This window comes from Janthinobacterium sp. JC611 (genome assembly GCF_018682595.1).
Taxonomy (GTDB): Bacteria; Pseudomonadota; Gammaproteobacteria; order Burkholderiales; family Burkholderiaceae_D; genus Janthinobacterium.
In genome coordinates, this window is sequence record NZ_JAFLJN010000003.1 from 227186 (window position 1) to 283809 (window position 56624).

Annotated in this window: 52 protein-coding genes (2 of these 52 running past the window's edge); 19 read left to right on the top strand and 33 right to left on the bottom strand. The window is 64.6% G+C overall.

The genetic code is table 11. From position 1 onward, the window contains the following. The 6 genes from J0O65_RS03960 to ppc form a co-directional block, all read right to left on the bottom strand. Window positions 1-679 carry the 5' portion of a PAS domain S-box protein gene (locus J0O65_RS03960; RefSeq protein WP_215404332.1) on the bottom strand. 3029 nt of this gene lie to the left of the window's left edge, so the window shows 679 of its 3708 coding nt (coding positions 1-679); the start codon lies at window positions 677-679; its stop codon lies off the left edge, out of view. A 457-nt stretch (window positions 680-1136) separates the two neighbouring features. After that, entirely contained in the window at window positions 1137-1505 is a 369-nt protein-coding gene (locus J0O65_RS03965; protein ID WP_215404334.1) for a hypothetical protein, read from the bottom strand. A 59-nt stretch (window positions 1506-1564) separates the two neighbouring features. Further along, window positions 1565-1744: a hypothetical protein gene (locus tag J0O65_RS03970; RefSeq protein WP_215404336.1), complete on the bottom strand. Its 180-nt coding sequence runs from the start codon at window positions 1742-1744 to the stop codon at window positions 1565-1567. Between the two features lie 170 nt (window positions 1745-1914). Then, complete coding sequence (pyk, locus tag J0O65_RS03975; protein WP_215404338.1) at window positions 1915-3375, bottom strand: pyruvate kinase; 1461 nt, start codon at window positions 3373-3375, stop codon at window positions 1915-1917. Window positions 3376-3462: 87 nt separating this feature from the next. Then, entirely contained in the window at window positions 3463-4473 is a 1011-nt protein-coding gene (gene gap / locus J0O65_RS03980) for a type I glyceraldehyde-3-phosphate dehydrogenase (RefSeq protein ID WP_215404340.1), read from the bottom strand. Window positions 4474-4505: 32 nt separating this feature from the next. Then, a complete protein-coding gene (ppc, locus tag J0O65_RS03985) occupies window positions 4506-7259 on the bottom strand; it encodes a phosphoenolpyruvate carboxylase (protein ID WP_215404342.1) in 2754 nt (917 codons plus the stop codon). A 342-nt stretch (window positions 7260-7601) separates the two neighbouring features. On the opposite strand from ppc, the gene J0O65_RS03990 reads away from it, so the two are divergent. Then, a complete protein-coding gene (locus J0O65_RS03990) occupies window positions 7602-8063 on the top strand; it encodes an RrF2 family transcriptional regulator (RefSeq protein WP_215404344.1) in 462 nt (153 codons plus the stop codon). Between the two features lie 72 nt (window positions 8064-8135). On the opposite strand, the gene J0O65_RS03995 is transcribed toward J0O65_RS03990, so the two are convergent. From J0O65_RS03995 to hmpA, 4 genes are all read right to left on the bottom strand, one after another. Beyond that, a complete protein-coding gene (locus tag J0O65_RS03995) occupies window positions 8136-9887 on the bottom strand; it encodes a hypothetical protein (RefSeq protein ID WP_215404346.1) in 1752 nt (583 codons plus the stop codon). A gap of 147 nt (window positions 9888-10034) precedes the next feature. After that, entirely contained in the window at window positions 10035-11717 is a 1683-nt protein-coding gene (locus J0O65_RS04000; RefSeq protein WP_215404348.1) for a cation acetate symporter, read from the bottom strand. Then, entirely contained in the window at window positions 11714-12022 is a 309-nt protein-coding gene (locus J0O65_RS04005) for a DUF485 domain-containing protein (RefSeq protein ID WP_215404350.1), read from the bottom strand. Before J0O65_RS04005 ends, J0O65_RS04000 begins: the two co-directional genes overlap by 4 nt. 127 nt (window positions 12023-12149) lie before the next feature. Further along, a complete protein-coding gene (gene hmpA, locus J0O65_RS04010; protein WP_215404352.1) occupies window positions 12150-13346 on the bottom strand; it encodes an NO-inducible flavohemoprotein in 1197 nt (398 codons plus the stop codon). A 399-nt stretch (window positions 13347-13745) separates the two neighbouring features. Here hmpA and J0O65_RS04015 point away from each other — a divergent pair, with 399 nt between their 5' ends. From J0O65_RS04015 to J0O65_RS04045, 7 genes are all read left to right on the top strand, one after another. Beyond that, the gene (locus J0O65_RS04015) at window positions 13746-14633 is read left to right on the top strand and encodes an STAS domain-containing protein (RefSeq protein ID WP_215404354.1); all 888 of its coding nucleotides are present in this window, start codon (window positions 13746-13748) and stop codon (window positions 14631-14633) included. Between the two features lie 7 nt (window positions 14634-14640). Then, window positions 14641-15003 (top strand): STAS domain-containing protein, encoded by a 363-nt coding sequence (locus tag J0O65_RS04020; protein WP_215404356.1) that lies wholly within the window; start codon window positions 14641-14643, stop codon window positions 15001-15003. Window positions 15004-15013: 10 nt separating this feature from the next. Then, complete coding sequence (locus J0O65_RS04025) at window positions 15014-15451, top strand: ATP-binding protein (protein WP_353056151.1); 438 nt, start codon at window positions 15014-15016, stop codon at window positions 15449-15451. Then, a complete protein-coding gene (locus J0O65_RS04030; protein ID WP_251373401.1) occupies window positions 15448-16533 on the top strand; it encodes an ATP-binding SpoIIE family protein phosphatase in 1086 nt (361 codons plus the stop codon). The genes J0O65_RS04025 and J0O65_RS04030 overlap by 4 nt, the downstream gene beginning before the upstream one ends. Beyond that, window positions 16530-18353 carry an ATP-binding protein gene (locus J0O65_RS04035; RefSeq protein ID WP_215404360.1) on the top strand — a complete coding sequence of 608 codons (1824 nt, stop codon included), beginning with the start codon at window positions 16530-16532 and terminating at the stop codon, window positions 18351-18353. The genes J0O65_RS04030 and J0O65_RS04035 overlap by 4 nt, the downstream gene beginning before the upstream one ends. Beyond that, window positions 18340-19854, top strand: a complete 1515-nt coding sequence (locus tag J0O65_RS04040) for an ATP-binding response regulator (RefSeq protein WP_215404362.1) — start codon at window positions 18340-18342, stop codon at window positions 19852-19854. Before J0O65_RS04035 ends, J0O65_RS04040 begins: the two co-directional genes overlap by 14 nt. 72 nt (window positions 19855-19926) lie before the next feature. Further along, complete coding sequence (locus J0O65_RS04045; RefSeq protein ID WP_215404364.1) at window positions 19927-21048, top strand: metallophosphoesterase; 1122 nt, start codon at window positions 19927-19929, stop codon at window positions 21046-21048. Between the two features lie 91 nt (window positions 21049-21139). Here J0O65_RS04045 and J0O65_RS04050 read toward each other — a convergent pair whose 3' ends face one another. Next, window positions 21140-22063 (bottom strand): LysR family transcriptional regulator, encoded by a 924-nt coding sequence (locus J0O65_RS04050; RefSeq protein ID WP_215404366.1) that lies wholly within the window; start codon window positions 22061-22063, stop codon window positions 21140-21142. 123 nt (window positions 22064-22186) lie between these two features. Here J0O65_RS04050 and J0O65_RS04055 point away from each other — a divergent pair, with 123 nt between their 5' ends. Next, window positions 22187-22954, top strand: a complete 768-nt coding sequence (locus J0O65_RS04055) for an SDR family oxidoreductase (RefSeq protein WP_215404368.1) — start codon at window positions 22187-22189, stop codon at window positions 22952-22954. Between the two features lie 27 nt (window positions 22955-22981). On the opposite strand, the gene J0O65_RS04060 is transcribed toward J0O65_RS04055, so the two are convergent. From J0O65_RS04060 to J0O65_RS04105, 10 genes are all read right to left on the bottom strand, one after another. Beyond that, window positions 22982-23938 (bottom strand): NAD(P)/FAD-dependent oxidoreductase, encoded by a 957-nt coding sequence (locus tag J0O65_RS04060; RefSeq protein WP_215404370.1) that lies wholly within the window; start codon window positions 23936-23938, stop codon window positions 22982-22984. Further along, entirely contained in the window at window positions 23925-24377 is a 453-nt protein-coding gene (locus tag J0O65_RS04065) for an RrF2 family transcriptional regulator (RefSeq protein ID WP_215404372.1), read from the bottom strand. The genes J0O65_RS04060 and J0O65_RS04065 overlap by 14 nt, the downstream gene beginning before the upstream one ends. Window positions 24378-24500: 123 nt before the next feature. Next, a complete protein-coding gene (locus J0O65_RS04070; protein WP_215404374.1) occupies window positions 24501-25904 on the bottom strand; it encodes a cytochrome c in 1404 nt (467 codons plus the stop codon). Beyond that, window positions 25901-27508 (bottom strand): GMC family oxidoreductase, encoded by a 1608-nt coding sequence (locus tag J0O65_RS04075; protein WP_215404376.1) that lies wholly within the window; start codon window positions 27506-27508, stop codon window positions 25901-25903. The genes J0O65_RS04070 and J0O65_RS04075 overlap by 4 nt, the downstream gene beginning before the upstream one ends. A 9-nt stretch (window positions 27509-27517) precedes the next feature. Further along, a complete protein-coding gene (locus J0O65_RS04080; protein ID WP_251373403.1) occupies window positions 27518-28042 on the bottom strand; it encodes a sugar dehydrogenase complex small subunit in 525 nt (174 codons plus the stop codon). 28 nt (window positions 28043-28070) lie between these two features. Then, on the bottom strand, window positions 28071-29237 hold the full coding sequence (locus tag J0O65_RS04085) for a porin (protein ID WP_502793535.1): 1167 nt from the start codon (window positions 29235-29237) through the stop codon (window positions 28071-28073). Between the two features lie 364 nt (window positions 29238-29601). Continuing rightward, a complete protein-coding gene (hpaR, locus tag J0O65_RS04090; protein ID WP_226939756.1) occupies window positions 29602-30057 on the bottom strand; it encodes a homoprotocatechuate degradation operon regulator HpaR in 456 nt (151 codons plus the stop codon). An 86-nt stretch (window positions 30058-30143) separates the two neighbouring features. Further along, window positions 30144-30404, bottom strand: coding sequence for a hypothetical protein (locus tag J0O65_RS27805; protein ID WP_251373406.1), 261 nt, complete (start codon window positions 30402-30404; stop codon window positions 30144-30146). A gap of 60 nt (window positions 30405-30464) precedes the next feature. Further along, window positions 30465-32273, bottom strand: coding sequence for a DUF885 domain-containing protein (locus tag J0O65_RS04100; RefSeq protein ID WP_215404378.1), 1809 nt, complete (start codon window positions 32271-32273; stop codon window positions 30465-30467). A gap of 67 nt (window positions 32274-32340) precedes the next feature. After that, entirely contained in the window at window positions 32341-32604 is a 264-nt protein-coding gene (locus J0O65_RS04105) for a type 1 periplasmic-binding domain-containing protein (RefSeq protein ID WP_215404380.1), read from the bottom strand. Here J0O65_RS04105 and J0O65_RS04110 point away from each other — a divergent pair. Then, on the top strand, window positions 32593-33003 hold the full coding sequence (locus tag J0O65_RS04110; protein ID WP_215404382.1) for a hypothetical protein: 411 nt from the start codon (window positions 32593-32595) through the stop codon (window positions 33001-33003). The genes J0O65_RS04105 and J0O65_RS04110 overlap by 12 nt on opposite strands. On the opposite strand, the gene J0O65_RS04115 is transcribed toward J0O65_RS04110, so the two are convergent. Further along, a complete protein-coding gene (locus J0O65_RS04115; RefSeq protein WP_215404384.1) occupies window positions 33000-35009 on the bottom strand; it encodes a glycoside hydrolase family 3 protein in 2010 nt (669 codons plus the stop codon). The two genes, J0O65_RS04110 and J0O65_RS04115, sit on opposite strands and share 4 nt — an antisense overlap. A gap of 208 nt (window positions 35010-35217) precedes the next feature. Between J0O65_RS04115 and J0O65_RS04120 the strand changes: the two genes are divergently transcribed. The 3 genes from J0O65_RS04120 to J0O65_RS04130 all read left to right on the top strand — a co-directional run bounded on the left by J0O65_RS04120 (window position 35218) and on the right by J0O65_RS04130 (window position 37288). Further along, window positions 35218-36258, top strand: coding sequence for a helix-turn-helix transcriptional regulator (locus J0O65_RS04120; RefSeq protein WP_215404386.1), 1041 nt, complete (start codon window positions 35218-35220; stop codon window positions 36256-36258). Between the two features lie 109 nt (window positions 36259-36367). Further along, window positions 36368-36655, top strand: coding sequence for a putative quinol monooxygenase (locus J0O65_RS04125; protein ID WP_215404388.1), 288 nt, complete (start codon window positions 36368-36370; stop codon window positions 36653-36655). 66 nt (window positions 36656-36721) lie between these two features. Next, window positions 36722-37288: a hypothetical protein gene (locus J0O65_RS04130; protein ID WP_215404390.1), complete on the top strand. Its 567-nt coding sequence runs from the start codon at window positions 36722-36724 to the stop codon at window positions 37286-37288. Window positions 37289-37318: 30 nt separating this feature from the next. On the opposite strand, the gene J0O65_RS04135 is transcribed toward J0O65_RS04130, so the two are convergent. The 7 genes from J0O65_RS04135 to alkB all read right to left on the bottom strand — a co-directional run bounded on the left by J0O65_RS04135 (window position 37319) and on the right by alkB (window position 44594). Further along, on the bottom strand, window positions 37319-38860 hold the full coding sequence (locus J0O65_RS04135) for a cryptochrome/photolyase family protein (protein ID WP_215404392.1): 1542 nt from the start codon (window positions 38858-38860) through the stop codon (window positions 37319-37321). Between the two features lie 23 nt (window positions 38861-38883). Then, entirely contained in the window at window positions 38884-41343 is a 2460-nt protein-coding gene (locus J0O65_RS04140; protein WP_215404395.1) for a penicillin-binding protein 1A, read from the bottom strand. A gap of 74 nt (window positions 41344-41417) precedes the next feature. Continuing rightward, entirely contained in the window at window positions 41418-41813 is a 396-nt protein-coding gene (locus J0O65_RS04145) for a hypothetical protein (protein ID WP_215404396.1), read from the bottom strand. Next, complete coding sequence (blaOXA, locus tag J0O65_RS04150; protein WP_215404399.1) at window positions 41810-42628, bottom strand: class D beta-lactamase; 819 nt, start codon at window positions 42626-42628, stop codon at window positions 41810-41812. The genes J0O65_RS04145 and blaOXA overlap by 4 nt, the downstream gene beginning before the upstream one ends. An 87-nt stretch (window positions 42629-42715) precedes the next feature. Continuing rightward, the gene (locus J0O65_RS04155) at window positions 42716-42883 is read right to left on the bottom strand and encodes a hypothetical protein (RefSeq protein WP_215404401.1); all 168 of its coding nucleotides are present in this window, start codon (window positions 42881-42883) and stop codon (window positions 42716-42718) included. Window positions 42884-42907: 24 nt separating this feature from the next. Continuing rightward, window positions 42908-43837: a GTP cyclohydrolase FolE2 gene (gene folE2, locus J0O65_RS04160; protein ID WP_251373409.1), complete on the bottom strand. Its 930-nt coding sequence runs from the start codon at window positions 43835-43837 to the stop codon at window positions 42908-42910. 94 nt (window positions 43838-43931) lie between these two features. Next, window positions 43932-44594, bottom strand: coding sequence for a DNA oxidative demethylase AlkB (gene alkB, locus J0O65_RS04165; protein ID WP_215404403.1), 663 nt, complete (start codon window positions 44592-44594; stop codon window positions 43932-43934). A 94-nt stretch (window positions 44595-44688) separates the two neighbouring features. On the opposite strand from alkB, the gene J0O65_RS04170 reads away from it, so the two are divergent. Beyond that, the gene (locus tag J0O65_RS04170) at window positions 44689-45168 is read left to right on the top strand and encodes a heme-degrading domain-containing protein (protein WP_215404405.1); all 480 of its coding nucleotides are present in this window, start codon (window positions 44689-44691) and stop codon (window positions 45166-45168) included. 6 nt (window positions 45169-45174) lie between these two features. Here the strand turns inward: J0O65_RS04170 and J0O65_RS04175 are convergent, their stop codons facing one another. Together J0O65_RS04175 and J0O65_RS04180 are read right to left on the bottom strand one after the other, a co-directional pair. Further along, window positions 45175-45942 carry an SDR family NAD(P)-dependent oxidoreductase gene (locus J0O65_RS04175; protein ID WP_215404407.1) on the bottom strand — a complete coding sequence of 256 codons (768 nt, stop codon included), beginning with the start codon at window positions 45940-45942 and terminating at the stop codon, window positions 45175-45177. Next, a complete protein-coding gene (locus tag J0O65_RS04180; protein ID WP_215404409.1) occupies window positions 45917-46645 on the bottom strand; it encodes a GntR family transcriptional regulator in 729 nt (242 codons plus the stop codon). Before J0O65_RS04180 ends, J0O65_RS04175 begins: the two co-directional genes overlap by 26 nt. A gap of 256 nt (window positions 46646-46901) precedes the next feature. Between J0O65_RS04180 and J0O65_RS04185 the strand changes: the two genes are divergently transcribed. Beyond that, window positions 46902-48266, top strand: a complete 1365-nt coding sequence (locus J0O65_RS04185; protein ID WP_215404411.1) for an amino acid permease — start codon at window positions 46902-46904, stop codon at window positions 48264-48266. Window positions 48267-48344: 78 nt separating this feature from the next. Here J0O65_RS04185 and J0O65_RS04190 read toward each other — a convergent pair whose 3' ends face one another. Next, window positions 48345-49961, bottom strand: a complete 1617-nt coding sequence (locus J0O65_RS04190) for a hypothetical protein (protein WP_215404413.1) — start codon at window positions 49959-49961, stop codon at window positions 48345-48347. Between the two features lie 257 nt (window positions 49962-50218). Between J0O65_RS04190 and J0O65_RS04195 the strand changes: the two genes are divergently transcribed. From J0O65_RS04195 to J0O65_RS04205, 3 genes are all read left to right on the top strand, one after another. After that, window positions 50219-51562 (top strand): sensor domain-containing protein, encoded by a 1344-nt coding sequence (locus tag J0O65_RS04195; protein ID WP_215404424.1) that lies wholly within the window; start codon window positions 50219-50221, stop codon window positions 51560-51562. A gap of 49 nt (window positions 51563-51611) precedes the next feature. Next, on the top strand, window positions 51612-51962 hold the full coding sequence (locus J0O65_RS04200; RefSeq protein ID WP_215404426.1) for a hypothetical protein: 351 nt from the start codon (window positions 51612-51614) through the stop codon (window positions 51960-51962). Window positions 51963-52031: 69 nt separating this feature from the next. After that, window positions 52032-52475, top strand: a complete 444-nt coding sequence (locus J0O65_RS04205; RefSeq protein WP_215404428.1) for a DUF411 domain-containing protein — start codon at window positions 52032-52034, stop codon at window positions 52473-52475. 94 nt (window positions 52476-52569) lie between these two features. Here J0O65_RS04205 and J0O65_RS04210 read toward each other — a convergent pair whose 3' ends face one another. Beyond that, window positions 52570-54801 carry an NADP-dependent isocitrate dehydrogenase gene (locus tag J0O65_RS04210; RefSeq protein ID WP_215404430.1) on the bottom strand — a complete coding sequence of 744 codons (2232 nt, stop codon included), beginning with the start codon at window positions 54799-54801 and terminating at the stop codon, window positions 52570-52572. Between the two features lie 699 nt (window positions 54802-55500). Here J0O65_RS04210 and vioA point away from each other — a divergent pair. After that, window positions 55501-56624: the 5' portion of a flavin-dependent violacein biosynthesis tryptophan-2 monooxygenase VioA gene (gene vioA / locus J0O65_RS04215; RefSeq protein WP_251373412.1), read on the top strand. The gene runs 187 nt beyond the window's last position; only the first 1124 of its 1311 coding nucleotides appear in the window; it begins with the start codon at window positions 55501-55503; the stop codon falls past the right edge of the window.

The following is a 56624-nucleotide window of genomic DNA, read 5'->3' on the forward strand; positions in this document are numbered from 1 at the left end:
TGATCGTGTTCTCGCCCGCCGTGGGGGTGCCGGAAAAGCGCGCCGCCAGCATGCCCGTGTAATGCATGCCGGAAATGGCCAAGCCCATGACGGCACTGCTGACCAGCAAGGACGCCAGCGGACCGAGGCGCAAACGCATGGCGCTCAGGCCAAAGCGTATCCACAGCGCCAGCATGGCCATGACGACGGCCACCAGCAGCGACAGCGCGAACAGCCATGGCTGGTAATGCAGGGTCAGCGAGGTTTGCATGGCGGCCATGCCGCTGTAGTGCATGGAACCGATGCCCACGCCGACCAGCACGCCGCCCACCACCAGCTGGCGCCAGTTGATGCTGGGACGCGCCAGCAGGTGCAGCGCCACCCATGAGGCGGCCACGCCGGGCAGCATGGACAGCAGGGTCAGGCTGGGATCGAAGGACACGCGCGTGCAGATATCGAAGGCCAGCATGCCGATGAAGTGCATCGACCAGATGCCGCCACCGAGCGCGATGGCGCCCGTGACGATGGCCGTCTGGCGCTGAAAGCCGCGCTCGCTGCTGCGCGCCATGCCGGCGATCTGCAGGGCCATGAACGAGGCAAAGATGGCGATACCGATGGAAAACAGCACCAGCCAGGCATCGTGCGTGCCATAGATGTACTGCATGGTATCGCTCGATACGGCGAAGATGGAACTAAACATACTGTCGTGGCATAAGAGAGTAAAACCTAACGTCGCAAAACATGACGGCGCACCGCGCCGCCGGCGCCAGGCTTTTTACTAAAGCGGCAACACAGCGGAAATGACAACGGCAGCAGTCGACCAGGGCAAGGCTCGGTCATCACGCCCGCGCCTGCCGCGCGGGGGAAAGGTGCTTTTTACAGGGTGAAAAAGCGGAATGCGTACGAACTCTGGCGCGGATGTCTGGCCGCCAGCGTGACGATGATTTTTCAAGGAGCCATGAGTATAGTTGCTTTACAAAAATATTCATAGGACTTCAGCAATACAGTTATCAAAAATGATAGTTATTGCGGCGGCGATGCGACAACGGCCCGCCTAGGCCTGCGGCCAGCGCGCGGACCGAACAACACATCGTCGGCCGCCGAAAAGCGGATCCACTCAGCGCGTGCGCCTTTCAGCTGGGGCGCCGGCTTTCCGCTCAAGCGTTCTGCGCCAGCATGCCGCGGAACCATGCCAGTTGCTCGCGCGTCAGATAATTGGCGCCATCGCCATGCAGCAGCACGATTTCGATCTCGGCCGGAATCGACCCGATCAATTGCGCGCCCGTGACGGGAATATGGGGAAAATTGATACCGGCCAGGAAGGCCGGGTCTTCCGCCACCGTCACGCAGCGGCGCTCAGGGTTCGGCGACGGCACGAGGAACAGGTCGATCTGCTCGCTTTGCCCGCCGATGACGACGTGCAATTGCGCGGCCAGCAGTTCGGGCAGGATCAGCTCGATGTTATTCTCGGCGCGCGATTGCTGGAAAGCGCTTTTCAGGGGCGTAAGAACGGGCGTGGCGGTCATGGCGAAGTGGAAGGATGAAGACGGCGGCAGTGTAACAGAGGCGCCAGATCGGCGTGCGCTTAAGCCAGCGTGCGCTTCCCGGGCCTTGCAGCGAGCACGAAGGGAATGGCAAATGGCCCCAGCAAGGTCACCAGGACCGCCCGCGCAGCCGTTGTGCTGACCTGGCGCCGTTTGGCAATGAAGAGGCAGGCGAAGGCCGACAAGGACCAGATCAAGGCAGGCAGGTATGCGGTCATCATGCACTCCGGAGGCACCTGGGAAGGCGGGAAATGCATGCTGACACGAAAAGGTGGTCACCGCAACGGCAAATGGGTATTTCCCGTTGCGGTGCGAGGCCAGCCGCCCCGCTTTCAGTCGTTCTTGAGACTGCAAGCGGCTGTCGGCCGGCGATGGGGTCAATAATATACGGTCAGTGCTGGCCGATCTTCATGATCTTCAAGGCGTTCGTGCCGCCGACCTTGCCCATCGGCTCGCCCCAGGTCAGCACGACGGTGTCGCCCTTGGCCACGACTTTATGCTCCAGCAGCAAGTCTTCCGCCTGTTGCAAGACCTTGTCGCGGTCGGTGCCGGAGGTCAGTTCCAGGGTGCTGACGTTGCGGTACAGGGCCAGCTTGCGGCGCGTGCCCACACTCGGGGTCAGCGCGACGATGGGGATGTCGATGTTGCAACGGCTCATCCACAGGGCCGTGGAACCCGATTCCGTCAGGGTGGCGATGGCTTTCACGCGCAGGTGATGGGCGGTAAACAGCGCGCCATACGCGATCGACTGGTCGATGCGCGAGAACGTGGCGTTGAGGAAATCGGCGTCCAGCTTGCAGGTATCCCATTTTTCCGCGTCCAGGCAGATGGCGGCCATCGCTTCCACCGTTTCGATTGGATAGCGGCCCGAGGCCGTTTCCGCCGACGTCATGACGGCGTCCGTGCCATCGAGCACGGCATTGGCCACGTCGGATACTTCCGCGCGCGTCGGCACGGCGTTGACGATCATCGATTCCATCATCTGCGTGGCCGTGATGGCCAGCTTGTTCGACGCGCGCGCCATCTTGATCATGCGCTTTTGCAAGGCCGGCACGGCCGCGTTACCCACTTCCACGGCCAGGTCGCCGCGCGCCACCATGATGCCGTCGGACGCGTCGAGAATTTCTTGCAGCGCGGGAATGGCTTCAGCGCGCTCGATCTTGGCGATCATCATCGGCTTGTGGTCCCACGCTTCGCCGGCGATATTGGCCAGCTGGCGCGCCATGACCATGTCGGTGGCGTTTTTCGGGAAGGACACGGCCACGTAATCGGCCTGGAAGCTCATCGCCGTTTTCACGTCTTCCATGTCTTTCGCCGTCAGCGCCGGCGCCGACAGGCCGCCGCCCTGGCGGTTGATGCCCTTGTTGTTCGACAGCTCGCCGCCGATTTTCACGGTCGTGTGGATTTCGCTGCCGACGACTTTATCCACCGTCAAGACGATGAGGCCATCGTTCAGCAGCAGCACGTCGGCGGCGCGCAGGTCGCGCGGCAATTCCTTGTAGTCGAGGCCGCAGCGCTCGATGTTGCCCAGCTCGCCGTTCTCGCCCCATTTCGCGTCGAGGATGAACTTGGCGCCGTTTTCCAGGAAAATCTTGCCTTCTTCAAACTTGCCGACGCGAATCTTCGGGCCTTGCAAGTCGGCCATGATGGCCACTTCGCGGCCGCACAGGGCCGCCGCCTCGCGCACCATGCGGGCGCGGTCGATATGGTCTTGCGCCTTGCCATGCGAGAAGTTCAGGCGCACGACGTCGACGCCGGCCTTGAACATGCGGACCAGGGTATCGATATCGTTCGAAGCGGGGCCGATGGTGGAAACGATCTTGGTGGCGCGTTGCTGTACTTGCATGGTCATGGTGTGCTGCTTTCTATAATGAGTTGCTACAAGGGCCAGCCTTGTGGGCCGGCCGTCCTGGTGCGCTGGATCAGCGGTACTACGTTCCTACTTGGCCGCCATCAAGGCGACCGTCGTGTCGAGCATGCGGTTCGAGAAACCCCACTCGTTGTCGTACCACGACGACACTTTGACGAGGCGGCCCGAGACCTTGGTCAGGGTGGCATCGAAGTTCGACGAGGCCGGGTTATGGTTGAAGTCGATGGAAACGAGCGGTTCCGTCTGGTACGTCAAAATGCCCTTCAAGGCGCCTTCCGACGCCGTTTTCAGCAAGGCGTTGACTTCCTCGACGGTCGTATCGCGCTTGGCGATGAAGGACAGGTCGACCAGCGAGACGTTAATCGTCGGCACGCGCACGGCAAAACCGTCCAGCTTGCCATTCAGTTCCGGCAAGACGAGGCCGACTGCGGCCGCCGCGCCCGTCTTGGTGGGAATCATCGAATGCGTGGCCGAGCGGGCGCGGCGCAAGTCTTCATGCATCACGTCGGACAGCACCTGGTCGTTCGTGTAGGCGTGCACGGTGGTCATCAGGCCCGATTCGATGCCGATGGCGTCGTTCAGCGGCTTCACCAGTGGCGCCAGGCAATTCGTCGTGCACGAGGCATTCGAGATGACCGTGTCCGTGCCTTTCAGCACATGCTGGTTGACGCCGAACACGATGGTGGCGTCCACGTCCTTGCCGCCCGGTGCGGAAATGATGACTTTTTTTGCCCCGCCCTTCAAATGGGCCGAGGCTTTTTCCTTGGTCGTGAAGAAGCCCGTGCACTCGAGCACGACGTCGACGCCGAGCTCGCCCCAGGGGATCAAGGCCGGATCGCGCTGCGCGAAGACGCGGATGCGGTCGCCATTGACGATCATGTTGTCGCCGTCGATGGTGACGACGCCGGGAAACTTGCCGTGCACCGTGTCGTAGCGCGTCAAATGCGCATTCGACTTGGCGTCGCCCAGGTCGTTGATGGCGACGATGGCGATATCCTGCTGCTTGCCGCCTTCATAAAACGCGCGCAAGACATTGCGGCCGATGCGGCCATAGCCATTGATGGCAACTTTGATGGTCATGCTGTCTCCTTGATATTGTTTGAATGACTTACTTAACCACTATTCCTCAACCCTGCCGCGATGCCGTTGATCGACAAATGGATGCCCGTGCGCGCCGCCGCATCCTGCTTGCCCTCGCGGAAGCGTTTCAACAGCTCCACCTGCACGTGGTTGAGCGGGTCGATGTAGGGGAAGCGGTTGCGTATCGAGCGCTGCATCAGCGGATTGGCTTGCTGCAACTCTTCCTGGCCCGTGATCAGCTTCAGGGCGTCCAGGGTGGCCGCGTATTCGGCGCGGATGCGCGTGAAGATGGCGTCGCGCAAGGCCTTGTCCTTGACCAGTTCCGCATACTTGCCGGCAATGGCGATGTCGCTCTTGGCCAGCACCATATCCATGTTCGACAGCAAGGACGTGAAGAAAGGCCAATCCGTGTACATGCCGCGCAGCACGTCCGCGCCGTCGGCTGGATGGGCGGCCAGGTAGGCTTGCACGGCGGAACCGAAACCGAACCAGCCCGGCAGCATCAAGCGGCATTGCGCCCAGCTCAAGACCCAGGGAATGGCGCGCAAATCCTCGATGGACGTGGATTTCTTGCGCGACGCGGGACGGCTGCCGATGTTCAGCGCGGCGATTTCCGCGATCACGGTCGACTCCCAGAAATACTGCTCGAAGCCTTGCGTGCCATACACGAGGTCGCGGTAGGCGTTCAGGGCCGTGCCCGACAATTCTTCCATCGCGGCCAGGTGGCCCGCGCCGGCCGACGCCTTCGGCTGCAGCTGCGCCTGCGGCAGCAGGGTCGACTGGATGGTGGCGGCCACCAGCACTTCCAGGTTGCGGCGCCCCACTTCCGGGTTCGCATACTTGGCCGTGATGACTTCGCCCTGCTCCGTCAAACGGATCTGTCCCTGCACGGCGCCGGCCGGCTGGGCCAGGATGGCTTCGTAGCTGGGTCCGCCGCCGCGTCCCACTGAACCGCCGCGGCCGTGGAACAGGCGCAGCTTGATCTGGTATTCCTTGAAGACCGTCACCAGCTCGATCTCGGCCTTGTAGAGTTCCCAGCCCGAGGTGAGGAAGCCGCCATCCTTGTTGCTGTCGGAATAGCCGAGCATGACTTCCTGCTGGTCCGCGCGCGACGCCAGCAAGCCCCGGTAGAACGGCAAGCCGAAGGCGCGCGCCATGATGGCGGGGCCGGCGCGCAAGTCGTCTATCGTTTCAAACAGCGGGATGATGTTGACGTCGACTTCGCGGCTGTCCTGGCGCAGCAAGCCCACTTCTTTCAGCAGCAAGGCCACTTCCAGCAAGTCCGACACGCTGGCCGCCTTCGAGATGATGCAGTTCGGCACCGATTCCTTGCCGTACAACTGGTGGGCGGCGCGCACGGCGCGGAAGATGTCGAGTTCGGACGTGGTTTCTTCCGAGTACTGCGCATACGGCGACGTCAGCAGGCGTGGCGACTCCAGCTCGGCCAGCAGCACGGCGATGCGCTGCTCTTCGTCGAGGTCCAGGTAGACGAGGCCCGGCTGGGCGCCGGCGAACAGTTCGCCCACGACGCGCTCGTGCACGTCGGAATTCTGGCGCAAGTCCAGCGGCGCCAGCGAGAAGCCGAAGACCTTGACGGCGCGGCGCAGCTGGCGCAGCCGGCCGCGGGCCAAGGCGCGCAAGCCATTGCTGACGAGGGAATGCTGGACCACGTCCAGGTCGGCCAGCAATTCTTCAGCCGCAGCGTAGGGCTGCACGCCGTCGGCTGGCTTGCCCTTGCCGCACAGGGCGACACGCGTGGCCTCCAGCCGCGCGTGGATGCCGTGCAAGGCGCGGCGGTACGGTTCGTCCACGCGGTGCGGCGAGGCATCGGCCGAGCGTTCGGCCAGCGCGCGCAGCGGCTCGCTGCAGGCATTGAGTATCTGCGCCAGCGACAGTTGCGAAGCGAGCTTGCGCAATTCACCGAGGTAAAAGTCGAGCACCTTGTCGGCTTGCGTCTGCAGGGTGCTGCGCAGGATGTCGGCCGTGACGAAGGGGTTGCCGTCGCGGTCGCCGCCTATCCAGCTGCCGACTTTCATGAAATTGGGCAATTCCGCATCTTCCCAGCGGGCATCGCGCTGGGCCAGCATGGTTTCCAGCGAGGAATACAGTTTCGGCAATTCGCGCAAGATCGTGTGGTCATAGAACGACAGGCCATTGGCCACTTCATCCATGACGGACAGCTTGCTCGTGCGCAGCAGGCGCGTCTGCCACAGGGTGACGATGCCGCGGCCCAGCGCCTCTTCGTTCTGCTGCGCCTCTTCCGGCGTCATTTGCACGCGGTCGCGCTCGCTCAACAGGCGCGCGATGGCCATCTGGCAATTCTGGATGCTCTTGCGCTGCACTTCCGTCGGGTGCGCCGTGAAGACGGGGCTGACGAAGGCATCGCCGAAGAAGGTTTCCAGCGCATCGGCCTTGCCCGCGTCAAACACGTTGCCGACGGCATGGCTGAGGCTACCCTGGCGCGGCGGCGAACCGGCGATCAGATGGGCGCGCGTGCGGCGGATGTGATGTTGGTCTTCCGCGATATTGGCCAGCAGCGAAAAATAGCTGAAGGCGCGCGTCAGTTGCGTGGTTTCTTCCTGCGACAGCGCTTGCAGCGCGTCCGACAGTTGCGCGCGCGCCGCTTCATCATGGTCGCGGCGGAAACGGATGGCCAGCTGGCGCACATGTTCGATGCGCTCGAAGGCGGGGTCGCCCAGGTGGTTGCGGATGGCGTCGCCCAGCAGACGGCCCAGCTGGCGGATATCGCTGCTCAGCAGCTCGTCTTTCACTTCATTCATTTGCATGGTATGTATTTCCTGGGGCGGCCACGGCGGCACCGCACGGATTGCGTAGTACGCGCTTCCCGGCCTGGGAAACGCCCATCGTCGATTTTGTAGTAAATTTACCTTATTGTCTCACCATCCTCTTGATTTTCATCAATAAAAACTCCACCCAAAGGCTCAACAAGGGCTTGCGAGCTGTTTGCTAGGGCAACAATATGAAAATTTACTACGCATTTAAGCGAAAGGCAATCACCTTTTGTCTTTCGAGAGTGAAAAGTGACGGCGCAACACACATGCCACGCGCTCTCCTGTATGCTGGCGGCTGAAACAAGGATGTAATCCACATCTTATGAACGATATCCGATGCGACTGACCGCCTATACCGACTACACTCTGCGCACCCTGATGTACCTGGGCGTGCACCGCGACCGCCTCGTGACCATCCAGGACATCGCCGACCTGCATGCGATTTCAAAGAATCATTTGATGAAGGTGGTGCACCAGCTGGGCCTGTCAGGCATCGTGGAAACGGTGCGCGGCAGGAATGGCGGCCTGCGCCTGGCGCGCGACCCGGCCGAGATCAATATCGGCACCGTCGTGCGCGAAACGGAAAATGATTTCTTCATGGCGGAATGTTTTAACAAGGAAAACAATACCTGCCCGCTGACGCCCGATTGCCTGCTGAAGGCCAAGCTGGGCCAGGCCACGGCCGCCTTCCTCGCCGTGCTCGACACGGTGACCCTGGCAGCCATCCTGGAGCCGGCTGGCAATGCGCCAGCGCCGATGGCAGGCGTGATCCGCCTGCACGTCGAAAATACGCAATAATCAGGACTTGGCAAGCAATCCGGCTGGGCCAACGGAAAATTCCGGCATGCTCCTGCTTGCCGATGACAGAGCCTACCTTTTTTTCTTTTTCGGGGGCTTCTTCTTTTTTGCTTCAACTGTTGAATCGTCGACTTCGGGAACGAGGACGGCATCCTCTTTCACGGCCGTCTCCTCCGCATAGTCCGCATTGAATTTCTCGCTGTCTATTAACTTAGCTATGATCCCGGGATAATCCGCCAGCCCGGGCACCCAATCCCTGATCTCCTGGTAGAGGCCGGCCATATGCCCTTTTTTTCTGTATTTGACCACCATTTCATTCCATTCTTTACCATGATGGTTTGCTTTTGAATGCAATGAGAATGTCTGATGAAAAATAGCGTTGGCCCGGAACGGGTCGGCCAGTTTAAGATCGAAGCTTTGCCTTAATGGATTATGATTTTCGTGTAGCCCAGTATGCATTTTACGGACGTGTGGGCGGTCACCGGGTTTGTCCGGGTGTAGATAGGCATCCGTATTCGATTGAATATCTTCATTATTAAAAAATACCGGCCGCGTCACGCTGGCCCGCATCTTCTTGGCATGGTATTGAAGTTTACTGAATTCGCCAGCCAATTCTTCGCTTGTCTTCCCGCGAAGTAAGGATTTGGCCGCCTCATTGTAAGCGGCGAATCCGGCGTGCAGATTTTCGGGCAACAGGGCGGCGGCCGTGCCGCGCCCCTTAAAAAACACAACATTGGGTTGATCTGGGTAGAGTAATGAGGATGGCGCGGCGCCCAGCGATGGCAGTTTCGAGCCCGGCAGTTTGATTTGCTCCTTGTACTTCCTGAATTTCTCCGGGTCGAGCGCGGTAATCAGATTATCCGCACCGACAAGCTCGTTCCCTGCTGCTTTTGACACGCCCAAGCCGGTTGACCCCGAAATATGTCCTGGCTTATGCCATGTTTTGTAGACAAGCCGGGTTTCCGCATAGGCCTTGTCGAGCGTATCGCTGGCCTCATGCGTTTCGATATCTTTTTCAAGCAGACTGCCAAGCTCATGCAATTGCAATGCAGACAGGCTTTTCAGTTGGTGGTAAAAATCGGAAAGCAGGTGCACTTTCGCCTCCTGTTTCTTTTCAGGTTTCACGGCTAAACTATCGACCGCGATAAGCGACTGCATGAATCGCTGATAAGTGTCTTCAGCACTAAGGTGTGGCATGGACTCGAACAGCGGAATCACGTCTCGCCATACGACGCCTGGCTGGGTCGGATGTGGATCACCGTTTGCATGCTTTGCCGCCACACCTCCGATGGAAGCGTCAGGCACTTCGTCCAATTCCGGCACCACGCGTCCCGTCACCACGGTGACCCAGGGATTGAGTTTTGCCTGCACTTCGAAGCGCCCGCTCGGGGCCGGCACGATGCGCGTGGCCTGCGGGTGAAGCCGGCCCAGCTGATGGGCAATCGCTGCCGGATCGCCTGCGCCGTCGATGCCCGGCATGCGCACCCTTCCATTGCCGATGCTGGCCAAGCCCGTTTGCAGGGCGTCCGCCACCGGCCTGCCAGGCGCAATGGCCGTCGCTTCCAGCGATTGCGCCAGATCGCGCAGCCGCATGGCGCCGACGTCGGGCCGCCGCGTCAATTCCACCTCGCCGGCGCGCAGCCGCCCTTGTTGCGCCCTGTCCAGCAAATCCTGCACGCGGGTTTGATCGGCCGAGGCGGCAAAGCCATTGTTCCTGGCATGACCATGTGCCATGTCCGGCCATACGCGCGTCGCGCTGCCGGCACCGGGCGCGACGAAGCGATCCTGGCTTTCCTGTTTTTTGACCGCGTACGTATGCTTCATTGGCTCTTTCAAGTTGCACTTACTACAAGTAACAACAAGCGGACCTTCTGTGGGCGAGCGTACACCGACCAGGCCGATCATGCAAATCGCGGGCAAAAAAACACCCCTGCGAAAGGGGTGTTTCAGGGAGAGCGCGAGTCTAGCGGCTCAATGCGCGCTGGCGCCCGCCGCGCCGATGCCCGTCTCCGAACGCATCTGCTGCGCTTCGTAGCCGGCGCGGTCGATGCGCGCACGCGGGCTCTTGTCGAGCACCGAGAACAACCAGATGCCGACGAAGCCGGCCGTCATCGAGAACAGCGCCGGCGAGGCGTACGGGAACAGCGCTTCGCCATGGCCGAGCACGTCGACCCACACGGATTTCGACACCACCGTCAACGCCACGGCCGTGAGCAAGCCCAGGAAGCCGCCGATGGTGGCGCCCCGCGTCGTGCAATCCTTCCACAGCACCGACATGAACAGCACGGGGAAGTTGGCCGAGGCGGCAATGGCAAACGCCAGCGAGACCATGAAGGCGATGTTCTGCTTTTCAAACGCGATGCCCAGCACCACGGCGATGATGCCCAGCACGATCGTCGTCACGCGCGACACTTTCAACTCATTGGCGCCCGTCGCCTTGCCCTTCTTGATGACGGTGGCATACAGGTCATGCGACACGGCCGACGCGCCCGACAGGGTCAAGCCGGCCACGACGGCCAGGATGGTGGCAAACGCGACGGCCGACATGAAGCCGAGGAAGACGTTGCCGCCCACGGCCTTGGCCAGGTGCACGGCCGCCATGTTATTGCCGCCCAGCAATTTACCCGCCGCATCCTTGAATTCGGGATTGGTGCTTACCAGCACGATGGCGCCAAAGCCGATGATGAAGGTCAGGACGTAGAAATAGGCGATCCAGGTGGTGGCCCAGAACACGGATTTGCGCGCTTCCTTGGCGCTTGGCACCGTGAAGAAACGCATCAGGATGTGCGGCAGGCCGGCCGTGCCGAACATCAGCGCCATGCCGAAGGAAATGGCCGAGATCGGGTCCTTGATGAAGGAACCGGGGCCCATGATGGCTTCCTTGGTGGCATGCACGTCGACCGACTTGGCGAACAGTGCTTCCGGGCTGAAGTTGAATTGCGCCAGCACGGCCACGGCCATGAAGGTGGCGCCGCCCAGCAGCATCACGGCCTTGATGATCTGCACCCAGGTGGTGGCCGTCATGCCGCCGAACAGCACGTAGATCATCATCAGGGTGCCGACCAGGACGACGGCGATCCAGTATTCGAGGCCGAACAGCAGCTTGATCAGCTGACCCGCGCCCACCATCTGCGCGATCAGGTAAAACGCCACCACCACCAGCGTGCCGGACGCGGAAAAGATGCGGATCGGCGCCTGCTTGAAACGGTAGGCGGCCACGTCGGCAAAGGTAAAGCGGCCCAGGTTGCGCAGGCGCTCGGCCATCAGGAAGGTGATGACGGGCCAGCCGACGAGAAAGCCGATGGCGTAGATCAGGCCATCGTAGCCGTTCAGGAAGACGGCAGCGGAAATGCCGAGGAAGGAGGCGGCCGACATATAGTCGCCCGCGATGGCCAGGCCATTCTGGAAGCCCGTGATGCCGCCGCCGGCCGTGTAGAAGTCGGACGCGGACTTGGTCTTCTTGGCCGCCCACTTGGTGACGAACAGGGTGAAGATGACGAAGACGGCGAACATGATGATGGCCGTCCAGTTGGTGGGCTGCTTGACGGCCTGGCCCAGGTCGGCGCCGGCCGCCAGCGCGGCATTGCTGGCGCCCAGCAGCGCCAGGGCGCTCAGGCAGGATGCGCCGCGCGAGGCGAGCTTGGCGGCGCTCATGCTTGCACCCGTGCCTGGATGGCGTTGCTCAGGTCATCGAATTGCTTGTTGGCGCGGCGCACATAGATACCGGTGACCAGCACGGTAAACACGATGACGAACAGGCCGATCGGCATGCCCCAGGTCATCACGCCGGCACCCGTCTTTGATGCCAGGAATTCCTTGTTGAAGGCGATCAGCAGGATGTAGCCGTAGTACACCAGCATCATCAGGCCCGTCAGGGCCCAGCCGAAACGCGAGCGCACCTTGACCAGCCGATGATAGCTGGGGTCACCCTTGATTTTTTGAACGAGATCGTCATGCATTGTGTTGCCTCCGTTATGTAAAAGCTGCTCTTTTGTTGTCGAGCTTGGATTCACAATACGGCGCGAGGCTTACCCGCCCCTTACGGCGGCGTTTTTTTCTCGCCGCGGCAACACAAGGCGGAAAAAATCAGTTCAAGGCGGCCGCCGGTCCGAAGAACTCGTGGTGGGTCTGCCGTTCCGGCACGCCCAGTTCGCGCAAGTATTGCTTGACGGCCCGCATGAATGGCTGCGGCCCCAGGAAGTAGGCGTCGACGTCGCGCGAGGCCGGCAGCCAGTTACTCAACTGCTCTTTATTCAGCAAGCCGACGGCGTCCGGCGCGGCGGCGCCCGGCGCGCCCTGCCCGCCGTCATGCTCCGCGTAGCAATAGTAACGCTGCAACTGCGGGTGCTGCGCGGCCAGTGCGTCGATCTGCGCGCGAAACGCATGCACGCGCTGGTTGCGCGCCGCATGGATGAAATGCACGGGACGCTTGCCGCGCAGGGCCGCCGTCAGCATGGCCAGGGTCGGCGTGATGCCGACGCCGCCGCTGATCAGCACCAGCGGCTTGTCGCTCTCCGTCAGCACGAAGTCCCCCGAGGGCGGCGTCAGCTGCACGGTGTCGCCCGCCTGCACCTGGTCGTGGAAGAAATTCGACACCTTGCCGCCCGCTTCGCGCTTGACGCTGATGCGGTAGGTCTGGCCATTGCTGGCCGCGGACAAGGAATACTGGCGGCGCATGGGCACGCCGTCGACCGTGGCCAGCACGCCGATGTACTGGCCCGGCGCAAAGTCGAGCACGGGCCGGCCATCGGCCGGCGCCAGCAGGAAGGAGGTGATCTCGTCGCTTTCCACGTTCTTTTCCTGCACGATGAAGTCGCGCGCGCCGCTCCAGCCGCCCGGCGCGGCGGCCTGCGCCTTGTAGATGCGCCCCTCTTCGCCGGCCAGGATGTCGGCCAGCTGGCCGTAGGCCGCGCCCCAGGCATCGATGACGGCGTCGCTCGCCACCTCGGCGCCCAGCACTTCGCGGATGGCTTGCAGCAGGCTGGCGCCCACCAGCGGATAGTGCTCGGCACGAATTTGCAGGGCCACGTGCTTGTTGACGATGGTGGCCACCAGGTCGCCCAGCGCGGCGAGCTTGTCGATATGCTTGGCATACATCAATACGCCATTGGCCAGCGCGCGCTGCTGGTCGCCGCTGTGCTGGTGCGCCTGGTTAAAGTACGGCAGCACTTCGGGATGGTCGCGGAACAGATTCTTGTAGAAGTGGCGCGTCAGCGCTTCGCCGCCCTGCTCGAGGATGGGGACGGTGGCCGTGATGATGGCGCGTTGTTCTTGGCTCAGCATGTAAAACTCCTGTGTCTGTATGGGTAAGCGGTGCCAGGCCAGCGATTCAATGGCCGGATAAAGATCGTGATCCTCGCGCCGCAGGCGCTGGAACAGCGCGTGCGGCCCGGTACGGGTGGCGCTGCCCGACGGCCAGGTGCCGCTGGTTGAATGTATCGCTATTCATGGCGTATTTCTCTTGTTGAGTGCAGCCAGTGTAGCGGAATTCGCATAAACATGCAAACGATATACATCTTTAAAGTCGCCAATGTTTCCCACAGGAATGTGCATCGACATGCGCCACTATGTGCGGCACAGAACACAAGCTGCGGCCTTGCCTGCCTATAATTTACTCATCACAGCGCGTGCCCGTTTGCGGCCGTGCCGCACCCTCCACTCCAGCCAAGGATCAGCATGAGAATGAAGACGGACACTGTCAAGACGGGCACGGGCCAGGCGCAGCAACTGGCCGGCATCATCAACGCGCACCACACGGAACTGCTGGACGGCTGGATGGCCGGCCTGATCGCCCGCCTGGTGCGGCGCGACAAGATCGCGGAAAACGAGCTGCGCCAGCAGGCAGCGCAATTGCTGCCGCTGCTGGCGGGCGCGCTGGCAAGCGGCGACTCGTTCGACCTCGAAGGCGGCGCCTGGGACGACACGCGCCAGCTGCTGGCGGAAATATCGCAATCGCGCGTGCGCCAGGGCTATTCGCCGATCGACACGGCCAGCTTCATGTTCGCCTTGAAGGAACCGCTGTTCGCCTATCTGCGCCAGCAAATCACGGCGCAGCCAGAGCAGCTGGGCGACGCCATCATCGGCACCAGCAAGCTGTTCGACGAACTGGGCCTGCTGACCATCGCCATCTACCAGAAGGCGCGCGAACAGGTGATACTGCGCCAGCAGCAGGAATTGCTGGAACTGTCCACGCCCGTGGTGCAGCTGTGGCAAAACGTGCTGGCCCTGCCCCTGATCGGCACCCTCGACAGCGCCCGCACGCAGGTGGTGATGGAAAGCCTGCTGCAAAAGATCGTCGACACGGGCGCCCTGATCGCCATCATCGACATCACGGGCGTGCCCACGGTCGACACCCTGGTGGCGCAGCACCTGCTGAAAACCATCGCCGCCGCGCGCCTGATGGGCGCCGACTGCATCATCAGCGGCATCCGCCCGCAGATTGCGCAAACCATCGTACACCTGGGCGTCAATCTGGAAGACGTGATGACCAAGGCCACCCTGGCCGACGCCTTCGTCGTGGCCCTGAAACGCACGGGCTCCAGCATCACCTACCAGCAGCAGCAACACTGAGGCGCCTATGGAAAGAATCCCCATTTTACGCATGGGCCGGCTGCTGCTGGTGACGATCCAGGTGGACATGCATGACCGCCTGGCGATGACCTTGCAGGACGACCTGACCACCCGCATCGTGACGGACCGCGCCACGGGAGTACTGATCGACATCTCCGCGCTCGACATCGTCGACTCCTTCATCGGCCGCATGATCAGCAACACGGCGGCGATGGCGAACATCCTCGACGCGCGCACCGTCGTCGTCGGCATGCAGCCGGCCGTCGCCATCACCCTGGTGGAACTGGGGCTGACCCTGGAAGGCGTGAGCACGGCGCTCAACGTGGAACGGGGCATCAAGCTGCTGGAACGGGGCGGCGCATGCGCATGACGGGGGCGCCGTGCTAGGCGCGCAGGCACAGGAGAGGACGCCGGCCGGGGCGCAGCAGGTGCTGCCCCTGCACAGCGACGAAGACGTCGTGCGGCTGCGCAGGCAGGTGCGCGACAGCATGGTCGCCATGGGGTTTGGCCTGATCGAGCAGACCAAGATCATCACGGCGGCCAGCGAACTGGCGCGCAACACCCTGCGCTACGGCGGCGGCGGCGAAGCGCGCATCGCGCGCGTCAGCGATGGCGCGCGCCAGGGCCTGGAGCTGCGCTTTGTCGACGCGGGACCGGGCATCGACGATATTCCCCTGGCGCTGACCGATGGCTACACCAGCGGCGGCGGACTGGGACTGGGGCTGGGTGGCGCCAAGCGCCTGGCCGACGCATTTCACATCGACACGGCGCCCGGCGCGGGCACCACCGTCACCATCGCGAAATGGAAGCTGTTTTGAACCACCAGGAACCGCAGCCTGACATTCTCAGGCAAAGAACTTTTCCCATCGGCGAACCGAGCGAGATCGCCGCGGCCCGCCGCGCCGGCAACGAACTGGCGCGCCGCATCGGCTTCGACGACGTGCGCACGGGCCAGCTGGCCATCATCATCAGCGAAGCGGCCACCAACATCGTCAAGCACGCGCAGCGCGGTGAAATCCTGCTGCGCAAGGTGCTGCGCGGCGGCACCAGCGGCATCGAAGTGCTGGCCATCGACAGCGGCCCCGGCATGGACAACGTGCGCCAGCACATGCAGGATGGCCATTCCACCACGGGCACCTACGGCGTGGGACTGGGGGCGATCCGCCGATTGAGCCAGGAATTCGACCTGTACACGGCGCCCGGCCAGGGCACGGTGCTGATGATGGTGGTCTGGAGCCCCGACGCCAGCAGCGCCATCCCGGCCAGCCCGAACTGGCAGGTCGGCGCCGTGTGCCTGCCGCTGCCCTCGGAACAGGTGTGCGGCGACGCCTGGAACGTGGTCTGCGAAGGCCATGAACTGAGCCTGATGGTGGCCGATGGGCTGGGCCACGGCCCGCTGGCGGCGCGCGCCTCGGAATGCGCCAGCACGCTGCTGGAACACGACACGCCCGGCCTGCCGCCCCTGCCTGCCCCCTTCATCGCACTGGCCCACGGCGCCCTGCGCGCCACGCGCGGCGCGGCCCTGGCGGTGGCGCATATCGACAGCGCTTCCCGCCAATTGCGCTATGCCGGCGTGGGCAACATCGCCGCCTGCGCCTTCGACGCGCAGCAGCGCCGGCACCTGCTGTCGCATAACGGCATCGTCGGCAGCAATCTGCGCAAGGTACAGGAATTCTGCTATCCATGGCAGCTGGGCGCGACCTTGATCATGCACAGCGACGGCCTGCACACGCGCTGGGACCTGGAACGCTATCCGGGCCTGGCGCACTGCCACCCCAGCCTCGTCGCCGCCGTGCTGTACCGCGATTTTGCGCGCGGACGCGACGACGTCACGGTGGTGGTCCTGCGCGAACACGAGGAACAGCAGGGCGCCACGGCGGAAAGGAGCGCAACGACATGACGCAACGCATATTGACGGTCCATATCGGCAACGAACTCGATGTGGTGGGCGCACGCCAGCGCGCGCGGCAGATCGCCGCCCTGTGCGGCTTCGGCGTGCAGGACCAGGTGCGCATCGCCACGGCCGTGTCGGAACTGGCGCGCAACGTCTACAACTACGCCGGCAGCGGCAAGGTGCATTTCGCCATCGATGGCCAGACGGCGCCGCAGGTGCTCAGCATCCGCATCGAGGACCAGGGCCCCGGCATCGCGCGGCTCGATCAGGTGCTGGCTGGCAGCTACCGCTCGCCGACGGGCATGGGACTGGGCATCCTGGGCGCGCAGCGCCTGATGGACCGCTGCCATATCCGCAGCGCGCCGGGCGCAGGCACGCAGATCACGCTGCACAAGCTGTTCCCGCGCGACGCGCCCCTGCTCGACGGCGGCATGGTCGGCGCGCTGTCCGGCAGCCTGCAGGCGCTGCCGCCGGACATCACGCTGTCCGAAGTGCAGCAGCAGAACCGCGAACTGCTGAGCACCCTGGCCGAACTGAAGACGCGCCAGGACGACCTGCTGCAGCTGACGCGCGAACTGGAAGACACCAACCGGGGCGTGGTGGCGCTGTTCGCGGAACTCGATGAAAAGGCCGACCACCTGCGCCGCGCCGACCAGATGAAATCACGCTTCCTGTCGAACATGAGCCATGAATTCCGCACGCCGCTCAGTTCCATCCGCGCCCTGTCCAAGCTGCTGCTCGACCGCATCGACGGCGAGCTGTCCGAGGAACAGGAAAAGCAGGTGCTGTTCATCCTGCAAAGCGCCGTCAGCCTGAGCGACCTGGTGAACGACCTGCTGGACCTGGCCAAGATCGAGGCGGGCAAGGTCGACGTGCACGCCAACAGCTTCCAGGTGGCCGACCTGTTCAGCGCCCTGCGCGGCATGCTGCGCCCGCTGCTGGTGTCCGAGTCGCTGACCTTGACCTTCATCGAGCCCGACCCGGCGCTGCACATCCACACGGACGAAGGCAAGCTGTCGCAAATCCTGCGCAACTTCATCGCCAACGCCCTCAAGTTCACCGAGGCCGGGGCCATCATCGTCAGCGCCACGCCCCTGCCGGAGCAGGACGCGATCCGCTTTTCCGTTTCCGACACGGGCCTGGGCATCGCCGCCGAGGACGTGCAACTGATCTTCGAGGAATTCAGCCAGGTGGAAAACCACATGCAGCGCAAGGTCAAGGGCACGGGCCTGGGGCTGCCCCTGTGCCGCAACCTGGCCACGCTGCTCAATGGCACGGTGAGCGTGGAAAGCACGCCGGGCCACGGCTCGCTGTTTTCCGTCGTCCTGCCCGCCAGCTACCATGCGCCGGAAGGCAGCCTGCCGCCGAGCGCGCCGGCCAACGACAATGGCAACGACCAGCGCATCGCCGTGCTGGTGGTGGAAGACAATCCGCCCGTGCGCCTGCTGTATGAAAAATTTTTGGCCGGCAGCGAATTTCGCGTGGTGCCCGCGCGCAGCGTGCGCGAGGCGCAGGAACGCTGGGAACAGCAGCGCCCCGCCGCCGTCATCCTCGACATCCTGCTGCACGGCGAAACGGCCTGGCACTGGCTGGCCGAACTGAAAAACGATCCGCTGCGGCGCCAGGTGCCCGTCATCGTCGCCACCGAGATCGACGACGTGCGCAAGGGCCTGGCCCTGGGCGCCGACGCCTATTACGTCAAGCCGCTGTCGCGCCAGCAATTGCTGGCGACCCTGCGCGCGCTGATCGGCAACCAACATCACCGGCAAGAGCCGGTTCCGCCGCAAGGCACAACCACCTGGGACAATGCGCATGCTACCGGATAACAACAGCGATGCTCTGATCCTGAACGTCGATGACAGCGATGGCGCTCGCTACGCCAAGTCGCGCATCCTCCAACGCGCCGGCTTCAAGGTCATCGAAGCGTCGAACGGGGGCGACGCGCTGCTGCGCGCCCGCCAGGAGCGACCCAATCTGATCCTCCTCGACGTCAAGCTGCCCGACATCAACGGCCTGGAAGTGTGCCGCCAGTTGAAGGGCGGCGCCGAGACGAACACCATCCTGGTGCTGCAGACGTCGGCGTCCTGCATCGGCACGGCCGACAAGATCCGCGCCCTCGACGGCGGCGCCGACAATTACCTGGTCGAGCCGATCGAGGCCGATGAACTGATCGCCAACGTCAAGGCGCTGCTGCGCCTGGGCCGGGTCGAGCGCGCGCTGCGCGACGTGGACCGCCGCAAGGACGAATTCCTGGCCACGCTGGCGCACGAACTGCGCAACCCGCTGGGCCCCATCCGCACGGCGCTCGCCCTGCTGTGCAAGCTCGACCCCGTCGTGCCGGCCGTGCAGGACAATGCGCGCCGCACCATCGGCCGCCACACGGAGCACCTGGTGCGGCTGGTGGACGATCTGCTCGACGTGTCGCGCATTTCGCAGGGCAAAATCTCGCTGCAATGGGAAAGCGTCAGCCTGGCCAGCGTCATCCGCAGCGCGCTGGAAACGAGCTCGCACAGCGTCGAGGCGCGCGGCCATGCGCTGGACGTCAACCTGCCCCCGGAAGAACTGTGGGTCTGCGGCGACGCCGTGCGCCTGTCGCAGATAGTCGCCAACCTGCTGCTCAACGCGGCCAAGTTCACGGCGCCGGGCGGGCGCATCGCCATTTCAGCCACGCGCGAAGGCGACAACGTGCGCATACGCCTGTGCGACAACGGCATCGGCATCGCCGCCGCCAGCATCGACAGCATCTTCGGCCTGTTCGCGCAAAGCGGCCACTCGCCCGACCGGGTGCAGGACGGCCTCGGCATCGGCCTGTCGCTGGTGCGCAACCTGGTCACCTTGCACGGCGGCCAGGTCAGCGTGCACAGTCCCGGCGTGGGGCAAGGCAGCACCTTCGACGTCATCCTGCCGCTGGACGCCAACGTGCCGCTGCCGGCCGCGCCGGCGACGCAGGCGGTCACCGGCGGCAGCCAGCGCATCCTCGTCGTCGACGACAACTGCGATGCGGCCGACACCCTGGCCGAACTGCTGGAAATGTACGGCCACACGGTGCGCACGGCCTACACGGGGGCGCAAGCGACCGAGCGCACCCTGGAATTCAAGCCCGACATCGTCTTTCTCGACATCGGCCTGCCCGACATGAGTGGCTACGACGTGGCCGGCAAGCTGCGCCAGTTGCCGATCCCGCAGCAATTCCTGCTCGTCGCGCTGACCGGCTATGGCCAGGAACACGACCGCCAGGCGGCCCTGCAGGCGGGCTTCAACGAGCACTTCGCCAAGCCCGTCGATTTCGGCAAGCTGGCCATGCTGGGACTGCATATCGCCCCATGAGCATGGCCGCGGCTGTCTGTCGATCAAGGCGTCGGCTATAATCGGCGGCCGCCTCACCTCTGGAAGCATGACATGACTACCCGCACGCCGCTGCTGCGCATCACCATGATACTGGGCGCCCTGCACGCCCTGCTGGGCTGGCTGCTGCTGCCGGCCCTGCCCGTGGGCCTGGCCGGCTGGCTGCTGGGCGGCCTGGTCCTGCTGGCGTCGACCATGCTCATGCCGATGACGATCTTCGCCCGCGCCGTCACGGCCGATGCGCGCCTGGCCGACCGCCTGATCTGGGCCGGCTCGCTGTGCATGGGCTTTTTTTCCTCGCTGTTCCTGCTCACCGTGCTGCGCGCGCTGCTGATGCTCATTCCCGCCTTGCGCCTGCATGCCCAGGCGTCCGCCGTGCTTGTGCTGCTCCTGGCGCTGCTGGCCACCGTCGTCGGCTTCTTCAACGCCCGCCGTGTGGCGCGCGTGCGCGAGGTCGACGTGCCGGTCGCCGGCTTGCCGCCGGCGCTGCAAAATTTCACCATCGTGCAATTGAGCGACATCCACGTGGGCGCCACCATCCAGCGCGCCTACGTGGAGGCCATCGTCGCGCGCGCCAACGGCCTGCAAGCGGACGCCATCGCCATCACGGGCGACGTGGTCGACGGCACGGTGGCGCAACTGGGCAGCCACACGGCGCCGCTGGGCGAGCTGCGCGCGCGCCACGGCGTGTTTCTGGTGACGGGCAACCACGAATACTATTCGGGCGCCGCGCCGTGGGTGGCGCAATTTCGCCACCTGGGCTTGCGCGTGCTGATGAACGAGCATGTCATCCTCGCGCACGACGGCGCGCGCCTGGCGCTGGCCGGCGTGACCGACTTCAACGCCGCCGCCTTCGATCCCGCCCAGGCAAGCGACCCGCAAGCGGCGATCGCCGGCGCGCCCGCCGACATCCCCCGCATCCTGCTGGCGCACCAGCCGCGCAGCGCAGCGGCGGCCGAAGCGGCCGGCTACGACCTGCAATTGTCCGGCCACACGCACGGCGGACAATTCTGGCCCTGGAACCTGTTCGTGCCGCTGCAGCAGCCCTACGTGGCGGGACTGCACCGGCGCGGCCGCCTGTGGATATATGTGAGCCGCGGCACCGGGTACTGGGGTCCGCCCAAGCGCATCGGCGCGCCGGCGGAGATTACCCGCTTGCGGCTGGTGGCGGCGTAGAACCTAGCTACTGCCTTATCGGCTACCTTGTCGACCACCTTACCTGCTTCGCCCCAGTTGGCCGTTGCTACGCACCGGGGCTTACCGCTCGTTAATCGGGCCGTATCTGCGCGGCGAAATCGCGCTGGCGGAACTGCTCCAGCAAAAAATCGACGAACACGCGCGTCTTCGCGGGCAGCAGTTTCTTGCTGGGATAGTACACGGACAAGGGACCGGAATCGGCGTGCCAGCCGGGCAGCAATCGCACCAGGGCGCCGCTGCGCAAATGCGCCAGCGCGTGCGGCATGGGCAACAGCGCCACGCCGACGCCGAGGATGGCGGCCTGCGCCATCGCTTCCGGGTCGTCGAAGATGGCGCGCGGGCGGCATTCGGCCACGCCTTCGCCGCCACGGCCATCGCGCAGGATCCAGCTGCGCAACCTGCCGCTGCCGGCCGAGCGGCGCGCCACGCCGTCGAACTGCGCCAGTTCCGAGGGATGGACGGGCATGGTCTTGCCGCGCATGAAGGCGGGCGACGCCGTGGCGACGACATGGGCGTGGCCCAGTTCGCGCGCCACCACACCGGGCGTCAGCTCGATGCCGCCGCCGATGGCCACGTCAAAGCCTTCGCCGATCAAGTCCACTTGCCGGTTGTCGAAATGGCAGTCGGGCACCACGCCCGGGTAGCGCGCGATGAAGTCGCCCAGCAGAGGCACCACGTAGCTGCGCCCGAACGACGGCGCCATGCCGATTTTCAGGATGCCGGCCGGCTGGCCTCCCTCCTCGGCCACGCCGGCGATCGCTTCGCGCAGGGTGGACAGGGCGCCGCCTATCTGCTGCAGGAAGCGCTCGCCCCCTTCCGTCAGGGTCAGGCGGCGCGTGCTGCGCTGGAACAGCCGCAGTCCCAGGCTCGCTTCCAGGCGCGCCACGTTCTTGCTGACGGCGGCCGGCGTCAAGCCCAGGCGGCGCGCGGCCGCGGAAAAGCTGCCCAGCTCGGCTGCCAGCACGAAGGATTGCAAATGATTGAGGGCTTCCATGCGCCTATTCTACCCGCTCATTTGATACTGATGGTTGAAAGTGATTGTAGCGATTCATGGCTAGCGCGACAGGAATGAAAGGCAGATACTGGCTTCCTCGACTCCTCACTTAGAAAGCACATCATGCAAACCCAAGCTACCACCAGCACCTCCCTGCCACTGCAAGACAAGATCGCTTTTGTGACGGGCGGCTCGCGCGGCATCGGCGCCGCCATCGTGCAGCGCCTGGCGCGCCAGGGCGCCAACGTCGTCTTCACCTACCAGAGTTCCGCCGCCGAAGCACAGGCGCTGGCCGCCACGGTGGAAGCGGCCGGCGGCAAGGCCCTGGGCGTGCAAGCCGATGCGGCCGATGCCGCCGCCCTGACGGCCGCCATCGACCAGGTGGCGGCGCAATTTGGCCGCATCGATATCCTCGTCAACAACGCGGGCGTGTTCCTGCCTGGCGCCATCGACGACTTTTCGCTGGCGGACTTCGACAAGACCGTGGCTGTCAACGTGCGCGCCGTGTTCGTCGCCATCAAGGCGGCCGTGGCGCACATGCAGGCGGGCGGGCGCATCATCAACATCGGCAGCACGAATGCGCACCGCATGCCGTTCGGCGGCGCGGCCGCCTACGCCATGAGCAAATCGGCGCTGAGCGGCCTGACGCAAGGCCTGTCGCGCGACCTGGGTCCGCGCGGCATCACCATCAACAACGTCGAGCCGGGCCCCGTCGCCACGGACATGAACCCGCCGACGGGCGACTTCGCCGACCTGATGCACGGCCTGATGGCCCTGCCCCGCCACGGCACGGCCGATGAAATCGCCGGCATGGTGGCCTACCTGGCCAGCCCGGAAGCGGCCTTCGTCACGGGCGCCGGGCTGAAGATCGATGGCGGTTTTGCCGCCTGAGCGCCGGCACCTACCACGGCCCCGGCATTACGCCGCCGGGGCCAGTCCGAACATCAGCGAGCGGTGCGCCGCCACGCCAGCCATGGCGCCATCGGCCACCGCGAACGCCACGCTGCCGGCCATGCGGCCCGCGTCGCCGCAGCAAAAGACGCCGGGCACGCTGCTGGCCTTTTGCTCGTCGGTGCGCACGAACGGGCCCATGGGCCCCTCTTCCAGCGCGCAGCCCAGCTCCGCGGCCAGGGGACTGGCCAGGCGGGTGCGGGTCGCCACGAACAGGCCGGCCATCGCATGGCGGCTGCCGTCCGCCGTGACCACGTCGGCCACGCCGTCGATCCGCGCCACGGGCGCGCGCACCAGCGTCACGCCGCGCCCGGCCAGTTGCGCCAGCTGCGCCGGATCGGGCTCGAACGCGCCATTGAGAAAAAAGGTGACCGTGCCCCAGTCGGGCAGCATCAGCGCATGGTGCATCGACAGGGGCCCGGTGGCCAGCACGCCGATGGCGCCCTGCTCCAGCTCATAGCCATGGCAGTATGGGCAGTGAAAGACGCTGCTGCCCCAGCGCTCGGCCAGGCCGTCGACGGGCGGCAGTTCGTCGATCACGCCGGTGGCCAGCACCAGGCGGCGGCCGTGAACGACACTGCCGTCCCCCAGAGTCACGTCGCAGCCTCCGCCGTCGCTGCGGGCTGTCGCCTGCGTGGCCGTGCCGTCCAGCCAGGTGACGGTGGCATACGCCAGCAGCTGCGCCTTGCCCTCGGCCGCGATGGCGGCCGTCCCGCTGCCGTCCTGGGTCAGGAAACCGTGGGAATGGCTGGCGTAACGGTTGCGGCGCTGGCCGCCATCGATCACCAGCACGCGGCGGCGGGCGCGCGCCAGTTGCGTGGCGGCCGACAGTCCCGCGTAGCTGCCGCCGACGATGATGGCGTCGAACGGGGCGTCGAATGCGGCGGCAGGCGTGGCGCCGCCCTGGGATTCAGGAATGGTCATGCGGTGCTCCTTGGTGTGTGGAATATTGTTGGCTGAAACGGTCGGCCAGGTCGGCCAGGGTGACGGCGCCCAGGCGCCGGATCAGCAACGCCTCGGCTTCGTCGAAGGCGCCGGCCAGCGACTGGTTGACCACTTGTTCGACCAGGCAGCCCGGCTGGTCGACGCGGTTGCCCATGGCGAAGATGGTGGGCGAACCCACGGCCACGTAGATGTCTTGCAGGGTCACGCGGTGCAGGTCGCAGACGATGCGCCAGCCGCCGCCATGGCCCTTGACCGACGCCACATAGCCGCGCTCGCGCAAGCCGGCCATCACGCGCCGCACCAGCACGGGGTTGGTGTCCAGGTAGCCGGAGAGTTCTTCGGACGTCATCGGACGTCCCGCATGGGCCATGTGCAGCAGCACATGGAGGATCGATGATAGTTTGCTGTCGCGTCTCATGTAACCAATGATAGTACATGAAGTTTACATATGCAAGCAAGTTGCATTTTTGCGGTATAAAAAAGGGGTCAGACCCTTTGGGTCTGACCCCAGCCGTTGCTTCAGGGTGTTTTGTTAACGCGCCTATGCATCCTTGCGCCGCCGTCCGCGCCACCACAGCAGCAATGCCAGCAGCACCAGCACGCCGACGATGATGCCCGCGCGGGCCAGGCCGATCAGGTTCGAGGCAGGGCCGCCGTTGCGCAGGGTCGTCACCTGTTCCGCCGTCACCTTGACGTCGGGATTGCCGTACATCTTTTGCACGTAATTGCCCAGGGTGACGATCTGCTCGTCCGACAGGGTCTGGCGGAAGGCCGGCATCAGGTGTCCGGCGACATGACTACCGTTGCGGTCCTGGCGCTCGACGCCGTCGAGGATGGCCATCACCAGGTTGTTGCTGTTGCCGCGGCCCGTCACCGAGTTGTGGAACAGCGGCGGCAGGCTGCCGTCGAAACTGCCCTCGCCCTTCGCCTGGTGGCAGCTGGCGCACTGCGCATCGTACAGCTGCGCACCCGACATCTTGTTCAGGTTTTGCGGCAGCGGCACGCCGCGGATGCCGGCCAGCTCGTCGCCCGCCTTGCCCCATTGCGTCACCGGCTGCGTATCGGCCTTGTCGCGGATGGCCCGCACGCTCTTGATGTAGTGGGCGATGGCGTTCAGGTCTGCGTCGTTCAGGTGCTTCAGGCTGTGGTCGATGGCTTCGGCCATCGGTCCGGCAGCCTGCGCCTTGTTGGCCGCGCGGCCAGTGCGCAGGTAGCCGACCAGCTCCTGCTGGCTCCAGCCGCCCACGCCGCTGTTGACGTCCGACGTGATGTTGGGCGCGTACCAGGTGCCCAGGTCCGCGCCGCCCAGCTCTTTCGACAGCTGCTCGGCCATCAGCGCATTGCGCGGCGTGTGGCAGGTGGTGCAGTGGGCCAGGCCCTGCGCCAGGTAGGCGCCGCGGTTCCACTCCATGCTCTTGGCCGCATCGGCCACGAATGGCTTCTTGTCGAGGAACAGCCAGTTCCAGCCCGCCATCGACAGGCGGATATTGAACGGGAACGGCAAGTCCGTCTGTTGCGCCGGCGCCTTGTCCACCGCCGCCACGCCATGCATGAAATAGGCGTACAGGGCCGCCGTGTCCTCGTCCGTCACCTTGGCGTAGGCCGTGTAGGGCATGGCCGGGTACAGGTTGGCGCCGTCGGCCCGCACGCCATGGCGCACGGCGCTTGAGAACTGCTTGAGCGTGTAGTTGCCGATGCCGTGCGTGGTCGACGGCGTGATGTTGGTGGCAACGATGGCGCCCAGCGGCGTGGCCAGGGCCAGGCCGCCGGCCATCGGCTGACCACCGGGCACGCTGTGGCAGGCGATGCAGTCGCCGGCCGTGGCCAGGTAGCGGCCACGTTCGATCGCCGCCGCATCGGGCACGGCCTTGTCGGCTGCCAGCACGGGCATGGCCGCGAGGGACAGCAGTGCGGCGCCGGCCGCCATTCTGAAGGTCGCCATCATGCCGTCGCTCCCTGTTCGTCGAGGATGTGCTTGACGGTGCGCAGTGCCACGGCCAGGCCGTTTTCCGTCGAATTGCAGGTACCGGACGTGGGCAGCACGCCGGTGCTGCACAGGAACAGGTTGGCGTGGTCGAAGGTGCGGCCCCACTGGTCGCACACGGCCTTGGCCGGGTCGGAGCCCATCGACAGGGTGCCGCAGATGTGCTGGTTGTTGGCGAACACGCCCTCCTTGCTGTGGCGCAGATTGGTGCCGCCCATCAGTTTGGCGATCTGCTCGAAATCCTGCTTCGAGCGCTCGTGGCCGCGCCGGGTGTACTCGTCGATCGCGTAATGCGCCTGCGGCTTGGGGATGCCCATGGCGTCCTTTTCGCGGCTCAAGGCGATGCGGTTTTCCGGGTTCGGCAGCACTTCCAGCACGTTTTTCAGGCTCATTTCGCGGGCCGAACGGAAGCGCAGCTGCTGTTCGAATTCCTCGCCGAACACGCCCTTGCCAATCAGCTCTTTGGTGGCGCCATCGACGCGCGAGATGTTCGTGAAGTCCAGGCGGTACGGCGAGTGCTGGCTGCGGAAATCGCCGTCGCGCATGGTGTTGATGGAGTTGGGGCTTTGCGGGCCCCGGCCCAGCCACAGGTCTTCGTCGGCGTCGAAGGTGATCGAGGTGCTCGGGTGGTCCATCAGGTTGCGGCCCACCATGTCGCTGCTGTTGGCCAGGCCGTTCGGGTACTTGTCCGTGGCGGAAACGAGCAGCAGACGGGGGCTTTCGATGCCATTGGCGGCCAGGATGAAGGTCTTGGCCGTGACGCGGTGGCTCTTTTTATGCACGTCGTAGTACAGCGCGGCCGTGATGCGGCCCTGCGCGTCGTGTTCCAGCTTGTAGACGTTGGCGTTGCAGACGATCTTGACGCCAGCGTCTTCCGCCTGCTGCGCGGCGATGCCGCCGTGGTATTGCGCGTCGATGGGGCAGATCGGCTGGCAGCTGTTGTTGCCGCAGCAGGCCGGGCGGCCAGCGTAGCCGACGCTGTTGCGCGCCACCGTGTTGCCCACCACCTTGAACGTGGGGTCGAGGCGCTCGCGGATGCGGCGCATGGCGTATGGCTCCGTGACGGGGTCCATCGGGAAGGCCTGCTTGCGCGGCGAACCCGTGTTGTCGGCGCCGGACACGCCCATGATCTCCTCCGCTTCCTGGTAGAACGGCTCCAGGTCTTCGTAGCTGATGGGCCAGTCGACGCCCACGCCGTACAGCGTGTGGATGCGGAAATCGTTCGGCACGTTGCGCCACGCCTGCGCGGCCCAGTGCCACGAGGTGCCGCCGAACTGGCGGATGTACTCGGCCGGGTACGGGTACGGGCCGGCCTGCACCAGGTAGCCATTGTCCTTCGGCTGGTAGATCGGATGCGGCGCCGTGTCCACCGAGGGATACGGCGACATCCAGTCGCTGCGGCGCGTCGAGTTGCGGAAACGGGCGACGATTTCGCCGCGCGACACGCGCGGGCCCGCTTCCAGGATCAGCACCGAGGCGCCGGCCAGCGCGAGCTTGCGCGCGGCCAGCGAGCCGATGATGCCGGAGCCGATGACGAGGTAATCGGCGGAGAGTGCTTCAGCCATGATGGCTCCTTAAATTGGTTTTCTGGCCCAGCTGCCGTAGGCGCCGTAGGAATACGTGGGAGGCTTCAGGACGTCGGCCACGACGGCCGCGTTGAGCGCCTGCTCATAGGCGACGCAGACGGCCGCCTCGCCCGTGCCGACGATGCCCAGGTACCAGGCGCTGGCGATCTGGCGCGGCAAGGCGGCCAGCGGCGACTGGGCCGGGTCGAGCGCGTCGAGCGCTTGCTGCAGGCCGGCCGCCTGCAAGCCCTGCGCATTGATCAAGGCCAGCAGCGCGCGCACGTTCGCCGGGAAGGCGGCGTCCTGCGCCAGCAGCGCGTCGTACAGGCGTTGGGCCAGCACCGGGTCGAGCGCCTGGCGCCCGACCAGCATGGCCGACACGCCCAGGAAGGCGCCCTGCTCCGCATTGGCGACCGGCTCGGCCAGCGCCCAGGGGATCAGCGCCGCGGCCGAAGCCGACAGCAGGCCGGCCAGCACCATGCGGCGGCCGGGGTTCAGAGGGCTGCGGCCCCCCTTATTGTGTGTAGCGTCCAATTGAAGCTCCCGTGAGTTCAGCAACCGTTCAGAAAGAATGCTTGAGACCGACCATGACCACCGTCTGCCCGCCGTTCGACGACGGCGTGCCGTTTTGCGAATCGCCGACCGAGGCGACGGCATTGACGATGGCGCCGTCCTGGCCCAGGGTCTGGCCGCGCGCCAGCTGACGCGCTTCGATCAGGTAGATCGCGGTGCGCTTCGACAGCGCATAATTCTGCTCGAACGACAGCTGGCGGTAGCGCGCACGGTCCGACACGCCGTTGGCGTGACTGGCGATGGTGTCGCTGTAGCCGGCGGCCAGGAACCACTGCGGCGTCAGCTGGTAGCTCGCGATCAGGCCGGCCGTGTTGAAGATGGCCGTGTCGCGGAAGGCCGAGCGGCTGCCAGCCTGGTATTGCACGTTGCTGGCATTGGCGCCCACCATCCACTTGCCCATGGTGTAGCGCGCGCTGGCGGCGATGAACTCGATGCTGTCGGCCGACGCGTAGCCCCGGTTGATGGCCGAGATGCCGAAGCTGCCCGAGGCGTTGTCGCTCCAGCCGGCGCCATTCTGGCCATTTTTCAGTTTCAGATAGCCGAGCGCGAATTCGGCCGGCGAAGTGCTGTACTTGACGGCCGCGCTGAAGCTGCTGCCCGCGGCATTGCCGTCGGCCGCTTCGCCAAAGCCGTATTGCGCGCTGGCCTGCAGGCCGCGCCAGGCAGGCATGCTGTAGGTAACGGAATTGCTGATGCGCACGGTCGTATCGAGGCCGTCGATATCGCCCGGGTGGGCGCCGGTGGCGCCCGTCAAGACGTTGCTCGACGCCAGCGAGCCCACCAGCAGATAGTACGGCGTGTACTGGCGGCCGGCCGTCAAGGTGCCGTAGGCGTTCGACTGCAAGCCCACATAGGCCTGGCGGTTGAACAGGGAGCTGGCGGAACTTTGCGCGCCCGTGTCGCTTTCAAAGCCGTTTTCCAGCAGGAACAGCGCCTTCAGGTCGCCGCCCAGGTCTTCCACGCCCTGGAAACCGATCTTGCTGGCGGACAAATTGCCGCTGCGCATATAGGTGTTCGACTTGCCGCCCTGGTTGCTCGCGTACGCGGTGGCCGCGTCCACGACGCCGTAGATGGTGACATTGCCTTGGGCGCAAACGTTTGCGCCGATCAGCGTGGAGACGGCCAGCGCCGCGGCGCGCATGCATGGTGTGTTCATTTTTTTCCTGATTTTCCTGTTTTATTGTACGCCCGACAAGTATTGCCGCCGTGACGGCGACATACCGGCGTGGCGCCGCGTGCCGCCCCATCCACTGATGGGACGTCCGCTGTTCTTCTTGATTTGGATCAAGTGACGCAAATTATACGCTTATTTACTCACATGTAAGTGATTGACTGTAAGGCGTAGTCTTATAGCAAAACTTTCTTGTGTCTTATAGCAAAACCGGCAGGCGCGCGGATGCAAGCCCGGCAGACTGCGGAAATACACGGAACAGGCATGGACAAAGCGGCGGCGGCGCGTGTCGAAAAACACGCGCCCGGTGGCTAATCAGGCAGGCGGGAAAACGGGGAAAGCGAGACGGTCAGCGCAGGATGGCGGGCGCCACCGGCAGGGTTTCGAGGGCGATGAAGGCTTCGAGCGTGCGGCGCATGTCTTCGAACACCTGCTTGCCGTAGGCCGCTTCCAGGTGGGCATATTGCAGGTCGATGAGTTTCCCCATCTGCAGCAGCAGGCTGGCGCCCGCTTCCGACAGGTGCACCTTGCGGCGGCGCTGGTCGCCTTCGAACTTGCTGCGCCCGATCAAGCCGATTTCCTCCATGCGCGCCAGGATGCCGCTCATGCTGGGACTGGAAATCTGGCAGATCTCGCACAGCTCGCGCGGCTCCAGGGTCGGGCTTTCGTTCAGCGCGCGCATGATGCGCCACTGCTGCTCCGTCACGCCGAAGTGATTGAGGATGGGGCGGAAATGCTGGAGCAGGCTGTCGCGGGCCTTCAGCAGCAGTTGCGGCATGTTCGGATAACGGATCGGTAGCTGCAAGCGGAACTCCCTGGATGGCCGGCAAATGAGGATCATTATACGGCCCGCCCGGTGCAAACGGCAGGCTGGCAATGATGTATTTTTCGCTACGTCCGCCCTGCCCCATCCTTCTGGGCGTGGCGCCGCACGAACCACAGCACGCCGGCCAGCTTGACGCCATACGCCAGCAGCAGGGGCAGGAGGCGCGGCAGCATCAGGCCGGCCGCCAGCGCGCCGTAACAGAGGTAGCAGAGGTAGCGGCCTGCCATCAGCTCGAGCGGAGAAAAGTCCGGCAACAGGACGGGCACAATGAAAACGGCGCCCCAGAAGGCGCCGGCCAGCACACCACATACGATCCCGCGCCACATGCCTGCCACTCTCGCGTCGTCATTCAAGGGCGCCAGCATGGCATGCGGAGGAGACTTCCGTCAGCTCCCGGCTTTTCTCTGTGCAGGGATGAAGTGCTCGCGCACGGCCCTGGCCAGCAAGTCAGGCGGCAGCAAGCCCTGGCCCAGCAGGAAGTTGTTGAAGGCCAGGCGGTCGAACTTCTCGCCCAGCGCCAGCTCCGTTTCCGCGCGCAGCTGCAGGATGCGCGTATAGCCATAGAAATAGCTGCCCGCCTGGCCCGGCATGTTGAAGGTGTAGCGGTCCAGTTCCTGACGCGCCATCGCTTTCGACAGCATCACTTCATCCGTCAGGATGCGCCCCGCCTCTTCGCGCGTGACTAGTCCCAGGTTCAGCATCGGGTCGAGCATGGCGCGCGCCGCGCGCAGCATGCGGAACTGCAGCGCGATGAACTGGCCTTCGGCCGGCTCGTACGGGATCATCTCCGCTTCCGCGTACAGCGCCCAGCCTTCCACGTTGACGCTGTTGAACGCGTACAGGCTGCGCGCCTGCGACACGCCCCGCTCCACCATGGCGCTGAACTGCAGCTCGTGGCCGGGGCGGCCTTCGTGCGCGCTCAACGTCCAGGCGGCGCCCGCGAAATTGAAATCGTCATACGCCTCGCCCTTGCCGCTGGCGGCCGGATTGCTGACGGGGAGGACGAACTGGCCGTGCTCTCCCGTATTGCCGATCAACGGCGGCGGACGCATATGCGGCGCCGGCTGGGCCGCCGATTCGGCGGCGGACGCCAGGCGCATGGTCATGGCGCGCGCAGGGATATCGACCACGCGCTGCTGGGCGATGCGCTGTTCCAGCTGCGTATTGACGCCCTTGTAGTGCGCCTCGAGCTGCTCGTTCGGGATGGAATCGGCTTTCAGCGCCCGCAGCACCTGGCGGTAATCACCGCCATCGACGCCCTTCAGCGACATTTTCGCCGCCACCACCGGCGCCAGCGCCTGCATGGCGGCGCGCGTTTCCAGGTAGGCCACCTGCGCCCGTTCGACCAGCGCGCGCGGCGCGATGTCGATGCCCACCTGCTTCAGGCGAAACGCATACAGCTCGGGCGCCATGCGGAAATCCGTGCGCGACAAGGGCAGCACCACCTGCTTTTCCCAGGCCGCATAGTCAGTCAGCTGCTGCTCCATGGCGGCCAGCGCGCTTTCCGCGCCCGCGATCCGCATATCGGCGAACAGCTTGCGGATGCCGGCGATATACGTCGGCACGTTTTCCAGCGACTGCTCCACCTGCAGCCGCACGGGTCCGGCCAGGCCCGGCTTGCCGATTTTTTCCGTGAAGCGCGCCTTGGCCTGCGCCGTGATCGGCGTGCTGCCCGGGAACTGGCCCACGTAGCGCTGCAGGCGTTCCAGCGCCTTGGCGCGGCGCGCGGCCGGGCGCTGTTCCTGCAGCAGGCTTTGCATGCTGCCAAAGACCATTTGCGGCACATCGACCCACGGCAAGGCGTATTTGGCGTCCAGCTGGGCGCCCATGATCTCCTGGTCGACGGCCTGCGTCAGGATTTGCAGATCCTGGCGCACGCGCTCATCTTTTTCCGCCGCCAGCTTGTGCTGCAATTGCGCGCGCGCCTTCCGCATGGCCGCCACCTGGCGCTCGGTGATGTTCGGCCCCAGGTCGGCGGCCAGGCCGTCGTACTGCGCCAGGCCCGTATCGGAAGCGTTTTCCGGCGAAAACTGCGCTTGCGCCGCCAGCACGATGGCCGCATTGCGGTTGCTGGCCTCGACCCAGGCCGACGGGGCGCTGGCCGCCGCCGGGACGTTTGCCATGGCCGGCATGGCAAATGCGGTGGCGAGCAAGGCGGCAAGTACGGTCTGATGCAATTTCGGAATGACGGACATCGGGGGGATTCCTTCCTGAGGTGAGCGATGAGCGAAGCGGCGAGTATCGGCCAGCCTCGCATGCCTGTCAATTCAGGGCCGGCAGCGCGCCCTGCGCCCGCAGCACCTCTTGGCAGGCGCGTCGCATATCCTGGCCCAGCTCGTGGTGCAGCACGACGTGGATGGCGCCCGCCTTGAGCAGCGCCGCATTGTCCACGTCCAGGTCGTGGCCGATGAAGACCTGGCAGCGCCGGCCCGCCTGGGCGAAGGCCAGCACGATGGCGGCATTGCCGCCGCCGATCGAATACACGGCGGCGATGCCCGGGTGCGCGGCCAGGCGGTGGGCGACCATTTCGCCAATCCCGTCTTCGCGTGGATATCGCAAGCCTGGCTCGGTCCCACCTGCCAGATGACGGCGCAAGTGAGCGTCTTCAACTCGGCCCTGTTCCACGCGGCCGGGCATAACCGCTCGCCCGACATCCACCGCATGGCCAACCTGCTGCAAGTGTCGTCGCCGTTCGGGCGCGCCATGGAAGCGCTGGACAGCCGCGCCATGAGCGTCGCGCTGTATCCCGCGCTGCAGGCGCTGCCCGTCCAGGGCGCGCTGGATGACGCCGGCGTCGGCCACGCCGCAGCAGATCATGCTGCAGGCAGTGGAACGGGACTGGCCATTGGCGCGCCTTATCGACGCCCTGAACAGCCACGCCTGGCGCCAGCGCAGCGGGACGACACCGAGTTGAACGCCGCTTAGTACGCCAGGCCGTAACCGAACTTGTACAGCGGATGCGCCGTGTCATACGGCACGTCCGATTTCTGTACCTGCACCTCGGCCATCGACGAGGGCAGCTCGAACGGCAGCTTGCCTTGCGGCTTGGCCTTGCCCGTCAGGACGTCGAACAGCGCGCCGTCGCTCACGCCGAAGTTGGCGAGAATCGCGCTGGCCTTGTCCTGCACGTTGCCGAGGATGGCCGGGCGGTCCAGGTACACGGTGACCACCGTTTTCGGCGCGTTCTTCGCCGCGTTTTTGATCGCCTCGTAGTCGGCGTTGCCGTCCACGTAATCGAGGCGGCCCTCGTGCTGCATGCTGCCGAAGATGTAGTTCGGGTGCAGGGTTTCATACGGCGCGGCCACGCGCAGCAGGGCCACGTCCGCTTCCTGCGGCGTGGCCACCACTGTGTAGCCATGCTGCCGCGCCACGGCCGCGTCGATGCCGTATAAATACACCTTCTTGACGCTGGCCGCCAGCGGCAAGACCTTGTCCTTGTTTTCCAGCAAGACCAGCGAGCGGCGCTGGGCCTCCAGGCCCGCCTCGATGAAGTCCGCCTTGCCCACGGTGGCGGCCGCCTTGGCCGCATCGACGAACGGATGCTCGAACAGGCCCTGCTTGAATTTCTGGATCAGGATGCGCCGCGCCGACGCGTCGATGCGCGCTTGCGTCAGTTGGCCCCGTTGCACGGCTTGCGTCAGGTAGGGCGCTTCCGTCACGCCGCCAAACTGGTCCATCCCCGCCGTCACGGCCTTCACGTAACGCTCGGCCTTGGTGGCGTCTTCCATGCCCCACGGCGTGCCGAAGCCGATGAAGGAAGGCGCCACGCCCGGCGCCGTGCCGTTGCGGCAGTTGGCGTCGCAGTCGGAGGTGATGCCCCAGTCCGACAGGATCACGCCCTCGAAGCCGTATTTGCCGCGCAGCAAATCCGTCAGCATGGTCTTGCTGAAGCCGGCCGCCACCTGTTCCAGCGTGATGCCGTCGATTGTGATATTGCCATCCGGCAGAGCGTAGGTCGGCATGACGGACGCCGCCCTGGCCGTGAACGCCCCTTCGAACGGTTTCACGTGATAGGCGAAGTTGTTGCCCGGATAGGTCATGTAGCGGCCATAGTAATTGTGGCCGTCGTAGCCCTCTTTCGTGGCGCCATAGCCGACCCAGTGCTTGACGACGGCCACCACGCTGCCGTCATGCAAACCCGTATTGCCATCCTGAAAGCCCTCGATATAGTGCTGCACCATGCGCCTGGCCAGGTCGGCGTCTTCGCCAAAAGTGCCGTTGATGCGCGACCAGCGCGGCTCGGTGGCCAGGTCCGCCTGCGGCGACAGCGCTTGCGTGATGCCGACGGCCAGGTATTCCTGGCGCGCGATGTCGCCGAAGCGGCGCACCAGCGCATCGTCGCCGATGGCCGCCAGGCCCAGGGTTTCCGGCCACTGGGAAAATCCCTTGGTGCCGGCGCTGGCGCCCACCGTGTACTGGAAATGGTGGCGGGGGTCCGTGCTGATGGAGACGGGGATGCCGTGGCGCGACGTTTCGCTCAGCGCCTGTACCTTGTTGTACTGGGCCGCCATGTTGGCCGTGTCGCCCGCCATGCGGGTAATGAAGGTGTTCACGTACTGCTTGACGATCAAATCCTGCAGGGCAGTCAGGTCATACGCGCCGCCCAGGCCGATGCCGGAAGGGTCGGACACGGTGGGCGCCGTGCCGTGCATCATCAGGCCCGCTTTTTCCTCAAGGCTCATGCGCGACAACAAATCGTCGGCGCGCGCCTCGGCCGGCAGGCGCCAGTCTTCATACGGATCGATCTTGCCGTTGCGGTTCATGTCCTTGAAGGCATAGCCGTCGACCTTCAGCTGGGCGTAGGTGGTGGCGCCGAACACGGGCTGCGTGTATTGCTCGCTGACGGTATCGTTGCCGCAGGCGGCCAGGGCAAGCGTGGCGACGCAGCCGGCGACCACGCGGGCCATCGGTTTCAATGTGCAATTCATCATTATCTCCAAGATTGTTTTTGTAGGTATCAAGGCGCGGCGGCAAGGCCGGCCGAAAACAATATAGCGTGAGAATGCGTGCATTTCTTGACCGCGCAGCACGCGTTTTATACCCGCGAATACAATTTTTGGTTAGACGGCCCGACAACCAACAATCTCCTACAAAGTGCTAATATTTGTGAAAAATTACTACAACAAGCAGGAGACAGCCTTGCACAAACCCGACACGCGCACGGTTTCGAACCGGATCGCGCAGCAATGCGCGCGCGCCATGCAGGCCGACGGGCACGACCCCGCCGACTTTTTCCGCCACACGGGCATCACGCCGGCGCAGCTCACGGAACCAGGCGGGCGCATCAACGCCGAACGGCACCGCCGCATGACGGCCTACGCGCAGCAGCTGCCGCAGCACCGGGCCATACTCGACCTCGACGTGACGCACTGGTTCGCGCATTACTCGGGCATCGCCCACGTCTGCTTCAACCGCCCCACCCTGCGCAGCGCGCTGCACGAGTTGCTGCATTTGCGGGGCCTGATCGGCGAATTCGACTTCATGCTGATGAGCGAAAACGGCACGCGCATCGAGATCGAATACCTGTCCGAGTTTTGCCCGGCGGGCGGCGCCATGCAGGCGCTGGCCAATTTCCGCATGCTGTCGCTGGTGGCGCGCGCCTACGACGCCGGCGCGCCCACCGCCTTCCACGCCGGCTTCCAGGGCAAGGCGCCGTGGTTCGCGCCGGCCATTGCCGAGTGCTTCGGCGCCGCCACCACCTTCGGCCAGGCGCGCAACACCTTGACGTTTGACGCACCCGCGCTGGACCGGCCCTTCGCCCAGTTCAACGCCATGCTGGCGCCGCACGCGCTGCGCCACGCGCAGGGGCAATTGCGGCAGCTGCATGGCGCGCAGCTGTTTTCCGCCCGCGTCGAGCAAGCCATCATCGATTTGCTGGGCCGGCAAGGCGCGGCAGACGCCGACGACGCCTCGCTGCTGCCGGCCCTGTGCGACGGCCTGGCGATGAACCGCTGGACCTTGCAGCGCCAGCTGCAGCAGGAGCAGACCTCGTTCCGCGCGCTGGAACTGCGCGCCAAGAGCCGCGAATCGCGCCGCCTGCTGCGCGAAACGACCTTGAGCGTGGTGGAAATCGGCGAGCGCCTGGGCTTTTCCTCGCAAAGCGCATTCACCCGCTTCTTCAAGACCCAGTTCGCGCTGCCGCCGGCGCGCTACCGGCAAGAGATGCAAGGCGGGGCATAGGACCAGGCCCCGAGAAGCGCGCAGGCCCGGGGCGTCGGGCCAAGGTGGCCGGCCGACAAGAAAGCGCAAGATGCGCTAAGCTGCCGGAACCCCAACCACAAGGACCACCATGACCCTGATCGTCGTCGCCACCATCGATGCCCAAGCCGACCATATCGACGCCGTGCGCGCCGCGCTGGAAGCCGTCGTACCGCCCAGCCGCGCGGAAAGCGGCTGCCTGCGCTACGAGCTGCACCTCGACAACAAGACGCCCACGCGCTTCGTCATGCTGGAAGAATGGGCCGACAAAGCCGCCCTGACGGCGCACGAAGCGACGCCCCACTTCCTGGCCCTGGTCGCCGCCACTGACGGCAAGGTCGTCAAGATCGACGTGGCGGAATTGAGCAAGCTGAAATAGCGGCAAACGCGCGGCCATCTTGGCAAGTTGCCATCTATAATGTGGCAACTTTTCTTTATGGCCATCATGACATCTTTTTCCACACTACGCGGCGCCATGGCGGCAGCCGCCTTGACTCTCTGCGCCGGCGCCGCGGCGCAAGCGCCCATGCCCCAGCTCGTGGGCGAATACAATCTGCTCTCGTCGACGACCGTGCCACCCAGCAACTGGGGTTATTCCAAGGCCCGTGTTTCCATCAAGCAGCTCGACGACCATCACCTGCTGATCCTGCTCGCCTGCGAGTGGAAGCGCGAACCGAAGGCCGTCTGCGGCGACTACTTTTACGCGCAGCAGCGCGACGACGGCCTGTATCTGCAGGACATGAACACCTTCGCCATGCGCCTGTATTTCGATCCCGCCACGCGCAAGCTCACCATCATTTCGCGCGGCGCCGACGCCAAACAGAGCGTGCGCCACGAAGTGTTCGGCGCCACGACGGCGCCGCTGACCGACACCGCCCTCGTGCGGCGCATGAAGCGCGAGCAGTCTAATGCCGACAGCAAGGAAAACCGGCGCGTGTTCGGCCCCTACACGAAGTGGGACTACCAGGAAAACCGCATCGAATTCCAGCGCCAGGACATGACGAAGCCGTGATGACGCGCCTGACGGGCATATTGCCCGGCGTTACAGGGAATCGAGCCGGGCCAGCATCGCCGCCGCCTGCTGCCGGAAAGCGGCGACCGCCGCCGCGTCCATCTTCTCCAGCTGGCGATACGCCATGCCGATGCGGGGATTGCGTTCCAATGTGTCCGCATTGCGATGGAAAAAATCCCAGTACAGGGCATTGAAGGGACAGGCGTTCTCGCCGATGCGCGCCTTTTTATCGTAATGGCAGCCTTTGCAATAATCGCCCATGCGGTCGATATACGCGGCGCTGGAGACATACGGCTTGGTGGCCAGCAAGCCGCCGTCGGCGAACTGGCTCATGCCCACGGTATTGGGCAGCTCCACCCATTCGAAGGCGTCGATATACACGCCCAGGTACCAGCCATGCACCTGGGCCGGGTCGAGGCCGGCCAACAAGGCGAAATTGCCGATCACCATCAGGCGCTGGATGTGGTGCGCATGCGCCTGTTCCAGCGACTGCGTGATCGCCTGCGACAGGCAATGCATCTTCGTCTTGCCATCCCAGAACCAGGATGGCAGCGGACGCGCATGGCCGAAGAAATTCTTTTCCGCATAGCCGGGCATATGCGCCCAGTACACGCCGCGCACATATTCGCGCCACCCGAGGATCTGGCGGATGAAACCCTCGACCGCGGCCAGCGGCGCATGGCCGGCGTGATACGCGGCCTGCGCCCTGTCGACCACTTCGCGCGGGTTGAGCATCTTGACGTTCAGCGCGAACGACAGCAGCGAATGAAACAAACGCCAGGCCTTGCTGCTCATCGCATCCTGGAAATCGCCGAAATGCGGCAAGGCCCGCTCGATGAAGGCGTCGAGCTGCCGCAGCGCCTCGTCCCGGTTCAGCGCCCACGCGAGACGGTCCGCATGCGGCGCGCCAAAGCTCTTCACGCCAGCGGCGACGATGCTTTGCCATAACAGGGAATGGTCATGCACGGTGCGCGGATCTTGCGGCTCGGCGGGCGTACCGCGCCAGGGCTTGCGGTTGTCGTGGTCGAAGTTCCACTGGCCGCCGACAGGTTTTTTCGCGTCTTCCATCAGCACCTGGTGGGCGCTGCGCATCTGGCGGTAGAAAAACTCCATCAGCCACTGCTTGCGGCCGGCGAAGATATCGGCCGCCTCATGACGGGCCGTGTAGAAATGCTCGCTGTCGACCATCAACCATGGCATGCGCGAGCGTCGCCCGGCCTGGTACAGCTGCTGGTCGAGGCGCCACTCGTCGGGCGCCTGGTATTCGAAGGCGCCGGCGTCATGGTGGCGAATCAGCGCCTCGATATTGTCCGGTATCGAGCGCGTGCTTTCCACGTCGTCGATGGCGATGTAGTGCACGGTGTGGCCACGCGCGCGCAGCTGGCGGGCAAAGTCGCGCATGGCGGCGAAGATCGCCAGGATTTTCTGCGCATGATGCAGCACATAATCGGTTTCTTGCCGCACCTCCATCAAGACATAGATGGTGGCGTCATCGACTTCGGTGAACCAGCGGTGCTGCGCGTTGAGCTGGTCGCCGAGTATCAGGCGCAGGGTGGGCTTGCGTGAGCTCATGATTATTCTTTGCGATAGTTGACTTATCCTTGCGGTACAGGCTGCGGCTGCGGCACCGGCGCTGGCGCGGGAGCCGCTTCCGGCACCGCCTTGCCATGCGATTCCTGTCCGCCGTCGCCTTCGGCCGGCATGGCCAGCGGCGCTGGCGGCGCGCCTTCCTGCAGCAAATCTCCCGGCTCTTCCACCGGCTCGTCCTCGGGTTCCTCGACCGTTTCCACATGGCGCAGCGGCGGCGGTGGCTTGCCGCCGGGGAAGATGGCGTCGCGCGACAGTTTTCCCGTGTCGAGCGCCGTCTTGAAGAAGTCGCCCACCAGCAGCACGGCATTGTGACCACCCTGGCCCCAATAATTGCTGCGCATGGTGACGCGCGCGTCGTTGAAGCCCACCCAGGCGCCGCCCACCAGTTCCGGATGCATCAAAATAAACCAGCCATCCGCATTGTTTTGCGTCGTGCCGCTCTTGCCGGCCACGTCGGAGCGGATGCCGAAGCGGCTGCGGATGGCCGTGCCCGTGCCGCGGTCGATCACGCCGCGCATCATGTCCGTCAGAGTGGCGGCCGATGCCTGCTGCATGGCGCGCTTGGGCTTGTCTTCGCCGAAACGGGCGATGACCTTGCCTTCGCGGTCCGTGATGTGCGTGACGACGAAGGGCAGGCGCGCCTCGCCCTGGGCCGCGATACTGGCATAGGCGTTGACCATTTCCAGCAAGGTGACGGGACTGGTGCCCAGCGCCAGCGACGGCACTTTTTCCAGCTTGCTGTCGCGGATGCCCAGCGCGCGCGCCAGCTTGATGATCGGCGGCAAGCCGACATCCTGCATCACTTGCGCCGTGATGGTGTTTTTCGAGTAGACGAGGCCGTCGCGCATGGTCATGTCGCGCCCCGTCGTGCCGCTCATGTCCGTCGGGCGCCATATCGTGCCGTCGGACGCCTTGATATCCATCACGGCGTCGCGGTAAACGTGATCGGGGCTGAGGCCCTTTTCCAGCGCCGCGCCATACACGATGGGTTTGAAGGTGGAACCGGGCTGGCGCGCCGCCTGCGACACATGGTCGAACTGTTCGCGCGCAAAGTCGCGGCTGCCCACCCAGGCGCGCACGGCGCCTGTGGCCGGGTCCATGGCCGCGAAGCCCGCTTCCAGACGCGTCTTCGACTTGCGCAGGGCCGCCATGAAGGCGCGGTCGCCCTTCAGCTGCGCCAGTGCGTCGTCCGGCGTAGCGCCGGCCGCCGTCAGCTTGCGGTAGTCGCCCGACTCGCGCACGAAGGCGTCGAGCAAGGCCGGGTGGGACTTCCAGAAATAATCGAACGGCACGCTGCCGCCCTGCATGCCCGCATACATGCCCGTCGAGGTGGACGACGGCACGCCGGCGCGGCTCCATTCCACGTCGGCGATGGACTGCAAGGCGTTCGCCTGGCGCTCGACGGCGCGCTCGGCCGCCTGCTGCAGGTCGTGGTCCAGCGTGGTGTGCACCACCAGGCCGTCGCGCTCCAGGTTGTAATCATTCTCGTCGGCCCAGTCGATCAGCCACTTGCGCACATAGGCCGTGAAGTGGCTGTCCGATTGCACCCGTTCGCTCTGGCGCTCGAAATGCAGGCGCAGCGGACGCTTGATCAACTGCTTGTAGCGGGCTTCGTCGATGACGTCGTGCTTGCGCATCTGTCCCAGCACCACATTGCGCCGCTGCAAGGAACGTTCGGGATTGCCGACGGGATTGTAGTAATTCGTGCCTTTGAGCATGCCGACCAGGGTGGCGCTTTCCAGGATGTCGAGGCGCGAGGCGGGCTTGTCGAAATAGGTGCGCGCCGCCATTTCGATGCCGTAGGTGTTGTACAGGAAGGGCACCGTGTTCAGGTAGGCTTCGAGGATTTCCGTCTTGCTGTAGGTGGCCTCGATTTTGAGGGCCGTGATCAGTTCCTTCAGCTTGCGGTTCAGGTTGCGCGAGCGGCCTATCTCCTCGGGGAACATATTGCGCGCCAGCTGCTGCGTGATGGTGGAACCGCCCTGGGGGTTGCCGCCCGCCGTGTGCAGGATGGCGCCGGCCGTGCGCGTGAAGTCGATGCCGTGGTGGTCGTAGAAGCGGTGGTCTTCCGTGGCAATCAGCGCGCTGATCACGTTGGGCGAAATCTGCTGCAGGGTGACGCGCTCCTGCAAGCCCTGGTCGAAGCGCACCAGTTCCTTGCCATCGGCGCTGACCATGGTGCTGGGCGCGGCGGCGCGCGCCTGGCGCAGGTCGTGGATGCTCGGCGTCAGGGGAATCAGCAGCAGCATGTATAAGGTCACCAGCGCCAGCACGGCCAGGAACGACCACAGGCCCAGCACCAGCGCGCGCCGCACGGGCGGCAAGGTCATCAGGTACGCGTGGCCGCGCCGGTACAGCGCCACCGCCCTCACCCACGCCACGCCCGCCACGCGCAAGCCCTGCGCGCGCGCCCACGTCCATGCCTGCCGTGCTTTTTCCTGAAACTGCTCCATGCCTGATGCCATGCTTGTAACCTTGTCTGATGCCGGATGATCCGTTTCAGCAAGTATATAGGGCGGGCAACAAAGCGGGCCGGATTTTACGCCAGGCAAGCATCAAGGCGCGCCAGGGTGACGCCGACATAGGCGCCCACGCAGCGCGCATCATGCGTATGAAATGCGTCTTCTACCCGCAGCAGGCCGCAGTCGCAGATGACGGGGTCGACCTGGGTCACGACGCCCAGCGCCAGGTAGCGCCAGCCATCGAGGCGCAGCAAGCGCTGCTCCCGGCCCGGATTGGCGGTGAACATCGCGTCCCAGTCGTTCATCTCGCTGGGCATGGCCGACAGTTCCAGCCGCACTTGCGTGCCGGCGGCCAGTTGCCCACCGCCGAACTCGTCCATCACATGCAGGCGCTGGCCATCCACCTCGATGACGGCTTCCAGGTACTCGCCGTCGGTGGCGAGGAAGGTGGCCGTGACGACTGAGTGCGTCACTTCTGCGCCTGCTCCAGCAGGGCCGGCAATTCCTTCAGCATGGCCTCGCGCGTGCGCAAGCCGGCCGACTGCTGGCCCTTCTGTTCATCCTGCACCAGGCGCGCGAAGACGATGCTGCGCTCGCCCTTGCTGGCCCAGCCCACGAACCAGCCGTAGCCATGCGCCTCGTCGAAGCTGCCGTCGGCCTTGCGCGGGAAGGCTGCCCCCGTCTTGCCGTGCACTTGCCAGCCACCCACGTCCGCCAGGCGCGTCAGGCGCCGCGTCTGTTCCATCGCCTGCCTGGTGACGGGCAACTGATCGTTGACCAGCTTGCGCAAGAAGCCCAGCTGTTCCAGCGGCGAGATCTTCAGCGAAGAGCTGATCCACGAGCGCTCCAGGCTATTGTCCTTGCCCGGGTCGCCCGACACATCCGCATTGCCATAGCGCAAAGCCTTCGCATATTTCTGGAAGCGCTCGGCGCCCAGCGCCTGCGTGATCTGCTGCGAATACCAGACGACGGAATACTGCATCCAGCGCGACGGGTCCGTATCCTGGCGCCACGCGTCGCCGCCCCAGTCCACATAGCGCTGGCGGTATGGCAGGGTCGGCTTGTGCTCGTCCTTGAGGAAGCCAGCGTCATAGCCCATCAGGCTGAGGGCGATCTTGAACGTGGAGGCGGGTGTGACGCGGTCGATGCAATTGCCCTCTTGCAGCAAGACGGCGCCCGTTTTGGCATCCGCCATGGCGGTGCAGATGGTGGCGGCCTGGGCTTGCGAGGCGGCCAGGGCGGCGCCTGTCAGGCCGAGGATGACGGGGATGAATGCGTGATATTTCATGGGCCTCCGGGGTTGGGGGAGCAGGACAAAGCGAAATTGTACCGGGCCGCGCGCCGCGATGCCAGCGCCGATACATCCGCTTGCACGCTAGCGGCCCGCCGGCGCGCCCGGCTGGCGTTCCCGCTTCAGGCGTTCCTCTTCCAGCTCGTCCATGCCCAGCTTTTCCTCGTCGATCAGCGCATGCTCGCGCCGTTCGCGTTCCACTTCCCCTTCCAGGCTGTCATCGTTGACGTCCCGCTCGATTTTCTCCGGCATGTTGCCCTCCTCCACAATGGTTGACTAGCAATCTCCGGCAAGCCGGCCCGCCTGCGCCACGGCATCGTGCGGATGCAGGCTTTCCATATGCCGTACGGTAACACGCGCCTGCGCATACGGTGACACCAATGGCGCCAGCGCCGCCTGCACGCGGCGGGCCGCGTCTTCCACATACATCAGGTTAGCACCATTCAGGCGCGCGAACGCTTGCTCGTCGATCCGTTTCACGGCCGTCTGCAGCGGCGTCGCCAGCGCCGCTTCCACCAGGTCAATGAGGGGAAACAGGTCCAGTTCCGCCTGCTCCGTCAAGGGCAGGGTGACCGTCGCCGTGCTGCGCTGGCTGTGCGGCGTGGCCAGGCTCGCGTGTTCCCGCAGCCAGTCGCGCGCGCCCGCGCCATCAATGCCGCCCGCGCCGAAGCGTGCCGCGAAGGCGTCGGCGAGCAGTTGCCGCGCCAGCGCCGCCGAACACGGGCAGGTTGACGAGTAGCCGATCTCCACCGTCAGGGACAGGGCAAAGCCCTGCGGCGAAACACTGGCCTGCAAGCGCACGGGATACGATTTCCAGCCGGACAGCCCCGCCGTCAGCAGCGCCGGCTGGCGCCGCAGCACGGGAAACGCCAGCGCCAGGCGCGCCTGTGTGCTGCCGCAATCGGCGTGGCTGTCCACCATGCGCCGCAGCACGGCGGCCAGCGTGCCCGCATCGAGCGGCTGGGCGGCCGCAAACGCGTCGAGCAGCAGATACAGGCGCGACATGTGGATACCCTTCACGTGCGGGTCGGGCAAGTCGACCTGCACGTCGGCCCAGGCATGCACTTGCTGCGCCTGCCCGCCCTCTTCCAGCCACAGGGGCAAGGCGATGCCCTGCATGCCCACCCACTCGAGCGGCAAAGGGTGGCCCAGATGGGGGCCGGCCGCCACGTCGGGCAGGGGCGAGGAAATCGAATCGCGCTTCATGGTCAGGGCTCCCTATGCAAACAAGTTGCATATCATGGAGAAGAATCGCCGCATTTGCAAGCATCTTGCATTAATGGGGGGGGATATTGACAGCTCAGCTGGCCTTGCGGAACGTCAGGTTGATGCGCTGCGCGCCCAGCAGCGCGTGTACACCCTCCTTCAGCGGCGCCACGCCGTGGAAGCGCAGGCGGTCGGCGCCGCCCCACACCACCACGTCGCCGTGCAGCAGGGCGATGCGGGCCGCCTTGTCGGCCCGCTCGGCGCCGCCGAACAGGAAGGTGGCGGGCAGCCCCAGCGAGACGGAGACGATGGGCGCGTTGAAATCGCATTCGTCACGGTCCTGGTGCAAGGCCATGCGCGCACCGGGCGCATAACGGTTGAGCAGGCAGGCATCGGGCGTGAAGCCCGGATAGCCAGCCGCCAGCGCCGCCTCCCGCGCCAGGCGCAGGAGCACGGACGGCATCGGCGGCCATGGAAGGCCGCTGGCCGGATCGTGCCGCGCATAACGGTAGCCGCGTCCATCCGTGATCCAGCCCAGGGCGCCGCAATTGCTCATGGCGACCGACATGCGCAAGCCGCCCGGCGTGGCCATGTGGCGCAGGGGCGCCGCCAGCACGATGGCGTCCAGCGCCGGCAGCACCTCGTGCAGATACGGCAGCGCGAAGCCGCGCAACAGGAGCGACGCGGACGAGCCTGGCACCAGCGGCACGGGAGCGGCCGGGGCCTGGTCTTCATCGGCAAACAGGGACAGGTTCATGCTGCCTATTGTAGGCCCGCCATGGAAAAAACGCGCGCGACTGGCCCATGGTGCGCTACAGTAGCGCTTCCAGTCACTACTGCCCGCCTCCACGATGGATCATTACGCCGATTTGCTGCACACCCTCGCGCAGCAGGAAGAATCCCTGCAATTCGAACGCTTCGACAACGACGCCGCGCTGGCCGTGGGCCTGTGGATCGTCGAAGAGGTGCGCAGGCGGGGCAAGGCCGTCACCGTCAACATCACGCGCAACGGCCAGGTCCTGTTCCACCATGCCATGACAGGCGCCACGGCGGACCAGGCCGACTGGATACGCCGCAAGAACAACACGGTGCGGCGCTTTTGCCGCAGCTCCTACTACATGGGCATCTCGTATAAAAGCCGCGGCAGCACCTTCGAAGACGTGACATACCTCGACGACATCGAATACGCGGGCCACGGCGGCGCCTTCCCCCTGCTGATACGCGGCGTGGGACTGGTCGGCACGGTGACCGTTTCCGGCCTGGCGCAGGCCGACGACCACGCGCTGGTGGTGGCCGCGCTGCAGGCGCAGCTCGACAATGGCCGCGCGTGACCGTACTTAAATGCGCTGGCCGCCGTCGATGGGAATTTCCGCGCCCGTGATGTACGAGGCGCGCTCGCTGCACAGGAACTCCACCAGATCGGCCACTTCGGCCGTCGTGCCCAGGCGGCGCAAGGGGATTTGCGTATCGACGATGTGCGAGGTGCCGGGCGACAGGATGGCCGTGTCGATCTCGCCCGGCGCGATCGCGTTGACGCGCACGTTCAGCGGCGCCATGTCGTTGGCCATCTCGCGCGTCAGCGACGCCAGCGCCGCCTTCGAGCTGGCGTAGGCGGAACCGGCGAACGGGTGCACGCGGTAGCCGGCGATCGAGCACAGGTTCACGACGGCGCCATGCGCGTTCGACAATTCCTGCGCAAAACCGCGCGTCAGGGCCAGCGGCGCGAAGAAATTCGTGTTGTACATTTCCTGCCACGTCTGCATGTCGGTGGTGAGCGAATTGACGCGCGAGCCGCCCGGCCCCTTCGGCGACACGCCCGCATTGTTCACCAGCGCATGCAATTTGGCGTCGCCCAGCATGGGGCGCAGCGTCTCGACCATCTGCCCGATCTGGCTCAGGTCCGACAAATCCATGCACACGTGCGTGTTGTGCTCGTGGCTGCGCGGGCAGCCGCCGGGAATCGGGCTGCGCGAAACGGTGATGACGCGCCAGCCCAGGCTGCGGAAGCGCTCGGCCACGGCATGCCCGATGCCGCGGCTGGCGCCCGTGACGATGGCGGTTTTCTGTTCAGCGTCCGGTTCAATCCTGTGCTGGAGGTGCGTCATGTTCTTCCTTGTCTTGTTCGTTTGCGCCGGCGTGCATGCGCTCCTGGCGCATGACATAGGCCAGCATCTGCGTGCCGCCGTCGAGAATGTCCTGTTCGATGGCGCGCCGCGCGGCCGCGCTGTCGCGCTGGCGCAGCGCGCTGATGATGGCGTGGTGGTGGCCCACCCGCATGTCGGGCGAAAAGCTGGCGTAGCCGGCGGCGATCAGGGGCGCCGTCTGCATCCACAGATGGTCGACGAAGCGTTTTAATGTCGGCATGCCGGCCGCCTGCGCCAGGCCCAGGTGAAACGCCTGGTTGCATTGCAGCGCCGCCGCCAGGTCGTGCCGCGCGATGGCCTCTTCATTCGCCTGCAGCAGGCGTTCCAGGTCGGCCAGGGTGGCGGCGTCGATGCGCTGCGCCGCCTCCGCCGCGCCCAGGCCTTCCAGCTCCAGACGCAGCGCGCGGATTTCCAGGTAGCGCGCCACGCCCAGCACGGGCACGCGGAAGTCGCGCGGCGAACGCAGCACCAGCGCCTCTTCCTGCACCAGCTGCAGCATGGCGTCGCGCACGGGCGTGACGCTGGTGCCCAGCTGCAGCGCCAGCTCGCGGATGCGCAGCCGGTCGTTCGGCTGGAAGCGCCCGGCCGCCAGCGCTTCGCGCAGCATGGCGTACACGGACTTGCCCAGGTTGACGTGCACCAGATTGTCCAGGGGATGGTTCATGGGTATAGTTCAAATTCCAAATTATGATGCATCATACATCAAGATATAAGACAGTGTTTTGGCAGGCGTGCGCCGCATGGCCGTACCCGGCGGCCGCGCAGGACGCCGGCGCCCGGGGCCGCCGCTTTGCGCGCCGTTCGGCGAAGATACGGGGCTTTTCTTGCGCCCCCGCAGTGCAACATGCATTTCGCTCCTGCTTTGCCCGTCCATGCTTTAGAATCAGCGACCTCAGCCCCGTAAAAACAGGACAACACATATGACGGCAGTCGGGAATACCGAACCACAAGAGCTCAAGCGCGGCCTGAAAAGCCGCCACATCCAGCTCATCGCCCTGGGCGGCGCCATCGGCACCGGCCTGTTTCTGGGCATCGCGCAAACCATCAAGATGGCCGGCCCTTCGGTGCTGCTCGGCTATGGCATCGCCGGCGTCATCGCCTTTTTGATCATGCGCCAGCTGGGCGAGATGGTGGTCGACGAACCCGTCGCCGGCTCCTTCAGCTATTTCGCCGACAAATACTGCGGCCACCTGCCCGGCTTCCTGTCGGGCTGGAATTACTGGGTGCTGTATGTGCTCGTCAGCATGGCCGAACTGACGGCCGTCGGCATCTACGTGCAGTACTGGTGGCCGGGCGTGCCGACCTGGGTCTCGGCGCTCGTCTTCTTTTGCGTCATCAACGCCATCAGCCTGCTCAATGTGAAGGCCTTCGGCGAGATGGAATTCTGGTTCGCCCTCGTCAAGGTGGTCGCCATCATCGGCATGATCGTCTTCGGCGCGTACCTGCTGGCCTCCGGCGACGCCGGTCCGCAGGCGTCGGTGGCCAATCTGTGGCAGCACGGCGGCTTCTTCCCGAATGGCTGGCAGGGACTGGTGATGGCCATGGCCGTCATCATGTTCTCGTTCGGCGGCCTGGAACTGGTCGGCATCACGGCGGCCGAGGCGGACGATCCGAGCACGACGATTCCGCGCGCCACCAACCAGGCCATCTACCGCATCCTGATCTTTTACATCGGCGCGCTCGGCATCCTGCTGTCGCTGTACCCGTGGCAAAACGTCGTCACCGGCGGCAGCCCCTTCGTGCTGATCTTCCATGCGCTCGACAGCAACCTGGTGGCCACGGCCCTGAACGTGGTGGTGCTGACGGCCGCCCTGTCCGTGTATAACAGCGGCGTGTACTGCAACACGCGCATGCTGTTCGGCCTGGCCAAGCAAGGCAATGCGCCGCGCGCGCTGCTGCACCTGAACCGCCGCGGCGTGCCGCTGGTGGCCCTGGGCGTCTCGGCCCTGGCGACGGGCGCCTGCGTGGTGGTCAATTACTTCATGCCGGGCGAAGCGTTCGAAGTGCTGATGGGCCTGGTGGTGTCGGCGCTGATCATCAACTGGGCCATGATCAGCTGGATCCATCTGCGCTTCCGCGCGCAGAAAAAAATCGAAGGCAAGACGACCCTGTTCCAGGGCCTGGGCTACCCGTTCACCAACTACCTGTGCCTGGCTTTCCTGGCCGGCATCCTGGTGATCATGTACCTGACGCCGGGTCTGCGCATCTCCGTCTACCTGATCCCCGTGTGGCTCGCCGCGCTGGGCGTCGGTTACTGGATCAAGCAAAGCAAGGCCAAAGCGTAAGCTGTTTGCGCCGCATCCAACAAAAAGCCCGTCTTCGCAGACGGGCTTTTTGCATGCAACGCGGTCTCGCCGTCATTCCTAAACGGCGGCCGCCGCGCCCTCTTCCGGCAACAGGTCGGCTTGCCACAGGCTGATGGTCTGGCCCGCATACGATTGCAGCAGCACCTCGTCGCTCAAGGTCAGCATCGCCTGCTGGCGCTGCTCCGCCTTCTTCTCGGGCGTCATGCCCAGCTCGCCCGTCTTGTACGGCCCCAGCACGGGCAGCAGGTCGCGCAGCACGGAATAGTTGCCCGGCGTGCTCTTGTCCGATTCCAGCTTGCCCAGGAAATACTTCATGACATGCTCGGACTGGCTGCCTTCCTGCCGCAGGCTCGCCTTGACCATCTTGCCATCCTTGTAAGCTACCTGCGCGTCGCTGCTGGCCGTATCCTCGATCTGGTGGTAGGTATAGTTCTGCGATTCCGTGTTGGCCGTCAGCCGCAGCGGCACGCCGGGAACGAGCGTCTGATGGAAGCTGGCGCTCAGCTTCGATTGCTGCTGCTGCCGCAGCGACCGCGCGTCCTGGCTGGCGCCGGTCTGCTCCGTCTTTTGCGACACTTCATAATTGAAGCCATCCTTTTCCGTGCTGCGCATGGGATTGCTGAATTTTACGGCTTGCGATACGGAGGCGCTGAAATCGGCCAGCCCCGTGAGGATGGACTTGTCCTCGGCCGCCAGGCGCCACTTGCCCGTCTCGGGACTGTCCGTGGCCGCTTGCGGCGCGGCGGTATTGCTGTGCAAGGCAGTGAAACCATCCTTGAGCATGGCCATCAGGCCCGCATCGCCATGGCCGCGCGACGCCGCCTGGTCGAATTGCTTCATATAACTGTCCAGCGCCTTGGCTTGCCGCTCGCGGCTGCCCAGGGTATTGAGCGCGCTGGCGTCGACCTTCAGGTCCAGGCTGCCGGCCTCGCCGCTGAAGCTGACCTTGCGCTGTGCGCCATCGGCCTGGAAATCCAGGGTTTGAATACTTTCCGGCTCGCCGCGCACCTTGACTTGCGCATGCAGCTGCACCGATCCCAGCACCTTCTGGTCGAACTGCATCAAGCCTTCGAGCTTGAGTTTCGGCGTGCTCTGTCCCATGCCGTCGATGGCTTCCTGGAAACCTTTCGCCAGCTCGCCCAGGGCGCTCGTTTCAGCGTCGCTGAGGTCGCCGCTGGTCGTCATGTTCACGGCCAGGCCGTCGCCCTGGCTGTCGAGCGACAGCTTGACTTCCACGCCGCTCCTGGTGGTGATGCTGAGGGCAACCCGGTCTTCGCCATTGCCATGCAGGCTGCCCGGCGCGATGCCGGACGCCGCATAGATGTTCGGCGTGGTGCTCGGCGGCGGCTGCCGCATGGCCTGCGAGAAATTGTAATTCCCCAGCTTGGCTTGTCCCAGCATGGCCGCGCCCAGGCCGCTGAAGCGGCCGCCAAACGCATACGACGAGAAACTCTTCGTCATCGCCTCGCTGACCTTGTCGCGCGTCGCGCTTTCCCACACCATCGGTGGTTTCACCGACGCCGCCGGCGTGCCGTCGTTCACGCTCTCGGGGCTGAGAGCGACGATGGTGGACGGCGTGGCTGCGGGCGGCGGCGCCTGCGTGCGATGCGGCGTGGCGGCGGAGGCCCGCGACGCGGTGCTGTTCCAGCTGGAAAGTGGAGAAATGGAGGTCATGGCGCTGTCACCTTGCAAGTGGCGGAAAGAGGCATCATCAAATATCGATATGGTTAGTTTTTTTTGCAATCACCTGGCGCCAGGCAAACCTTGCGTCACGTTATCTGGCGTGGTGGCAAGTACTGCATGGCAATACTGCATTAACGGCAAGAAACGGCAAAGCATGAGCGTCGGGTAAATGAAACATTTTCATGCCGCCGGCCTCGCCAGTCCCAACAAGTTGAATCACTGCCGGGAATGTCCATTAAAATGCCAATATGGAACACAAGATTCTGCGCGCCCCGCTGGCCAGCTTTACCGACTTGTTGCTCGACGCCATATGCATGGTCGACGTGGACGGGCGCTTCGTCTTCGTCAGCGCGGCCTGCGAACGCATCTTCGGCTACACGCAGCAGGAAATGGTCGGCAAGCCCATGCTCGACATGGTCGCCCCGGCCGACCGCGCCCGCACCCTGGCCGCCGCGCGCGCCATCATGGATGGCCATGCGCAGACGCACTTTGAAAACCGCTACGTGCGCAAGGATGGCAGCCTGGCGCACATCATGTGGTCGGCCCGCTGGTCCGCCGCCGACCAGTTGCGCGTGGCGGTGGCGCGCGACATCACCTTGCTGAAACAGGCGCAGGCAAAGCAGGCCGCGCTGTACGCCATTTCCGAAGCCATGCAGGCGACGCAGGACTTGCCCGCCTTGCTGCACCGCATCCAGCACATCATCGGCGAACACTTGCCGACGCACAGCCTGACCCTGCTGCTGCATGACGAACACGGCATACAGCCGCCCATGACTTGCCATGCCGACGACAGCGCGCCGCAGCCGACCTCGTCCCTGGCCAGCCTGCTGTGCGACGAAGTCCTGCGCAGCGGCCGACCCTTGCTGCTGCAGGCCGGACAACTGGCCGGCCTGCCGGCGGCGCTGCAAACGGCGGCCGGCGCCCTGTCCTCGTGCTGGCTGGCCGTGCCGCTGTATTCCTCGCTGGGCAGCATCGGCGTGCTGGCCTTGCAAGGCGAGCAGGCTGCCGTCATCGGCACGGAGCAAGACCTGGATTTGCTGCAATTTGTTGCCAAGCAACTTGCCACGGCCATCGAGCGCCGGCAGTTGCAGACGCAAATGCAGTTCATGGCCATGCACGATGAGCTGACCCGCCTGCCGAACCGCCGCCTGTTCCACGACCGCCTGCACACGGCGTTCGCGCGCGCGCACCGCCAGGAAGGCCGGCTGTCGTTGCTGTTCCTGGACTTGAACAACTTCAAGCGGGTCAACGACGAGCACGGCCATGCCTGCGGCGACCTGCTGCTGCAAACGGTGGCCAGCCGCCTGCGCGATTGCATGCGCGAAACCGATACCCTGGCCAGGATGGGTGGCGATGAATTCGTCGTGCTTCTGGAAAGCAATGTCACGCCGGCGGACGTCAAGCTGGTCGAGCAAAAAATCCACGCAGCCCTGGCCGCGCCGCTACACCTGGGCAACGGACAGCCATTGCAGATCGCCGTCAGCATCGGCGTGGCCCACTACCCCGAAGATGGCGATAGCATGCAACTGCTGCTGCGCCATGCGGACCGGGCCATGTACGCCTCGAAAATGCTTGCTGCCGCCTCGCGCTAGCGGGCGCCGGCCCTCGTGGCGACAGTGCCCCATGCTATACTTTTGCGCGATGCTAAGACTCTTCAAAACATGGCTGATCCTGCTGCTGATCGCGGCGGTGCCGCTGCAGGCGGCGACCGCCGGCGCCATGCGACGGTGCGCCGGGTCGCCTGCCGTCGCAGTGGCGGCGGCTTGCCAGCATCACGCCGCGCCGTCCGCCGCAGAAGAAAACACGCCTCCGGCCAAGCACGCATGCGGCGCCTGTGCCAGCTGTTGCCTGGGCGCGCTGATGGCGCCCGGCCCCGCCCTGCCTGCCGCCGCCTGCATCGGCGCGCAACGAGTCACCATCACGACGCCCACCTTGCTGACGGGCTTCATTCCCGATGGCCCGCGCCGGCCGCCGCGACCGCTTTCCGCTTAAATTCCAAGCTCGTCCCAAGCAAGCCACCAAGGTGGCCACGATAGCCCTATTCCATCTGAAAGCAACACCATGATCAAACACCTCTTACTGCGCGGCGCCTTCGCCGCCATGCTGGGCTTGCCCACGTTCGCCATGGCGGCCCTGCCCGTCATTGAAGTCTACAAGAGCGCCTCGTGCGGCTGCTGCTCCGCATGGATCGAGCATCTGCAAGCGCACGGCTTCACGGTGCGCGCGAAAAATGTCGAGATGCCGGCGCAATACCGCAAGCTGGCCGGCATTCCCGACGCGCTCGGCTCCTGCCACACGGGCCTCGTCAACGGCTACGCCATCGAAGGCCATGTACCGGCCAGCGAGATCAAGCAGTTGCTGCGCGAGAAACCCAAGGCGAAAGGCCTGGCCGTGCCGGCCATGCCCATGGGTTCGCCCGGCATGGAAGGACCGCGCAAGGATGCGTATGACGTCTTGCTGGTCAAAAACAATGGCGGCACCGAGGTCTACAAGCACTACAAGTAAAACTGAAAGGAAATGAAAAACGCCGCCGGAATCGCTTCCGGCGGCGTTTTTTTTATCAGGCAGCGCTAAAAACCCGCTGCCGATCGAGCTTACATCAGATGCTGTCCAGCACGGCGTTCAGGCTGGCGCTAGGACGCATGACGGCTTCCGTCTTGGCCGGATCTGGCAGGTAGTAGCCGCCGATATCCGTTTCCTTGCCTTGTACTTCTTTCAACTCGGCAACGATCTTCTCTTCGTTCTCGGCCAGGGCCTTGGCCACTGGCGCGAAATGCGCCGCCAGTTCCGCGTCGTCCTTCTGTGCCGCCAGGGCTTTCGCCCAGTACATGGCCAGGTAGAAATGGCTGCCGCGGTTGTCCAGTTCGCCGGTGCGTGGCGATGGCGACTTGTTGTTGTCCAGCAGCTTGCCGGTGGCTTCATCCAGGGTTTTCGCGAGGATTTTGGCCTTCGCATTGCCCGTCTTGATGCCCATGTCTTCCAGCGACACGGCCAGTGCCAGGAACTCGCCCAGCGAATCCCAGCGCAGATGGTTTTCTTCCACCAGTTGCTTGACGTGCTTCGGTGCCGAACCGCCGGCGCCCGTTTCGTACATGCCGCCACCGGCCATCAATGGCACGATCGACAGCATCTTGGCGGACGTGCCCAGTTCCAGGATCGGGAACAGATCGGTCAGGTAGTCGCGCAGGATGTTGCCGGTCACCGAGATGGTGTCCAGGCCGCGGAAGGCGCGTTCCAGGGTGTAGCGCATGGCGCGCGTCTGCGACATGATCTGGATGTCCAGGCCCTTGGTGTCGTGCTCCTTCAGGTAAACCTGTACCTTCTTGATGACTTCGTTTTCGTGCGGACGGTAGGAATCGAGCCAGAACACGGCAGGCATGCCCGAGTTGCGCGCGCGCGTGACGGCCAGCTTGACCCAGTCGCGGATCGGCGCGTCCTTGACCTGGCACATGCGCCAGATGTCGCCCTCTTCCACCGTTTGCGTCAGCAGCACTTCGCCCGTTTCCAGGTCGGTGATGTTGGCGATGCCGCCTTCCGGCACTTCAAACGTCTTGTCGTGCGAACCGTATTCTTCCGCTTGCTGCGCCATCAGGCCCACGTTCGGCACGGTGCCCATGGTCTTCGGATCGAAGTTGCCATGCCATTTGCAAAAGCCGATCATTTCCTGGTAGATGCGCGCGAACGTCGATTCCGGCATGACCGCCTTGACGTCCTTCGGACGGCCATCGGCGCCCCACATCTTGCCGCCGATGCGGATCATGGCTGGCATCGACGCGTCGACGATGATGTCGTTCGGCGAATGGAAGTTGGTGATGCCCTTGGCCGAATCGACCATGGCCAGTTCCGGACGGTTGGCGTGGCAGGCGTGCAGGTCCTTCAGGATCTCATCCTTTTGCGACGCCGGCAGGGTGTCGATCTTGTCGTACAGGTTGCTCATGCCATTGTTGACATTGACGCCCAGCTTGTCGAACAGTTCGGCGTGCTTGGCGAACGCGTCCTTGTAGAAGATGCGCACGCAGTGGCCGAAGACGATCGGGTGCGACACTTTCATCATGGTCGCCTTGACGTGCAGCGAGAACATCACGCCCGTCTTGAACGCGTCGTCGATTTCCTTCTCGTAGAACTCCAGCAGCGCTTTCTTGCTCATGAACATGCTGTCGATGATTTCGCCCGCTTGCAGGGAAACCTTCGGTTTCAGCACGATGGTCTTGCCCGAGGCCGTGACCAGTTCCATCTTGACGTCGCGCGCCTTTTCCAGGGTCAGCGATTTTTCGCCATGGTAGAAGTCGCCATGGTGCATGTGCGACACGTGGGTTTGCGACGCCTGGCTCCACTCGCCCATCGAATGCGGGTGCTTGCGCGCGTATTCCTTGACGGCTTTCGGCGCGCGGCGGTCGGAATTGCCTTCACGCAGGACCGGGTTGACCGAGCTGCCGATGCATTTGCCGTAGCGGGCCTTCAAGGCCTTCTCTTCGTCCGTCTTCGCATCTTCCGGGTAATCCGGCAGCTTGTAGCCGCGGCCTTGCAATTCGCGCACGCAGGCGATCAACTGGCCTTGCGAGGCGCTGATGTTCGGCAGCTTGATGATGTTGGTGTCTGGATTCTGGGTCAATTTGCCCAGTTCAGCCAGGGTGTTCGGGACTTTTTGCGCGTCCGTCAGGAATTCTGGAAATTCAGCCAGGACACGTGCCGCCACCGAAATGTCGCTGGCGACCACGTCCACGCCAGCCGGCGCGGTGAATTTTTTGATAATTGGCAGCAGGGAATACGTCGCGAGCAGCGGCGCCTCGTCAGTCAGCGTGTAGATGATTTTGGATTTTTGTGTTGCCATGTTCATTCCCTTGTATGCGGTGATGCCTGGTGGTTAACTTTCTTCATTCCAAACACAGGACGGTTAGCCTTGCTTTGGACGGCTAGTGTGCCGGCGGTGACGCCGTGCTTGCCCACCGCGTATTTTAGACTGTCCTGCCGCTGTTTGTGTATCCGATGGCGACGAATCTTATATAAGACAGCAAATATCCGGACAGGAAGGCCCAGGATGGCCATTTTCCGCGCAGAAATGCCCTCCAGGCACGCGCGCGGCATGCATGCGGCGGTGGCGGCAATGCAGATTTCAATCGCCACGGATAAGAATGATTCCCATTTGCAATATCAAAAGCGGACGCCGATGGGCAGGTCGCCAAGCGCGCGCGCCGGCATGCTGGACGAAAAAGACGTGCGCGACACCCCTTCAGCGTCGACAAGGACGCAGCGCCGAACGACAACTACATTGATATTTATCAAATTGACTACCCGATGCCTGGGCTACTGTCGGTGCCATCTTTGATTTGAAACAGAAACTCTGCAGCCAAGAATCGACCATTCCAGAAACAACGCCAGTTCTCGCCAGGCTCTTCATTCCCCAGCCGATAGCGCTCGCCAAGTGCGGTAACACGCAGCGTCCCCACCTCCCTTGCCTACACGTGCAGGGAGAACTTTTGCTAGCGATTTTGCAGCTTTTTGATTAATGAACGTTAAAAAGGAATTTCGTATGAGCACGTATTCTGACATTTGCATCGTAGGCGCCGGCATAGGCGGCCTGACTTGCGCCAACCGCCTGATCGACGCCGCCGCCAACAGGCAGCTGCGCATCCGGGTCTTCGACCTGAATCCCACCGTCGGCGGCCGCATCCAGTCGCGAAAAATAGATGGCGAGGAAATCGCCGAACTCGGCGCCGCCCGCTACTCGCCGCAGCTGCATCCGCATTTCCAGCAGTTGATGCAGGGCAGCGGACTGCCGCATGCCGTCTACCCGTTCACCGAGGTCATCTCCCACGACAGCGTGCTGGAAGAGCTGAAGGCAACCTTGCATGGCCTGAGCCCGATGCTCAAGGAGCATCCGAACGACTCCTTCCTCGCATTCATCAGCCATTACCTGGGCGCCGCCAAGGCCACCCGCATCATCAAGGCGACCGGCTATGACGCCCTGCTGCTGCCGATGGTGTCGGCGGCCATGGCCTACGACATCATCAAGAAACACCCGGAAACGCAGCACTTTACGGAAAACGCCGCCAACCAGTGGCGCTATGCCACCGACGGCTACCACGCGTTGCTGTGCCAGTTGCAGCACAAGGCCAAGGCCGCCGGGGTGGAATTCCGCCTCGAACACCGCTTGCTGTCCGTCGAGAAATCCGACGATGACCACCATGTGCTCGCCTTCAGCCACCGGGGCGACACGCAGATGCACCGCACGCGCCACCTGGTGATGGCCATCCCGCCGTCCGCCATGCCGCGCCTGAACCTGGATTTCCCGAACGCCTGGAGTCCGTTCCAGTACGATTCGCTGCCCTTGTTCAAGGGATTCCTCACGTTCGACACGGCCTGGTGGGAGGCGCTGGGGCTGACGGACAAGGTGCTGATGGCAGCCAATCCCCTGCGCAAGGTCTACTTCAAGGGCGACAAGTATGTGCTGTTCTACACCGACAGCAAAAGCGCCACCTACTGGCGAGACAGCCTGGAACTCGGTGAAGACGTGTATCTGCAACGCGTGCGCCGCCACCTGGAAGACGTCCTGCCGCCCGAGGGCCAGCCACTGCCGCCGATCAAGGCGCACTTCCATAAGTTCTGGCCGCATGGCGTCGAGTTTTGCGTGGAACCGGAAGCCGAGCACCCGGC

What these genes read in the sequence shown, in the direction of transcription:
- J0O65_RS03965 (WP_215404334.1), bottom strand. Translation starts at nt 1,505, where the DNA reads ATGACCGCCACGCCCGTTCTTACGCCCCTGAAAAGCGCTTTCCAGCAA.
- J0O65_RS03970 (WP_215404336.1), bottom strand. Translation starts at nt 1,744, where the DNA reads ATGATGACCGCATACCTGCCTGCCTTGATCTGGTCCTTGTCGGCCTTC.
- pyk (WP_215404338.1), bottom strand. Translation starts at nt 3,375, where the DNA reads ATGACCATGCAAGTACAGCAACGCGCCACCAAGATCGTTTCCACCATC.
- gap (WP_215404340.1), bottom strand. Translation starts at nt 4,473, where the DNA reads ATGACCATCAAAGTTGCCATCAATGGCTATGGCCGCATCGGCCGCAAT.
- ppc (WP_215404342.1), bottom strand. Translation starts at nt 7,259, where the DNA reads ATGCAAATGAATGAAGTGAAAGACGAGCTGCTGAGCAGCGATATCCGC.
- J0O65_RS03990 (WP_215404344.1), top strand. Translation starts at nt 7,602, where the DNA reads ATGCGACTGACCGCCTATACCGACTACACTCTGCGCACCCTGATGTAC.
- J0O65_RS03995 (WP_215404346.1), bottom strand. Translation starts at nt 9,887, where the DNA reads ATGAAGCATACGTACGCGGTCAAAAAACAGGAAAGCCAGGATCGCTTC.
- J0O65_RS04000 (WP_215404348.1), bottom strand. Translation starts at nt 11,717, where the DNA reads ATGAGCGCCGCCAAGCTCGCCTCGCGCGGCGCATCCTGCCTGAGCGCC.
- J0O65_RS04005 (WP_215404350.1), bottom strand. Translation starts at nt 12,022, where the DNA reads ATGCATGACGATCTCGTTCAAAAAATCAAGGGTGACCCCAGCTATCAT.
- hmpA (WP_215404352.1), bottom strand. Translation starts at nt 13,346, where the DNA reads ATGCTGAGCCAAGAACAACGCGCCATCATCACGGCCACCGTCCCCATC.
- J0O65_RS04015 (WP_215404354.1), top strand. Translation starts at nt 13,746, where the DNA reads ATGAAGACGGACACTGTCAAGACGGGCACGGGCCAGGCGCAGCAACTG.
- J0O65_RS04020 (WP_215404356.1), top strand. Translation starts at nt 14,641, where the DNA reads ATGGAAAGAATCCCCATTTTACGCATGGGCCGGCTGCTGCTGGTGACG.
- J0O65_RS04035 (WP_215404360.1), top strand. Translation starts at nt 16,530, where the DNA reads ATGACGCAACGCATATTGACGGTCCATATCGGCAACGAACTCGATGTG.
- J0O65_RS04040 (WP_215404362.1), top strand. Translation starts at nt 18,340, where the DNA reads ATGCTACCGGATAACAACAGCGATGCTCTGATCCTGAACGTCGATGAC.
- J0O65_RS04045 (WP_215404364.1), top strand. Translation starts at nt 19,927, where the DNA reads ATGACTACCCGCACGCCGCTGCTGCGCATCACCATGATACTGGGCGCC.
- J0O65_RS04050 (WP_215404366.1), bottom strand. Translation starts at nt 22,063, where the DNA reads ATGGAAGCCCTCAATCATTTGCAATCCTTCGTGCTGGCAGCCGAGCTG.
- J0O65_RS04055 (WP_215404368.1), top strand. Translation starts at nt 22,187, where the DNA reads ATGCAAACCCAAGCTACCACCAGCACCTCCCTGCCACTGCAAGACAAG.
- J0O65_RS04060 (WP_215404370.1), bottom strand. Translation starts at nt 23,938, where the DNA reads ATGACCATTCCTGAATCCCAGGGCGGCGCCACGCCTGCCGCCGCATTC.
- J0O65_RS04065 (WP_215404372.1), bottom strand. Translation starts at nt 24,377, where the DNA reads ATGAGACGCGACAGCAAACTATCATCGATCCTCCATGTGCTGCTGCAC.
- J0O65_RS04070 (WP_215404374.1), bottom strand. Translation starts at nt 25,904, where the DNA reads ATGATGGCGACCTTCAGAATGGCGGCCGGCGCCGCACTGCTGTCCCTC.
- J0O65_RS04075 (WP_215404376.1), bottom strand. Translation starts at nt 27,508, where the DNA reads ATGGCTGAAGCACTCTCCGCCGATTACCTCGTCATCGGCTCCGGCATC.
- J0O65_RS04085 (WP_502793535.1), bottom strand. Translation starts at nt 29,237, where the DNA reads ATGAACACACCATGCATGCGCGCCGCGGCGCTGGCCGTCTCCACGCTG.
- J0O65_RS27805 (WP_251373406.1), bottom strand. Translation starts at nt 30,404, where the DNA reads ATGTGGCGCGGGATCGTATGTGGTGTGCTGGCCGGCGCCTTCTGGGGC.
- J0O65_RS04100 (WP_215404378.1), bottom strand. Translation starts at nt 32,273, where the DNA reads ATGTCCGTCATTCCGAAATTGCATCAGACCGTACTTGCCGCCTTGCTC.
- J0O65_RS04105 (WP_215404380.1), bottom strand. Translation starts at nt 32,604, where the DNA reads ATGGTCGCCCACCGCCTGGCCGCGCACCCGGGCATCGCCGCCGTGTAT.
- J0O65_RS04115 (WP_215404384.1), bottom strand. Translation starts at nt 35,009, where the DNA reads ATGATGAATTGCACATTGAAACCGATGGCCCGCGTGGTCGCCGGCTGC.
- J0O65_RS04125 (WP_215404388.1), top strand. Translation starts at nt 36,368, where the DNA reads ATGACCCTGATCGTCGTCGCCACCATCGATGCCCAAGCCGACCATATC.
- J0O65_RS04130 (WP_215404390.1), top strand. Translation starts at nt 36,722, where the DNA reads ATGACATCTTTTTCCACACTACGCGGCGCCATGGCGGCAGCCGCCTTG.
- J0O65_RS04135 (WP_215404392.1), bottom strand. Translation starts at nt 38,860, where the DNA reads ATGAGCTCACGCAAGCCCACCCTGCGCCTGATACTCGGCGACCAGCTC.
- J0O65_RS04140 (WP_215404395.1), bottom strand. Translation starts at nt 41,343, where the DNA reads ATGGCATCAGGCATGGAGCAGTTTCAGGAAAAAGCACGGCAGGCATGG.
- blaOXA (WP_215404399.1), bottom strand. Translation starts at nt 42,628, where the DNA reads ATGAAATATCACGCATTCATCCCCGTCATCCTCGGCCTGACAGGCGCC.
- J0O65_RS04155 (WP_215404401.1), bottom strand. Translation starts at nt 42,883, where the DNA reads ATGCCGGAGAAAATCGAGCGGGACGTCAACGATGACAGCCTGGAAGGG.
- folE2 (WP_251373409.1), bottom strand. Translation starts at nt 43,837, where the DNA reads ATGAAGCGCGATTCGATTTCCTCGCCCCTGCCCGACGTGGCGGCCGGC.
- alkB (WP_215404403.1), bottom strand. Translation starts at nt 44,594, where the DNA reads ATGAACCTGTCCCTGTTTGCCGATGAAGACCAGGCCCCGGCCGCTCCC.
- J0O65_RS04170 (WP_215404405.1), top strand. Translation starts at nt 44,689, where the DNA reads ATGGATCATTACGCCGATTTGCTGCACACCCTCGCGCAGCAGGAAGAA.
- J0O65_RS04175 (WP_215404407.1), bottom strand. Translation starts at nt 45,942, where the DNA reads ATGACGCACCTCCAGCACAGGATTGAACCGGACGCTGAACAGAAAACC.
- J0O65_RS04180 (WP_215404409.1), bottom strand. Translation starts at nt 46,645, where the DNA reads ATGAACCATCCCCTGGACAATCTGGTGCACGTCAACCTGGGCAAGTCC.
- J0O65_RS04185 (WP_215404411.1), top strand. Translation starts at nt 46,902, where the DNA reads ATGACGGCAGTCGGGAATACCGAACCACAAGAGCTCAAGCGCGGCCTG.
- J0O65_RS04190 (WP_215404413.1), bottom strand. Translation starts at nt 49,961, where the DNA reads ATGACCTCCATTTCTCCACTTTCCAGCTGGAACAGCACCGCGTCGCGG.
- J0O65_RS04195 (WP_215404424.1), top strand. Translation starts at nt 50,219, where the DNA reads ATGGAACACAAGATTCTGCGCGCCCCGCTGGCCAGCTTTACCGACTTG.
- J0O65_RS04200 (WP_215404426.1), top strand. Translation starts at nt 51,612, where the DNA reads ATGCTAAGACTCTTCAAAACATGGCTGATCCTGCTGCTGATCGCGGCG.
- J0O65_RS04205 (WP_215404428.1), top strand. Translation starts at nt 52,032, where the DNA reads ATGATCAAACACCTCTTACTGCGCGGCGCCTTCGCCGCCATGCTGGGC.
- J0O65_RS04210 (WP_215404430.1), bottom strand. Translation starts at nt 54,801, where the DNA reads ATGGCAACACAAAAATCCAAAATCATCTACACGCTGACTGACGAGGCG.